At 39.4% G+C, this 57671-nt stretch carries 65 protein-coding genes and 1 pseudogene (1 of these 66 running past the window's edge); 7 read left to right on the top strand and 59 right to left on the bottom strand.

The features are described 5' to 3' along the window. The 21 genes from PQ578_RS14750 to aroC all read right to left on the bottom strand — a co-directional run. Nucleotides 1–726, bottom strand: the 5' portion of a protein-coding gene (locus PQ578_RS14750) for a sporulation protein YpjB (protein WP_273835071.1). Its footprint begins 36 nt before the window's first position; only the first 726 of its 762 coding nucleotides appear in the window; its start codon is at nt 724–726; its stop codon lies beyond the left edge, outside the window. Between the two features lie 62 nt (nt 727–788). Beyond that, nucleotides 789–1385, bottom strand: a complete 597-nt coding sequence (gene lhaT / locus PQ578_RS14745) for a lipoprotein heptaprenylglyceryl N-acetyltransferase LhaT (RefSeq protein WP_273835070.1) — start codon at nt 1383–1385, stop codon at nt 789–791. Nucleotides 1386–1472: 87 nt separating this feature from the next. Next, a complete protein-coding gene (locus tag PQ578_RS14740) occupies nt 1473–2240 on the bottom strand; it encodes a menaquinol-cytochrome c reductase cytochrome b/c subunit (RefSeq protein ID WP_098443955.1) in 768 nt (255 codons plus the stop codon). Between the two features lie 64 nt (nt 2241–2304). Then, nucleotides 2305–2976 (bottom strand): menaquinol-cytochrome c reductase cytochrome b subunit, encoded by a 672-nt coding sequence (gene qcrB / locus PQ578_RS14735; RefSeq protein WP_098443956.1) that lies wholly within the window; start codon nt 2974–2976, stop codon nt 2305–2307. Nucleotides 2977–2988: 12 nt separating this feature from the next. After that, nucleotides 2989–3486: a ubiquinol-cytochrome c reductase iron-sulfur subunit gene (locus tag PQ578_RS14730; protein ID WP_159782831.1), complete on the bottom strand. Its 498-nt coding sequence runs from the start codon at nt 3484–3486 to the stop codon at nt 2989–2991. A gap of 132 nt (nt 3487–3618) precedes the next feature. Further along, on the bottom strand, nt 3619–4089 hold the full coding sequence (locus PQ578_RS14725; protein WP_273835069.1) for a YpiF family protein: 471 nt from the start codon (nt 4087–4089) through the stop codon (nt 3619–3621). Next, complete coding sequence (locus PQ578_RS14720; RefSeq protein WP_273835068.1) at nt 4076–4951, bottom strand: GNAT family N-acetyltransferase; 876 nt, start codon at nt 4949–4951, stop codon at nt 4076–4078. The genes PQ578_RS14725 and PQ578_RS14720 overlap by 14 nt, the downstream gene beginning before the upstream one ends. Before the next feature lie 124 nt (nt 4952–5075). Continuing rightward, nucleotides 5076–5612 carry a ReoY family proteolytic degradation factor gene (locus PQ578_RS14715; protein WP_098443960.1) on the bottom strand — a complete coding sequence of 179 codons (537 nt, stop codon included), beginning with the start codon at nt 5610–5612 and terminating at the stop codon, nt 5076–5078. Nucleotides 5613–5680: 68 nt separating this feature from the next. Next, a complete protein-coding gene (locus PQ578_RS14710; RefSeq protein ID WP_273835067.1) occupies nt 5681–6955 on the bottom strand; it encodes a tetratricopeptide repeat protein in 1275 nt (424 codons plus the stop codon). Nucleotides 6956–7400: 445 nt separating this feature from the next. Then, nucleotides 7401–8687: a 3-phosphoshikimate 1-carboxyvinyltransferase gene (gene aroA, locus PQ578_RS14705; protein ID WP_273835066.1), complete on the bottom strand. Its 1287-nt coding sequence runs from the start codon at nt 8685–8687 to the stop codon at nt 7401–7403. Between the two features lie 13 nt (nt 8688–8700). Continuing rightward, nucleotides 8701–9807 carry a prephenate dehydrogenase gene (locus PQ578_RS14700; protein WP_273835065.1) on the bottom strand — a complete coding sequence of 369 codons (1107 nt, stop codon included), beginning with the start codon at nt 9805–9807 and terminating at the stop codon, nt 8701–8703. Then, nucleotides 9804–10907: a histidinol-phosphate transaminase gene (gene hisC / locus PQ578_RS14695; RefSeq protein WP_273835064.1), complete on the bottom strand. Its 1104-nt coding sequence runs from the start codon at nt 10905–10907 to the stop codon at nt 9804–9806. The genes PQ578_RS14700 and hisC overlap by 4 nt, the downstream gene beginning before the upstream one ends. 9 nt (nt 10908–10916) lie before the next feature. Next, nucleotides 10917–11744 carry a tryptophan synthase subunit alpha gene (gene trpA / locus PQ578_RS14690; protein ID WP_273835063.1) on the bottom strand — a complete coding sequence of 276 codons (828 nt, stop codon included), beginning with the start codon at nt 11742–11744 and terminating at the stop codon, nt 10917–10919. After that, the gene (trpB, locus tag PQ578_RS14685; RefSeq protein WP_160918988.1) at nt 11737–12924 is read right to left on the bottom strand and encodes a tryptophan synthase subunit beta; all 1188 of its coding nucleotides are present in this window, start codon (nt 12922–12924) and stop codon (nt 11737–11739) included. The genes trpA and trpB overlap by 8 nt, the downstream gene beginning before the upstream one ends. A 2-nt stretch (nt 12925–12926) precedes the next feature. Beyond that, on the bottom strand, nt 12927–13565 hold the full coding sequence (locus PQ578_RS14680) for a phosphoribosylanthranilate isomerase (protein ID WP_273835062.1): 639 nt from the start codon (nt 13563–13565) through the stop codon (nt 12927–12929). Next, nucleotides 13552–14322 (bottom strand): indole-3-glycerol phosphate synthase TrpC, encoded by a 771-nt coding sequence (gene trpC, locus PQ578_RS14675; protein ID WP_273835061.1) that lies wholly within the window; start codon nt 14320–14322, stop codon nt 13552–13554. The genes PQ578_RS14680 and trpC overlap by 14 nt, the downstream gene beginning before the upstream one ends. Continuing rightward, entirely contained in the window at nt 14315–15340 is a 1026-nt protein-coding gene (trpD, locus tag PQ578_RS14670) for an anthranilate phosphoribosyltransferase (RefSeq protein WP_273835060.1), read from the bottom strand. Before trpD ends, trpC begins: the two co-directional genes overlap by 8 nt. Beyond that, nucleotides 15333–16844, bottom strand: a complete 1512-nt coding sequence (trpE, locus tag PQ578_RS14665; RefSeq protein ID WP_273835059.1) for an anthranilate synthase component I — start codon at nt 16842–16844, stop codon at nt 15333–15335. Before trpE ends, trpD begins: the two co-directional genes overlap by 8 nt. Nucleotides 16845–17126: 282 nt before the next feature. Beyond that, nucleotides 17127–17489 (bottom strand): chorismate mutase, encoded by a 363-nt coding sequence (gene aroH / locus PQ578_RS14660; RefSeq protein WP_273835058.1) that lies wholly within the window; start codon nt 17487–17489, stop codon nt 17127–17129. Next, nucleotides 17486–18559, bottom strand: coding sequence for a 3-dehydroquinate synthase (gene aroB / locus PQ578_RS14655; protein WP_273835057.1), 1074 nt, complete (start codon nt 18557–18559; stop codon nt 17486–17488). Before aroB ends, aroH begins: the two co-directional genes overlap by 4 nt. Nucleotides 18560–18561: 2 nt before the next feature. Then, nucleotides 18562–19734, bottom strand: a complete 1173-nt coding sequence (aroC, locus tag PQ578_RS14650; RefSeq protein ID WP_273835056.1) for a chorismate synthase — start codon at nt 19732–19734, stop codon at nt 18562–18564. 221 nt (nt 19735–19955) lie between these two features. Here aroC and PQ578_RS14645 point away from each other — a divergent pair, with 221 nt between their 5' ends. Next, complete coding sequence (locus tag PQ578_RS14645) at nt 19956–21374, top strand: amidase (RefSeq protein ID WP_273835054.1); 1419 nt, start codon at nt 19956–19958, stop codon at nt 21372–21374. Nucleotides 21375–21467: 93 nt separating this feature from the next. On the opposite strand, the gene ndk is transcribed toward PQ578_RS14645, so the two are convergent. The 17 genes from ndk to PQ578_RS14560 all read right to left on the bottom strand — a co-directional run bounded on the left by ndk (nt 21468) and on the right by PQ578_RS14560 (nt 34541). Further along, nucleotides 21468–21911 (bottom strand): nucleoside-diphosphate kinase, encoded by a 444-nt coding sequence (gene ndk, locus PQ578_RS14640; RefSeq protein WP_098443975.1) that lies wholly within the window; start codon nt 21909–21911, stop codon nt 21468–21470. A 102-nt stretch (nt 21912–22013) separates the two neighbouring features. Next, nucleotides 22014–22985, bottom strand: coding sequence for a heptaprenyl diphosphate synthase component II (gene hepT, locus PQ578_RS14635; protein WP_273835053.1), 972 nt, complete (start codon nt 22983–22985; stop codon nt 22014–22016). A 20-nt stretch (nt 22986–23005) separates the two neighbouring features. Then, a complete protein-coding gene (locus PQ578_RS14630; protein WP_273835052.1) occupies nt 23006–23734 on the bottom strand; it encodes a demethylmenaquinone methyltransferase in 729 nt (242 codons plus the stop codon). 3 nt (nt 23735–23737) lie between these two features. Beyond that, the gene (locus PQ578_RS14625; RefSeq protein ID WP_273835050.1) at nt 23738–24565 is read right to left on the bottom strand and encodes a heptaprenyl diphosphate synthase component 1; all 828 of its coding nucleotides are present in this window, start codon (nt 24563–24565) and stop codon (nt 23738–23740) included. 206 nt (nt 24566–24771) lie between these two features. Next, on the bottom strand, nt 24772–24993 hold the full coding sequence (gene mtrB, locus PQ578_RS14620; protein WP_098443979.1) for a trp RNA-binding attenuation protein MtrB: 222 nt from the start codon (nt 24991–24993) through the stop codon (nt 24772–24774). 22 nt (nt 24994–25015) lie between these two features. After that, nucleotides 25016–25582, bottom strand: a complete 567-nt coding sequence (gene folE / locus PQ578_RS14615) for a GTP cyclohydrolase I FolE (RefSeq protein WP_160918976.1) — start codon at nt 25580–25582, stop codon at nt 25016–25018. 119 nt (nt 25583–25701) lie between these two features. Next, nucleotides 25702–25974, bottom strand: coding sequence for an HU family DNA-binding protein (locus PQ578_RS14610; RefSeq protein WP_048309232.1), 273 nt, complete (start codon nt 25972–25974; stop codon nt 25702–25704). A gap of 368 nt (nt 25975–26342) precedes the next feature. Then, nucleotides 26343–27821, bottom strand: coding sequence for a stage IV sporulation protein A (gene spoIVA, locus PQ578_RS14605; RefSeq protein WP_160918975.1), 1479 nt, complete (start codon nt 27819–27821; stop codon nt 26343–26345). Between the two features lie 220 nt (nt 27822–28041). After that, nucleotides 28042–28761: a YphF family lipoprotein gene (locus PQ578_RS14600; RefSeq protein WP_273835045.1), complete on the bottom strand. Its 720-nt coding sequence runs from the start codon at nt 28759–28761 to the stop codon at nt 28042–28044. Between the two features lie 31 nt (nt 28762–28792). Next, on the bottom strand, nt 28793–28990 hold the full coding sequence (locus PQ578_RS14595) for a DUF2768 domain-containing protein (protein ID WP_098443983.1): 198 nt from the start codon (nt 28988–28990) through the stop codon (nt 28793–28795). Nucleotides 28991–29323: 333 nt separating this feature from the next. Beyond that, nucleotides 29324–29575 (bottom strand): stage VI sporulation protein F, encoded by a 252-nt coding sequence (locus tag PQ578_RS14590; RefSeq protein WP_098443984.1) that lies wholly within the window; start codon nt 29573–29575, stop codon nt 29324–29326. Between the two features lie 69 nt (nt 29576–29644). Then, nucleotides 29645–30700, bottom strand: coding sequence for an NAD(P)H-dependent glycerol-3-phosphate dehydrogenase (locus PQ578_RS14585; protein ID WP_273835044.1), 1056 nt, complete (start codon nt 30698–30700; stop codon nt 29645–29647). Between the two features lie 12 nt (nt 30701–30712). Further along, on the bottom strand, nt 30713–31312 hold the full coding sequence (gene plsY / locus PQ578_RS14580) for a glycerol-3-phosphate 1-O-acyltransferase PlsY (RefSeq protein WP_098443986.1): 600 nt from the start codon (nt 31310–31312) through the stop codon (nt 30713–30715). Between the two features lie 50 nt (nt 31313–31362). Beyond that, on the bottom strand, nt 31363–32676 hold the full coding sequence (der, locus tag PQ578_RS14575; protein WP_098443987.1) for a ribosome biogenesis GTPase Der: 1314 nt from the start codon (nt 32674–32676) through the stop codon (nt 31363–31365). Between the two features lie 196 nt (nt 32677–32872). Beyond that, complete coding sequence (locus tag PQ578_RS14570; protein ID WP_098443988.1) at nt 32873–33058, bottom strand: capping complex subunit for YIEGIA; 186 nt, start codon at nt 33056–33058, stop codon at nt 32873–32875. Continuing rightward, entirely contained in the window at nt 33055–33945 is an 891-nt protein-coding gene (locus PQ578_RS14565; protein WP_165996335.1) for a YIEGIA family protein, read from the bottom strand. The genes PQ578_RS14570 and PQ578_RS14565 overlap by 4 nt, the downstream gene beginning before the upstream one ends. Beyond that, complete coding sequence (locus PQ578_RS14560; RefSeq protein WP_273835043.1) at nt 33942–34541, bottom strand: YphA family membrane protein; 600 nt, start codon at nt 34539–34541, stop codon at nt 33942–33944. The genes PQ578_RS14565 and PQ578_RS14560 overlap by 4 nt, the downstream gene beginning before the upstream one ends. A gap of 123 nt (nt 34542–34664) precedes the next feature. Here PQ578_RS14560 and PQ578_RS14555 point away from each other — a divergent pair, with 123 nt between their 5' ends. Further along, nucleotides 34665–34805, top strand: coding sequence for a YpzI family protein (locus PQ578_RS14555; RefSeq protein ID WP_098443991.1), 141 nt, complete (start codon nt 34665–34667; stop codon nt 34803–34805). A 63-nt stretch (nt 34806–34868) separates the two neighbouring features. On the opposite strand, the gene rpsA is transcribed toward PQ578_RS14555, so the two are convergent. From rpsA to prsW, 7 genes and pseudogenes are all read right to left on the bottom strand, one after another. Beyond that, nucleotides 34869–36014, bottom strand: coding sequence for a 30S ribosomal protein S1 (gene rpsA, locus PQ578_RS14550; RefSeq protein WP_098443992.1), 1146 nt, complete (start codon nt 36012–36014; stop codon nt 34869–34871). A gap of 182 nt (nt 36015–36196) precedes the next feature. Further along, nucleotides 36197–36781, bottom strand: a complete 585-nt coding sequence (locus PQ578_RS14545) for a lysophospholipid acyltransferase family protein (protein ID WP_273835042.1) — start codon at nt 36779–36781, stop codon at nt 36197–36199. A 4-nt stretch (nt 36782–36785) separates the two neighbouring features. Beyond that, a complete protein-coding gene (gene cmk, locus PQ578_RS14540) occupies nt 36786–37457 on the bottom strand; it encodes a (d)CMP kinase (protein ID WP_273835041.1) in 672 nt (223 codons plus the stop codon). Nucleotides 37458–37603: 146 nt separating this feature from the next. Further along, nucleotides 37604–37771 (bottom strand): DUF5359 family protein, encoded by a 168-nt coding sequence (locus tag PQ578_RS14535; protein WP_098443995.1) that lies wholly within the window; start codon nt 37769–37771, stop codon nt 37604–37606. 13 nt (nt 37772–37784) lie between these two features. Next, the gene (gene ypeB, locus PQ578_RS14530; protein WP_273835039.1) at nt 37785–39134 is read right to left on the bottom strand and encodes a germination protein YpeB; all 1350 of its coding nucleotides are present in this window, start codon (nt 39132–39134) and stop codon (nt 37785–37787) included. Nucleotides 39135–39148: 14 nt separating this feature from the next. After that, nucleotides 39149–39826, bottom strand: a pseudogene (gene sleB, locus PQ578_RS14525) (spore cortex-lytic enzyme); the annotation flags it as partial. Between the two features lie 246 nt (nt 39827–40072). Continuing rightward, the gene (gene prsW, locus PQ578_RS14520) at nt 40073–40759 is read right to left on the bottom strand and encodes a glutamic-type intramembrane protease PrsW (protein WP_273835034.1); all 687 of its coding nucleotides are present in this window, start codon (nt 40757–40759) and stop codon (nt 40073–40075) included. 125 nt (nt 40760–40884) lie between these two features. Here prsW and PQ578_RS14515 point away from each other — a divergent pair, with 125 nt between their 5' ends. Further along, nucleotides 40885–41856: an asparaginase gene (locus tag PQ578_RS14515; RefSeq protein WP_098443999.1), complete on the top strand. Its 972-nt coding sequence runs from the start codon at nt 40885–40887 to the stop codon at nt 41854–41856. Between the two features lie 35 nt (nt 41857–41891). On the opposite strand, the gene PQ578_RS14510 is transcribed toward PQ578_RS14515, so the two are convergent. From PQ578_RS14510 to PQ578_RS14500, 3 genes are all read right to left on the bottom strand, one after another. Beyond that, nucleotides 41892–42887: a YpdA family putative bacillithiol disulfide reductase gene (locus PQ578_RS14510; protein WP_273835031.1), complete on the bottom strand. Its 996-nt coding sequence runs from the start codon at nt 42885–42887 to the stop codon at nt 41892–41894. A gap of 120 nt (nt 42888–43007) precedes the next feature. After that, the gene (locus PQ578_RS14505) at nt 43008–44288 is read right to left on the bottom strand and encodes a Glu/Leu/Phe/Val family dehydrogenase (RefSeq protein ID WP_273835030.1); all 1281 of its coding nucleotides are present in this window, start codon (nt 44286–44288) and stop codon (nt 43008–43010) included. A gap of 275 nt (nt 44289–44563) precedes the next feature. Further along, nucleotides 44564–45478 carry a D-alanine--D-alanine ligase family protein gene (locus tag PQ578_RS14500; protein WP_273835028.1) on the bottom strand — a complete coding sequence of 305 codons (915 nt, stop codon included), beginning with the start codon at nt 45476–45478 and terminating at the stop codon, nt 44564–44566. 206 nt (nt 45479–45684) lie between these two features. Here PQ578_RS14500 and PQ578_RS14495 point away from each other — a divergent pair, with 206 nt between their 5' ends. Next, nucleotides 45685–46398 carry a PIG-L deacetylase family protein gene (locus PQ578_RS14495; RefSeq protein WP_273835025.1) on the top strand — a complete coding sequence of 238 codons (714 nt, stop codon included), beginning with the start codon at nt 45685–45687 and terminating at the stop codon, nt 46396–46398. A 30-nt stretch (nt 46399–46428) separates the two neighbouring features. On the opposite strand, the gene PQ578_RS14490 is transcribed toward PQ578_RS14495, so the two are convergent. The 5 genes from PQ578_RS14490 to PQ578_RS14470 all read right to left on the bottom strand — a co-directional run bounded on the left by PQ578_RS14490 (nt 46429) and on the right by PQ578_RS14470 (nt 50025). Then, complete coding sequence (locus PQ578_RS14490; RefSeq protein ID WP_098444004.1) at nt 46429–47019, bottom strand: genetic competence negative regulator; 591 nt, start codon at nt 47017–47019, stop codon at nt 46429–46431. 140 nt (nt 47020–47159) lie between these two features. Continuing rightward, the gene (locus PQ578_RS14485; protein ID WP_273835021.1) at nt 47160–48083 is read right to left on the bottom strand and encodes a MerR family transcriptional regulator; all 924 of its coding nucleotides are present in this window, start codon (nt 48081–48083) and stop codon (nt 47160–47162) included. Nucleotides 48084–48177: 94 nt separating this feature from the next. Further along, nucleotides 48178–48936: a metallophosphoesterase gene (locus PQ578_RS14480; protein WP_273835020.1), complete on the bottom strand. Its 759-nt coding sequence runs from the start codon at nt 48934–48936 to the stop codon at nt 48178–48180. Beyond that, entirely contained in the window at nt 48933–49331 is a 399-nt protein-coding gene (locus PQ578_RS14475) for a hypothetical protein (protein WP_098444007.1), read from the bottom strand. The genes PQ578_RS14480 and PQ578_RS14475 overlap by 4 nt, the downstream gene beginning before the upstream one ends. Before the next feature lie 58 nt (nt 49332–49389). Next, the gene (locus tag PQ578_RS14470) at nt 49390–50025 is read right to left on the bottom strand and encodes a CBS domain-containing protein (RefSeq protein ID WP_273835018.1); all 636 of its coding nucleotides are present in this window, start codon (nt 50023–50025) and stop codon (nt 49390–49392) included. A gap of 211 nt (nt 50026–50236) precedes the next feature. Between PQ578_RS14470 and PQ578_RS14465 the strand changes: the two genes are divergently transcribed. Next, a complete protein-coding gene (locus tag PQ578_RS14465) occupies nt 50237–50452 on the top strand; it encodes a hypothetical protein (RefSeq protein ID WP_273835015.1) in 216 nt (71 codons plus the stop codon). A 4-nt stretch (nt 50453–50456) separates the two neighbouring features. Here PQ578_RS14465 and PQ578_RS14460 read toward each other — a convergent pair whose 3' ends face one another. The 4 genes from PQ578_RS14460 to PQ578_RS14445 form a co-directional block, all read right to left on the bottom strand. Further along, nucleotides 50457–50906 carry a DUF2663 family protein gene (locus PQ578_RS14460; RefSeq protein ID WP_273835012.1) on the bottom strand — a complete coding sequence of 150 codons (450 nt, stop codon included), beginning with the start codon at nt 50904–50906 and terminating at the stop codon, nt 50457–50459. A gap of 296 nt (nt 50907–51202) precedes the next feature. Further along, nucleotides 51203–51781, bottom strand: a complete 579-nt coding sequence (locus tag PQ578_RS14455; RefSeq protein WP_273835008.1) for a CPBP family intramembrane glutamic endopeptidase — start codon at nt 51779–51781, stop codon at nt 51203–51205. Further along, nucleotides 51762–53300, bottom strand: coding sequence for a RecQ family ATP-dependent DNA helicase (locus PQ578_RS14450; protein ID WP_273835007.1), 1539 nt, complete (start codon nt 53298–53300; stop codon nt 51762–51764). The genes PQ578_RS14455 and PQ578_RS14450 overlap by 20 nt, the downstream gene beginning before the upstream one ends. Next, entirely contained in the window at nt 53300–54349 is a 1050-nt protein-coding gene (locus tag PQ578_RS14445) for a YpbB family protein (RefSeq protein ID WP_273835004.1), read from the bottom strand. The genes PQ578_RS14450 and PQ578_RS14445 overlap by 1 nt, the downstream gene beginning before the upstream one ends. Before the next feature lie 215 nt (nt 54350–54564). Between PQ578_RS14445 and PQ578_RS14440 the strand changes: the two genes are divergently transcribed. Both PQ578_RS14440 and serA read left to right on the top strand, forming a co-directional pair. Further along, a complete protein-coding gene (locus PQ578_RS14440; protein WP_098444014.1) occupies nt 54565–54813 on the top strand; it encodes a ferredoxin in 249 nt (82 codons plus the stop codon). 161 nt (nt 54814–54974) lie between these two features. Further along, nucleotides 54975–56555, top strand: a complete 1581-nt coding sequence (gene serA, locus PQ578_RS14435; RefSeq protein ID WP_273835002.1) for a phosphoglycerate dehydrogenase — start codon at nt 54975–54977, stop codon at nt 56553–56555. 43 nt (nt 56556–56598) lie between these two features. Here the strand turns inward: serA and PQ578_RS14430 are convergent, their stop codons facing one another. After that, on the bottom strand, nt 56599–57408 hold the full coding sequence (locus PQ578_RS14430; RefSeq protein ID WP_273835000.1) for a histidinol-phosphatase: 810 nt from the start codon (nt 57406–57408) through the stop codon (nt 56599–56601). A 178-nt stretch (nt 57409–57586) separates the two neighbouring features. After that, nucleotides 57587–57667, bottom strand: coding sequence for an IS3 family transposase (locus tag PQ578_RS22510; RefSeq protein WP_371018277.1), 81 nt, complete (start codon nt 57665–57667; stop codon nt 57587–57589). Nucleotides 57668–57671 lie beyond the last annotated feature (4 nt).

The raw sequence follows: 57671 nt of genomic DNA, 5'->3' as shown, positions 1-57671 counted from the left end.
TCCTTTATACTTTCGATAAATAACATAAACCAATGTGAAAATAATGATCCCGCCAATTGAGACGATTAACCACATGAGAGAAGATTCTTCAGAATAAGATGGATCATAGGCGTTTTTAAAATCATCATACATCGTTTCAAGCTGACCAGATAATTCTGTATTTCGTTCTGACGCGTACTTTTCGATAAAAGCGATATGAGAATCAAGACGCTGCTGAGTTTCAGGAGGTAGATCAATTGCCATCGCAGGTCGAATAGTGCTGTAACTACCTAAAAAACGATCTTTACTTGCTTTATAGACATCTACATCTCCGTGTTCAATAGCAGTGGACATCTCATGAATTAGTGGTAAAATCTGATCATCCGTTTGATGCCAAATCGGCTGTTCTTCCGTAACTAGAGCATCTACCGCCAATCGAAATTCTGTTAATGCCTGGATTCGCTGATCATTTGCTTTTTTCATAGATGTTACAGCTTTAAGTGCACGATCATGCGTATTTAGTATCACCCTAAGTTCAGTATTCGAAAGTTCACTTGACTGTTCACCGGGAAAAACGGTTGAAAATTCCTCTAACATCATTTTTGATCGATCAAACTTCTCTTGCTTTCCAAATTCCAGGACATTTGCGGCTATGTCATTCCAGACTTGTTTCGAATCGGCCTGTGAAGCGTGTACATTTACCGGGAGCGTGAAAAGCAACACTAATAGGAGCCATCGTCTACCCATTCCTGTCCCTCCTTCTTCCTACTTCAATGTATGAAGAAATGGACAAGAGTAGACCACCGACCTTACTGGATCGAGAGCTTAAACCGTTCTTTTCGAACGGCTAAGAAATACACAATCGTAAGTGAAACTACCGATAGCCAGAATGTAAAATATCCGATTAGTGATGTGTATTCGCTTAAGATCGAATATCGCGGCATTTGACCAAACACATAATCAATCACATCATTATGTAATGTCCAAATGGCTACAGCCACTAAATGCCACCGTTTTATTTTATAAAATGGGGTAAAGAGCAATCCTTCAATTGCCATACCTAAGTGCGAAAGAATTAGCATGATTGCAATTGGAGATAGTTGACCAGTTTCGATCATCACAAGAGCATTCATCACAACCGCCCAGATTCCATACTTAAATAGCGTAACGGCTGCTAGTCCTTCCATGAGCGGCCAGTTTTTCTTAAAAAGGAATGCTAATAAAACGAAACAAAAGAAAAGACTAGCGGTTGGACTATCCGGCACAAACAATAAAAAAATCGGGTCTGTATCAGCTAGTTGCCAGCCATACCAATAATAACCGTATATTGTTCCAGGTATATTAATAAGAAGCAACAATATGAGAAAAGGTTTTGACTTAAGTAAATAAAAAAATTGAGAAACCATCCTGATCTCCTTTACTAGAAGTTTAAGTTGTATCTTCAAGCTAAATCAGAAAAAAAAGCTGACTGCAACAGTCAGCTTTTTTTCATTTTATTGATTTGCCTCAGACGTTTCAACAATAAAGTCAGCTAACTTTTCAAGTTCTTCGTCAGAACCTTTAAAGGCGTTCGCTGGCATTCCGCCGATTCCGTTCACAGCAATATCCATAATAGATTCTTTTGTTTGCTTTGTTTCAAGAAGTGATGGACCGGATCCACCTTGAAGACTATCTCCGTGACAACCAATACAAGATTGTCCTGAATAAATAGCATATCCTTCAGCTTCTTTGTCTACTTCAGCTTCAACAATTTCCCCTTGCTTAGCTGCTTTCTCCCAGTCATGTGTAACAACCGATTCCCATGTTAGGTAAACCGTTGAAATAAGACCAAGAAGCATTAACGCTGTTGCTACAGGTCGCTTAGCAGGTCTTCTTTCAGGACCTGGATCAAGCCATGGAGCAAGAAGAAGTGCGCCAAATGCAAGACCTGGCATAATTACTGTACCTACAAGTGTATAGTCACCAGCCGCAAATTTGTACTTCAAGAGCTGGTATAGAAAGAGAAAGTACCAGTCAGGAAGCGGCGTATACGTGGCATCAGTAGGGTCCGCTACGCGCTCAAGCGGAGATGGATGGGCAATTGTAAGAGCAAGATACCCAATTAGGAATACCGCACCTACCATCCACTCTTTTAACAAGAAGTTCGGCCAAAACGCTTCTGTTTTGCCGGGGTACTCTGAATAATCTTTTGGAATGTTAGGCTTTCTCTGCGCAGGGATACGCGAGTCGCCAACAAACTTCATTCCTTTTCCGCGATGCATCTGTCCCCCTCCTTCGTATAAAAAATTGTGTCGTCAATTAAATATAAGTTCTTTAAAATACGTCTTATAGAGGGCCAGAAATACCCTGCTTACGAATCATGATAAAGTGAGCAGCAAGCAATCCTAGGAGTGCAGCTGGTAAGAAGAATACGTGAATCGCAAAGAATCGTGCGAGAGTTTGCGCTCCGATAATTTCTCCACCTGCAAGAAGGGTCTTTGCCCATTCACCTACAACAGGAATTGTTACCGCAATTTCAAGACCAACTTTTGTCGCAAATAGCGCTTTCATATCCCATGGTAAGAGATATCCCGTAAATCCTAAGCCAAGCATAACGAAGAAAATCAATACACCAACTACCCAGTTCAATTCACGGGGTTTTTTGTAAGAGCCGGTAAAGAATACGCGAAGGGTATGTAGAAACATCATAACGATAACGAGACTGGCTCCCCAATGGTGCATTCCTCTTACAATTTGTCCGAATGCTACTTCATTCTGAAGGTAGTATACAGACTCCCAGGCGTTAACAATGTCTGGTACATAATACATTGTTAAGAACATCCCGGACAAAATTTGGATCACAGTAATAAAAAACGTTAAACCGCCAAAACAATAAACAAACGCTGAAAAGTGGTGAGCCGGGTTAACGTGCTCAGGCACTTCGTGATCTGCAATATCGCGCCACATCGGCGTAATATCTAAGCGTTCATCTACCCAATCATAGATTTTATTTAACATAGATTACGCCCCCTAACGTGGTTCAGGTTTTCCGAGGTAAAGTTTTCCATCTTCAACTTTCTTGTTGTAAACATCAAGCGGCGCTAATGGTGGTGTACCCGGAACGTTCACACCATCTTTCGTATAACGCCCCGCGTGACATGGGCAGAAAAACTGATCAGGATATGCAGGATTTGAAGACCAGTCAACTGTACATCCGAGGTGTTTACAAACAGGTGAAAGTGCGACAATTTCGTCTTTTTCATCTTTGTAAACCCAGGCGGATTGCGTTACTTCAGATTCATACCAACCATCTACCTGGTCAATTTTGAATTCTTTACGAACTGGTTTGTTCGTAATCTCGCTAGTGTCCATAACAGGTACAAAATCCTGCTTGGCTCCTTCTTTTAACAATGGATCAATTGCAAAACGAACCATCGGCATTAGCATCCCTGCTGCCATAAAACCGCCGACACCAGTCAGGCTGTAGTTTAGAAATTGGCGTCTTGTTACTTCCTTCTTCTTCGCCATTGGTTTCCCCCCTATCCTATGAAGTCAGTCCAGCCGGACATAATAGTACACACATATAACTAGGACATTCCTATGATAGCGTAGTCAGTCTTGCTCTGTCAATATTCGGATTGGTCTTTAGCATGCCACAAATCAACTATTTATATTACTTTGCCACGTATTTGTTACAAATTGTAAAACCTGCTTTACCTGAGCTGAGACCGTTTCCATTTTGTATTGTTCATCCATATGTTCAAGTGGAATTGCCGGCATCCATAATAAAGCACTCGAGATTTGATCCTCCACCTGTTTCCATTCTACATCGGCAGTTAAGGTGATAATATGTTTAATACCTCCTTTATGCAATTCTTGCTCTATCTTTTTCAAGCGGTCCGTCTTAAAAGCTTGTTCCTCTGAAATTAAATAGGTATAGGCAGGTAGCAAAAGAAGACGACCTTTTAATTGTCTTTCTAGTTCATTTGATATGATTGAGATATACTCTCCCATTGATACGATCGTTTTCATACTGTTCGTCATTGATATTGGAACGAGTGGAAGAACGACTGTATCCACATATTCTTTTTCTTTTTCAAATAATGCAATATCTGCTTCAGTCCATTTCATTGTATAAACTCCTTTTTTGTCCATATAAACACCAAGTTGTTTGGTGAGAATAAGGTTCTAGCCACTTAGCCTGCTGTATTGGCAAGTCGATCCATATGGTTCTTGCTTCTTCTATCGCATAAGTGTTAACCATTTTCCACATCTCCCTGCTATAAAGCGTTGTTTCATTTAAGACCTTAACATGTAAATATGAAGCACCTTTCTCTTCTTTCATCAGCAAAAATCCCCCCGTATCGTTAGCAAATAGCTCTACTTGCTCAAGATAAGTGGAAGAAAGAGGAGGTAGGTATGGAAGTGGATAATATATCGAGTAAGGAAAAAATGATTGACCACTCTCTTTCCAGTACTTTTCGATCGTAGCCTTCTTATTCTCTTCTGTCACTCTATTAAACGACCTTGTAACGGTTTGTCCGATAATTGTATGTGGACTTATACGAGAAGACACAATTTGCGATTCAAGTTGCATCTGCAAATGAGGCGCTATACCGTTACCTCCCTTGTTATAGTCTTCTGTTGCATAGCCAACCCAGGTAATAGCTGGGTTGGCAAATGCCTCAATTTGCAACGTATTCATTAATTCTGAAGCGATTCCTTTTTTCCGAAAATCACTATGTGTCCGTAATCGACCTAAGACAGCAGTTTCACCTTCAAATATCGTTAGGCCAGCAATACCAACAAGCATTTCCTTCTTGAAATATCCTACCATCTTCTCTTCTTGCATTAGTTTATGTATGATACGAATAACGTAATCATCTTCCATCCCCGTAGGCATCTCTTTAACGAGAGGAATATCCTCGTATTCTAGGGTTCGAATCAACTCTTTCTCTCCTTTCATTAAGCCGATCTGTTCAATGTCATTCATTCGCTGTCCCTAGGTCTTGCATTTCTTTCTAGTATATCATTTGTTTATAAAGTGTTGAAGATTTTCCTAGAACGCACGTTCCAAAATACTTAAGGCAAACAAAAAACCCCTGATTAATCAGGGGTTATAAATGACTCAATTGCTTACTTAAGTGGAGAAACGCTATTTCATCGTTTCGATCCAGTGCCTCATCAATTTGTTTCAAAATGGATTCTTTTTTGAAACGTGTGAATGACTCGTCGAGAACCATTTCAGCCATAAACGAATATTTTTTATCAGCTGCCATATTCTCCGGTAAAAATGGATTTTCTTCTAAAACAGCTACGTAGTGAGGAGAAACATTTTTACTTTTGAAGTTTAGCTGAATATAAATAGGCTCGTCCTGATTCAGGCGAATGTCATGAAAAGACTTTTCAGGGTCTGTCGTAATGATGTTATGTTTGTAAAAACGAAAAGGCGCATTTTCTACACAGTGCGTGGAAATCACAAGCGCTTTTGGACAAAATTCAGCGTTCTCAACGAAATGAACATTCCCCATCAACACTTCATCACTTATTAAATAATTCAAAAGCCAGACACATTCACGTTTCTTCACCTGATACTTCTTTAGAAACCATTTCAGAAAGTCTTTTTTTTCAACGACAGAAACGGAGCTGCTCATAGCGATTCCTCCCTGAGATTTTCCTAATTTAACAATTCGTCATTGAAGATACATTTCCTTCTTCACCTTTAATCCTCTTTGAAAGTTTCCTCATCAAACCTCAAAATTTCTTCTTCAAGATGGACGAGCGATGGGTCTAGCTCTAGAGCAAGCTTGAAGGCTTTCACTGCTTCTTCTCTTCTACCTTCTTCAATTAAAAAGGCGCCATATTCCTCTAGAAAAATTGGATCCTGTCTGAAATAAGTATATGCATTTTCATAGCGTTTTATGGCATCTTTATACTCTTCAACCTGTGCATATGCTGTTGCCGCTGACCAATCAAGATATGGATCACTTTGCTCTCCCTCTTCAATGTTTCGCAAGAGATCCAAAATATCTTCATACCGTTCCTCTGTCTTCAAATAGGCGGCTAGCGTTTTCGCAGCTTCTATATGCGCTGGATTAATGGCTAGTAATTCACGTAAATACTGTTCTCCGCTTGCATTATCGTGTGTTTTAAAGGTTAACCTACTAGCTTGTATATATAGCTCCTCATTAAATTCATCAAATTTAATTCCTTGAGCTAGCACCTCAATTGCTTCATCTATCGCACCTTCTTCTTCATAAGCTTTGGCAAGATAAGGATAAAGTGTACTATACTGCGGATCTAGCTCTTTTAGCTCATTAAACGCATTAATGGCTTTTCGGTATTCATTGATTTGAAGTGCCGTAAAACCATAACCAAACAGTGCATTAATTTCACGCGCGTTCTCTAGTCCCTTCTCATAGTAAGTAAGCGCATCTTCAAATTGTCCACTTCCGCTCAATGCTTCAGCCAATCGAAGTTCAATATTTTCATTGGCAAGCTCTCCTTTGGTTCCAAGAACTGCTTCATAGTAAGGAACTGCCTTTAAATGATGACCTTGTGTTAAATAAAATTCACCAAGTCCAAAATCGATGATCGGTTCATCAGGAGAAAGTCGCTTTGCTTCCAGCAGTTTTTGCTCTGCAACTTCTTCCAACCCTTCCGTTTGATAAAGATCCGCCAATAAGAGAAGGGCAGGTGGATACGCAGCATCGTTTTCATCAATTTTATTTAAAGCAGCAATGGCATCCTGCTCTTGTTCAAGATCAACATAGCATTCCGCTGCCTGTACAAGTAATTCACCTTCATTTGGGTAATGAATAAGTAGCTCTTCTACGACGTCTCTGGAATCTTCAATAAGTCCAAGACTGTAGTAAATGTTGGAGAGATCATATAAGCTTTCATGATCAGCTTCTTTTCGTACTTCTTTTAGTTCTGTTAAACCTTTTTCAAAATTTCCCGACTCAATTAATGAGACAGCCTGTTTAAGACGATCCACGTTCCAAAACTCCTTCTAACACTACTTATTTTATTTCGATGACTCCAAGCAAAAACTCTTTTTATTTGCGCCACCCTTCATTTTAGCTGTAAAGGATGATTCTCTTTCTGTTATTTACGACAAAGCTCTGAAATGAATGGGTCTCCTCCATCATAATCAAGAATTTCGTCATCTTCAACTTCATTGCCTAAATTCCTGAAATAAGTAAGTCTAGAAGTGAGGAAATCTATTAATCAAGACCAATGAAAAAAATTCCCTGTGCAGAAAGCGTTTGTTAGCGCTTTCAAAACACAGGGACAAAATAAATATGGATAGGAGTGGAGAGAAACCATTACTACGTTTAGTATAACAGGAAAACATATAAAATCAACTGATTTTTTAGAAAATTTTGCGTATTTTTTAAAAAATTCAGCAGTTCCAGTTACAAAAACCAAACAGCAGGTTCCTAGGAACCTGCTTTTAGCTTCTTCAAATGGTCAAAGAAATCAGGATATGACACTTTGATAGCATCAGGTAATGCGAGCTCGACAGCACCTTCAGTTATACATCCAGCGACAGCTAGCATCATACCGATCCGATGATCACCTAAACTTGAAACTTCCCCACCATGAAGTGGCGTAGGTCCTTCTATCACCATGCCGTCTGGTGTACCAGTAATCGATGCCCCTAAAGTTTGCAAAGCTTCCACCACCGCATCTATGCGGTTCGTTTCTTTTACTTTTAATTCTTCAGCATTGCGAATAATTGTTTTTCCATTCGCCTGGGTTGCAAGAAGCGCAATAATCGGCAACTCATCAATTAAGCGTGGAATGATATCCCCTTCAATGACTGCTTCACGAAGATCGCTCGTACAAATCGTAAGATCTGCTACTTCTTCTTGATTGACTACTCGTCTATTTTTAATCGATAATGCTGCCCCCATTTGTTCAAGAACATCTAATATGCCGGACCTTGTTTCGTTAATGCCCACATTTAATAAGGTTATTGTGCTGTTTGGAACGATTGCCCCCGCTACGAGGAAAAAGGCAGCTGAAGAAATATCTCCAGGTACTTCAACATTCGTAGCAGTTAGTTGTTGACCACCTTCTACACTAACTGAAAGTCCATCTCTTTTAACCCTTACGCCGAAACTTTCCAGCATATTTTCAGTGTGATTTCTGGAGCGGTGTGTTTCAGAAACAGTCGTAACTCCTTCAGCTTGTAAACCAGCAAGAAGAATGCCTGATTTAACCTGAGCACTTGCGACAGGCGACTGATATGTAATGCCTTTCAAATTGCCACCTCGGATTGAGATTGGTGCAAATGTGCCCTGCTCTCTTCCATCAATGACAGCACCCATCTGTGATAATGGAACCGTTACACGATTCATCGGTCGTTTAGCAATTGACTCGTCTCCCGCTAAAACCGAGTGAAAAGGACGACCCGCAAGTAATCCCATCATTAAGCGAAATGTAGTACCCGAATTTCCTACATCGAGAAGCTGAGAAGGTTCCTTAAGACCTTCAATTCCTTGCCCTTCTACAACAACAGATGCGCCATCTTGTTCAATACGAACCCCCATCTGTTTAAAACAGGAAATGGTACTTAAACAATCTGCTCCAGGAAGGAAGTTCGTAATCCGCGTTGTGCCATTAGCAATTGAACCAAACATGATCGCACGGTGGGATATTGATTTATCTCCAGGTATCACGACTGTTCCTTTAAGACTGTGCGCTTTCGTTATTGTTTCCATAGTTACGTTCTCCTTATTTATCATCTACATATGTTTCAAAATCACGATCCAGGATTACTTTCGCATTATCACGGTCAGTTTCTGAGCGAAAGCTTACTCGAAGCACACCCATAATATCTTCTCGGGTTTCAATGATTCGAATGTTTGTAATTGAAATTTCTTCCTTTGCGAGTTTTTGCGTAACAGCAGCGATTACACCGGGTTGATCCTGTACATCAAGGAACAAATCATAAAAGGCCGGTATCGCTCCTCTTGAGCGAACAGGTAATCCATCACGAAAGTCTTTCGCGCCCGAAAAATAATTAAAAATACCGTCCTCATTTTCTTCTTTAATATAGCCCTGAATTCTATCTAATTCTAACTTCATGTCTTCTGTCATCTGAAGTAAAACATCTTTGTTCCTCAACAGAATGTCACGCCACATCACAGGACTAGCTGATGCGATACGCGTAATGTCTCGAAACCCTCCAGCTGCAAACCTTGCGACGTTAAAGCGCTGACTATCATTTCGATCACTAACAAAATTCACAAGACTTGCAGCTAAAATATGCGGGAAATGACTAATTAATCCGACTAAATAATCATGTTCCTTAGCTTCAAGCTCAACAAAAGTAGCATTGGTAGAACTTAAAAGGTCCATTAAGTCGTGTAGTTTCGATCGATCGACAGCATCGTCTGGCGTTAAAATATAAAAAGCATTCTCAAACAGGTGGGATTTTGCTGCTGTCACGCCCGTTTTGTGGGAGCCGGCCATCGGATGCCCACCAATAAATGTAATAGAAGGATTAAGAATTTTCTTCGCATGACTTACGATCGAAAGTTTAGTACTCCCCACATCCGATATGATGACGCCATCCTTTAATTTTATTGAGGAAAGTTGTTCTAGGATTTGCTCTGTTTGAACGACAGGAGCTGCGATCATGATATAGTCTGCTTTTTGCACCGCTTCTTCAAGAGAAGAAGCGGTGTCATCTACAACACGAAGAGCTTTTGCAAGATCAAGCTGGTTTTGATTCACATCGAACCCTGTAATCATGGCGTTCTGATGCCCTGCTTTAATTGCCAGAGCAATCGATCCTCCGATTAGTCCAAGACCGATGATTGCTACATTTTTACTCATGACTTTCGCATTCTCTTGTCATTAAGAAATTGAGATAGACAGCCAATGATTTCCTTGTTTTGCTCTTCTGATCCGACGGTTATTCGCGCTGAAGTTGGAAAGCCGAGAGCTGAACCAGAGCGGACAATGTACCCATGCTTCATGAGATAGTCAAATACTTCATCTGCTGGAATACCAAAATCGATAAGAACAAAATTCCCTTGAGAAGGATACACAGATAATTCATATTGCTCACAAAAAGCATAGTAAAGAGCGCGACCCTTCTCATTTTCTTCTCGACACATCTCTATAAATTGCTGGTCTCTTAGGGCAGCAATTGCAGCAGCTTGTGCGACGCGGGAAGTATTAAACGGTTCTCTGGAAGGTTCAATTGATGCGATCACTTCCGGGTTAGCTACACCATACCCAACGCGCAACGCAGCGATGCCGTAAGCTTTAGAAAACGTACGTAAAACGACCAAATTTTTATATCTTGAAAGGGTTGCAAGCGTGTCAGGAAAATCAGTAGCGGTCACATATTCTTTGTATGCTTCATCCATTACCACAAGCACGTGCTCTGGCACCTTATTCAAAAACGCAAATAGCTCATCCTCCGGAATGTGTTCTCCAGTCGGATTATTAGGTGAACAAACCCAAATGATTCGCGTATTCTCATCAATAGCTTGTAACATCTCATTTAATTGATGCTTTCCATCGATTAACGGAACTTCACGAACCTCAGCATCTTCAATGACCGCGTTATGACGGTATTGCGGAAAAGTTGGTGTAGCCATCACCGTGTTAGTTCCTTTTTCAAGATATGTTCTGCAAAGAATTTGAACGACTTCATCTGATCCATTACCAAAAACGAGCTGATCTTCATTTACGTTAAGATGATTTGCTACCTCAGTCCGGAGAGAAGCTGCATAACCATCTGGATAAATGTGTAATTGCGACAATTCTTTTTCAATCGCATCTTTCACACTTTGAGAAGAACCAAATGGATTTTCATTTGAAGCAAGCTTAATTACTTGTTTGAGACCAAGTTCTTTCTTTACTTCTTCAATCGGTTTACCTGGCTTGTAAGGGGTTAACCCTTTCATTTGTCTTTTTGGAATCATGCCTGCACCTCACGAATGGATTTTCGCTTTCCCATATGGAGAAATCAAATTTCGTACATATGACCGAATTTGATCAACCCCTTCTTTATGGGATGCTTCGTTCTTCAACACTTCCACTTGTTCCTCAACTTGACGAATAATGGCACTGCCAACAATAACGCCATCGCAGTGATCTTTTAACTTCTCAACTTGTTCAGGAGCTGATACTCCAAAACCAACTGCAACTGGAATCATACTATGCTCTTTCACCCGATCGAGAAAAGTAAATACAGAGGAATGAAAATCAGTTCTTGTACCCGTGACACCGAGTGATGAGACGCAATAAAGAAATCCAGTAGCTTCTTTCGATATCGCTTCGAGTCTTTTATCTGAAGTTGTTGGCGCAACAAGAGAAATCAGCGCAGTCTCATTAGCATTGCAGCTTTCCCTCCACTCTTCACTTTCTTCAAAAGGAAGATCTGGAACCAAAAGTCCGTCAATATCATTTTCTCGCACTAAAGCGAAGAAGCGTTCTTCTCCTAATTGTAACAAAAGATTGTAATAAGTAAATATCACAACTGGAATTTCAAGACCTTTTTCTCGCATTTGCTTCACGAGACCCATCGCCTTTTCAAGGCTCATACCATGTTCAAGCGCACGTAATGATGCGCGCTGAATGACTGGACCATCTGCCAATGGATCAGAATACGGGATGCCGAGTTCTATGGCATTTGCTCCTTCTTCCTGCAACATTAGTGCTAAATCGATGGTTGTTTCTTCTGTTGGATCGCCAGCTACAATAAATGGAATAAAAAGATCCGTCCGACCGTTCACGTATTGTTCAAATCGCTTATTCATCTCCGTCACCTCCAAGATGCTCCATTATCGTATGCACATCTTTATCGCCTCTTCCAGAAAGACATACAAGAATACGTTCTTCTTGATTCATGTTTTGTGCTTGTTTAATGGCTTCTGAGAGTGCATGAGCACTTTCAATCGCCGGAATGATGCCTTCTTCTTCAGAAAGAACTTTTAAAGCATCAAGCGCCTCTGCATCTGTGATGCCCACATACGTTACGCGACCCGTCTCATTTAAATAGGCATGCTCCGGTCCAATTCCAGGGTAATCAAGACCAGCAGAAATGGAGTGAGGCTCCTGAATTTGACCTGTTTCATTTTGTAAAAGATAAGTAATTGAACCATGAATGACTCCAAGGCGTCCTTCAGACAGCGTTGCAGCGTGTTCCCCTGTATGAATCCCTTTACCTGCAGCTTCCACACCTATTAAATCAACGTCATCTTTAAGAAATGGGTAGAACATTCCCATTGCATTACTCCCACCACCAACACAAGCAATCACTTTATCAGGTAATCCTTCCATTTGTTCTCGCGATTCATCACCAATCACGCGTTGGAAGTCTCTTACCATTTTAGGATAAGGATGAGGCCCTACAACAGATCCAATTAAATAAAACGTATCCTCAACGTTGGCAACCCAGTAACGAATCGCTTCATTTGTAGCGTCTTTTAATGTGCGACTGCCTGAAGACACTGGTACAACTTCCGCCCCTAGAAGCTTCATTCTAAAAACATTCAATTCCTGCCTTCTAATATCCTCTTCTCCCATAAACACTTTACACTCTAAACCGAAACGCGCTGCCACGGTTGCTGCTGCCACACCATGCTGTCCTGCACCAGTCTCGGCTACAATTTTTTCTTTCCCCATTCGAACAGCTAAAAGTGCCTGGCCGATCGCATTGTTTAATTTATGTGCACCCGTATGATTCAAATCTTCACGCTTCAAGTAAATTTGTGCACCACCAAGTCTTTTGGATAAATTCTCCGCATGAGTAATCGGTGTAGGTCGCCCTGAGTACTTCTTTAATTCATCATGGTAGTTTTTCATAAACTCTTGATCTGCCATTGCTTCGTTTAGCGACTGTTCTAATTCTTCTAGCGCATACATAGCTGTTTCAGGAACATACTTTCCACCGTATCTACCATATCTTCCGCGTTGATCAGGTACACTTGTTGACATTGTTATCCCAGCCTTTCGATTAAATCGTTCATTTTCGCCTTATCTTTTCTATCATTCGTTTCAATTCCACTTGATACATCAATACCATCTAGTTGATAGCTTAATAGTTCTTGCACATTATCTACTTTTACGCCGCCTGCAATAAATAGAGGTGCATTTTGGCTTACAGCTTCCGCTTGATAAGATGGAATCGAATCCCAATCAAATCGTTTGCCTGTCCCACCCCATTGTCCAGGTAATTTCGTGTCTACGACATATCCATCAGCTACACCATCAAACCGCTTCATTTCATCTAGAGCGTATTTACCGTGGTGGATTACTTTCCAAACCGTTTTACCTGTCATTTGTTTTATCTTCGCAACAAATGCCGGCGTTTCACTACCGTGAAGTTGAAGGACATCAAGCGGAACTTCACTTACCGTTTGTGCTAACTCTTCTAATTCCGGGTTTACAAACACTCCTACAATTTTCATATCATTTAACGGTGGATACTCGTTTAACCAGACTTTCACTTGTTCATCTGTAACGCGCCGAACGCTATTGGCAAAAACAAACCCTGCATATGGGACACCGCTCACTCTAACGCTCTCCCAATCCTCTAATGAACGATTACCACACAACTTAAGATCAGGCTTCGTCATGAACTTTTTCACCGAACAAACGCTTAATTCCTTTTTCATAAGTTCCATCTCTCATAAGTGCCTCCCCAACTAATACGGCTTTCGCACCGGCACTTTTCACTTCTTTAATATCCTCATAGGTAGATATTCCACTTTCGCTAATCATTAACGTAGATGAAGGAATGAACTGACTGAGTGAACGTGTTTGTTTAGTCGACGTCTCAAATGTAGCAAGATTTCGATTGTTCACTCCAATAATAGCTGGAGTGAAGTGCGACGTAAGCGCTTCAAGCTCTTCTTTCGAATGTACCTCAACTAAACATTCTAATCCTAAATTTACAGCATAATCATAAAATTCCTTTGTTTTCTCTGCTCCAAGCGCCGTTACAATCAATAAAATCGCATCTGCGCCAATTCGTCTACTCTCATCGATTTGCCGTGGATCAATGATAAAATCTTTTCGCAAAATCGGTACAGACACGTGCTTTTTTACTTCCGTTAGAAATGCGTTCGCCCCCATAAAGAACGACTCATCAGTTAAAACAGAAATCGCATCTGCACCCGCTTTTTCATAAGCTTTTGCTACTTCTACAGGATCAAAGTTCGCATTGATGATCCCTTTAGAAGGTGATGCCTTTTTCACTTCTGCAATTAAGCCTACCTCGTGCGTTGGCTTACGCAGGCTTTCAAGAAGAGAAACGTTTGCTAATTTTTCATCTTCGGGCATACTAAATCGTTCCATCTCTTCGTGCTTTACTTTAATAATTTGCTCAAGCATGAACATTCAGCTCCTTGTTTGCGCTTAATGTCTTTAGTTGATCTCGACCTGTCCCATTCAAAATAGCTTCTTTTGCCATTTGAACACCATCCTTAATGGTTTCACAAGCTCCTGCTAGATAAAGAGCTGCTCCAGCGTTGTAAAGAACTATTCCTTTACTAGCTTCGTTTCCTTGATTGTTAAAAATCCCCTCTATCAAATCTGCACTTTCTTTTGAATTGTTTACTACCAAATCCCCTGGGTTACCTGTAACAAGTCCAACTTCCTCTGGAGTGCGGCGATACGTACTAATTTCTCCATTCCTCAATTCAACGAAATCAGTATAAGTGGATATAGAACACTCATCGATTCCTTCTCCACCAGTGACGAGTAGTGCACGCTCTGTACCGAGACGCTTTAATGCTTCTGCCATTTTCAGCGCCTTTTCATGACTATAAACACCAATTAACTGAGACTGACTACCAGCTGGGTTTGCTAGAGGACCGAGGCTATTAAAGACCGTTCTAAAACCAATTGCCCTCCGCGCATTTACAGCGTGTTTCATCGCAACATGATAGTTTGGTGCAAATAGAAAACACATGTTTTTTTCTTTAAGGGTTGCAACTGCTTCGTTCCGGCTTGACTGAGTCGGGATGCCAAGCTGGTCCAATACATCTGCACTTCCACTTTTGGAAGATACTGCTTTGTTACCATGTTTCGCAACTTTCACCCCAAGACTCGACACGAGAATGGCAGAAGCTGTAGATATGTTAAAGGTAGAGTGTCCGTCTCCTCCTGTTCCACAAGTATCGATAAGCGGAAGGCCACCATGATCTAACTGAACAACATGATTTCGGAGCGAGCGAACAAACCCTGTCAGTTCTTCAATCGACTCACCTCTCATGTGAAGAATCGTTAAAAAGCTCGCGATTTGTGCATCGTTTGCTCTTCCTTCCATAATGATATCCATCACTTGTTCCGCTTCAGATTCTGTCAGAGTATGACCTTCAATCATTCTACTTAATTGTTCTTTAAACATTAAGCTGCTCCTCCTTTTTATCGAAAATCGCTTCAGCCACTTGTATTGCTTTAATCAAAGCGCTCGCTTTATTTCGCGTCTCTTCCCATTCATTTTCTGGTATTGAATCAGCTACAATTCCTGCTCCAGCCTGTACGTATGCTGTTCCATCCTTAATAACCATCGTTCGAATCGCTATACATGAGTCAATGTTTCCATCGAAACCAATATAACCGATCGCGCCTGAGTAAATCGATCGTGCAGTTGGCTCCAGCTCATTTAAAATTTGCATCGCCCGTACTTTCGGAGCACCAGACACAGTTCCTGCAGGGAAGGAGGCTACAACAGCATCTAAACTAGTGAATTGAGGTGCTAAAACTCCTGTTACTTTTGATATAATGTGCATCACATGAGAAAAGCGTCCAATGTCCATCAGCTGAGGTACAGAAACACTGCCGTATTCCGCTACTCGACCAACATCATTTCTCGCCAGATCAACGAGCATGTAATGTTCCGCCCGCTCTTTCTCGTCTTGAAGTAATTCTACTGCAAGTTCATTATCTTCTTGGTCAGTTCTCCCGCGTTTTCTCGTACCAGCTATTGGATCAATCTCAATTTCACCATCCCGAACCTGAACTAATTTTTCAGGCGAGCTCCCAATAATTTCAAAATCATTCATCTTTAAATAAAACATATAGGGCGATGGATTAATGACGCGAAGGACCCGATAAAGATCCAATCCTCCAATCGTGACATCTTTTTCAAATCGCTGAGATAATACAGCTTGAAAGACATCACCCTCTTCAATGTAGGATTTTATTTTATTTACATCGTTTAAAAATTGTTGTTTTTCATAATTCGATTTTATTTGTGAGAAATCCACTTCGTGAGAAGTATCTTCGGGCAGTACCATCACTTCCGATTGGTTTGACTTTGAAGAAAGAGTGACGAGCTCTTCCATCACCGAGAAAGCATTGTTGTAAATCTCTTCAACATCCGCTCCTTCTTTTAATCTTGCATGATGACAAACCGTCAACCGCTTTAAATGATGATCAAAAATTAGTAAATTCTCACAAACAATGAAATGAAAAAGCGGCATATCCTCATCCCGATCTGGATGAAGTGGAACTTTATCAAATTGGCTAACAGCGTCATAGCCGATATAGCCAACAGCACCACCATAAAAAGGAAAATCATGTTCTGGAAGTTTCGGGTTTAAATAGTTAAATAAGGCTTTTACACCAGATTGAAAATCATTTCGTTGTAGAATATCTGAACCATTGGCATCAATAACAGTAAAAGTTCCTTTTTGTTCAATTAGCGAATAAATTGGATCCACTCCAATAAAGGAGTAGCGTGACCATTTCGATTCCTGATCACTACTCTCTAATAGAAAACTCGCTCGTTTACCAATGTTTTGAAAAATTTGAATGGGTGTCGCCGTATCTAGAAAATACGACTTCATGATCGGGATCATGCCGAACTGTGTGGCATCCCTTTGAAAAGAAGAATAATCTGTAGTCAACTTTCTCACCTCTCCATGTTTTGTTATGGAGAATGGAAACCTGAGTATTCCGAGGATATTAATATAGTGGTATAACAAATAGCAGACTTAAATCGCCTGAATGTTCGCAATACCTAAAAAGGGTATATAAAAACCCCCTGAATAACCTCAGGGGGTGTATAGACGTGTCCCTCTAAGCTCTCCTCAACTCAACTATCCTATTCTCAGCTCTCTCAACTCATAAAACCTACTATTGCCTCTGCTCTAAACTTATTTCTATCCTAGTATGATGCACTCGATTTGTCAACTCGCAAGGTCGGGACGAAGCGATATAGCTTTCTCCAGGTAAACATGCTTGATTTGTTGCTGATTGATTGATGTATTCACCGTCATTAATAATCGAATGCACAAAGGTAACGCACCTTGAACTGGGATTTCAGATGAGCATAGCAAAGGAACATTTGACCATCCTTTAAATTCGCGGACTGCTTCAGCTGGAAATACCGCATCTAGGTCTCTTGTCATCGTAAATTGAATGGATGCCACCTGATTCGGTTCAACGTCATTTTGCTCGATTAATTGTTCAAGTAACGAAGTCGTTGCACGAATAATTTCTTCCTTGTCATTAAGACTAACCGTTGTTGCTCCTCGAATCCCTCGAATCAATGAGCTCCACTCCCTTCTATACTAGCTCGAAGTAATTTAAGAGCGATATCATCGTTTACCTTCACCTTAATTGGTTTACCAATTCTCTTTAATAGAACAAGCTGCAACGTTTTGTTTTCTGCTTTTTTGTCTTTCTTCATTCTCTCAATTAATTGATTCGTATTAAGCTCTTTTGGAACTGTTGTAGGAAGGCCAATTTCTTGAAACCATTTCTTTATGTCATCCATACGAAGAGTTGTTTGAAAATATTCCTCGCTCAACCGAAGGGCATAAATCATACCAATAGCCACTGCTTCTCCATGAGTCATTTTGCCATATCCTAGCTCTGCTTCAATGGCGTGACCAAGGGTATGACCAAAGTTTAGGTAAGCACGAATTCCTTTTTCACGCTCATCTTCTTTTACGATAGCACCTTTCACAGCAATACCCTTTTTAATAATAAATTGTAGCTCTTCATCGCTATACCCCTGCACGGGCTTTCCGCTTTCCATTAACCAATTTAAAAACGCTTCATCATGAATAAGCGCATGCTTAATCACTTCACTAAACCCTGAGCGCCATTCCCGATCTGGTAGGGTTCGCAGGCACTCTGTATCATATATAACGGCTGCCGGTTGATGAAACGCACCGATTAAGTTTTTCCCTAGTTCATGATTAATCCCAGTCTTCCCACCAACGCTTGAATCATGAGCAAGTAGCGTTGTAGGAATCTGAACAAAATCAATGCCTCGCATAAATGTAGCGGCAGCAAAACCTGCAAGATCTCCTACAACTCCACCTCCAAGAGCAATGATGCATGCTTGCCGATCTAAATCAGCTTTAAGCAGCGCAGTCATCACTTCATGATAACGGGAAAATGATTTGGATTCCTCTCCTGATGGAACGACAAACGTTTGTATCTCTTTATCCTGCTGAATCGATGATAAATATCTTCCTTCTACTTCTTCGTCCGTAATGATGAAGAAACTTGAGTAAGGGCCTTTGACCAGCTCTTGCCATTTGAAGCGTATCCCAGTTCCGATATAAACGGGATAGCTTCCACCATTTGTATCAATCGATAGTGAATCCATCATTAAAACTCCCGGCTATATGTCCTGTAGCGATCTAGCGCTTCCGCAATTTCTTCCATTCGATCATGACCAAATTTATCAAGAATCGAACAAGCGACTTCCCATGCAACAACATTTTCAGCCACAACGCTAGCTGCTGGTACTGCACAGCTGTCCGATCGTTCAATACTTGCCTGGAAGGGCTCCTTTGAATCGATATCTACACTTTGCAGCGGTTTGTATAGTGTTGGGATAGGTTTCATAACCCCTTTAACAACTATTGGCATTCCTGTTGTCATGCCACCCTCAAAACCTCCAAGTCGATTGGTCTTTCGTGTGTATCCTTCTGACTCAGACCATTGAATTTCATCGTGAACTTCACTGCCTGGCTTTCTAGCCGCTTCAAAGCCTATTCCAAACTCAACACCTTTAAATGCATTAATACTCATTACAGCTCCAGCAATTTTTGCATCAAGCTTACGATCATAGTGAACATGACTACCAAGTCCAACAGGTAAACCTTCTACAATCACTTCTACAACTCCACCGATTGAATCACCATTTTTCTTTGCATCATCAATCGCTTGCATCATCTTATTACCTGCTTCTTCATCAAGACTTCGGACAGGAGATTCTTCAGAAACGCGCTTGATTTCTTCTAAAGACATACCGCCTTCATATTGACTCTCAATGCCGCCAATCATACGCACATGTCCCGCAACCTGAATACCAAGTGTGTTAAGAAGTTTTTTTGCTACAGCGCCAGCGGCAACTCTTACCGTTGTCTCTCTAGCGGATGACCGCTCTAAAACATTTCGCATATCACGATGATTGTATTTAATAGCGCCATTTAAATCTGCATGTCCAGGACGTGGACGTGAGATTTGACGCTTCATGTTTTCTTCTTGTTCTTTCGTTAATGGCTCTGCACCCATATAATTTTTCCAGTGCGTCCAGTCTTTATTTTCTACAACCAGCGCAATGGGAGCACCCGTCGATTTCGCATGTCGAACTCCGCTTAATATTTGGACTTGATCCTTCTCAATTTGCATACGTCGACCACGCCCATATCCAAGCTGGCGCCTCGCAAGTTCAGTGTTAATATCTTCTGTCAATAGCTCAAGACCAGAAGGAAGTCCTTCAAGTATTGTTGTTAGCTGCGGTCCGTGTGATTCTCCTGCTGTTAAGTATCTCATCTCAATCTCCTCCATTATCCTTTGGCGCTTTTACGTACTACTATATCACACCATATAAAATTCGTGTAAGTATTTTTAACTTTTTCAATGATGGTTGGGCATATCCTAACACAATTTAACTAAAAAAACACAAAATTTTTATTCTTTTCTCTAGCAGAATTGCTTCATCCGTTTTCTTTCGTTAATGTTGAAGATATAACCTACAGCAAGGAAGTGTCTAGATGGAAATCACAAACCTTACAGCTCAATCCATGGCAAAAAAAATACAAGCAAAAGAGATTTCTCCTGTGGAAGTTGTGCAAAGTCATCTCAATCGAATAAAACGTTTGAATCCTAAATTGAATTTATTTATCACTGTATTTGAAGAACAAGCGATAGAAGAAGCTAAAGCAGCTGAAAAAGAACTGATGAATATAGGTACAAGAGGACCTTTGCACGGTGTACCAATCGCATTAAAAGACCTTACATCAGTGGCCGGCCGGCGTACCACGTTTGGTTCTCCACTTTTTAAGGACCACATCCCACAATCAGAGCCGACAATTGTAAAAAGGATTCGAAACGCAGGTGCTATTATTATCGGAAAAACAAATACACCAGAATTCGGGCATAAAGGGACAACAGACAATCTCTTAGTGGGTCCGACAAAGAATCCATGGGACCCTTCTAGAACTGCTGGAGGATCAAGTGGCGGTTCTGCTGCTGCAGTAGCAAGCAAATGCGTGCCACTAGCAGAAGGTAGCGATGGAGGCGGTTCGATTCGTATTCCTTCAAGTTTAAATGGCATTATTGGTCACAAACCAACGTTTGGTCGCGTACCGTTTGACAGCTCACCTTTCAATCGCTTTGGAACGACTCAGCCTTTTGTTCATTATGGTCCAATGGCAAGATCAACCGGTGACGCAGCTCTCCTCCTCTCTGTGATGGAAGGCTACCAGCCAACGGATCCGTATTCGGTTCCAGTCCCAGAAGAAAATTTACTTGAGGAAATGAAATTAGGTGTTAAAGGTAAAAGGTTCGCCTTTACGGAAAACTTTGGATTGTATCCCTTTGAGCAAGAAATTTTAGGTCCGCTAGAAGAAGCGATCAGTCTTTTACGTGATCACGGGGCAATCGTAGAAAATATCCCATTTCAACTTGGTATGAAACTTGAAGAATTAATTTCATTCTTCAACAAGATGTGGTATGCGGGATTGGCAACAGCTTACGGGTCGCTTTATGATCGCTTCCCTTCACAATTTAGTCTCTCTGTTTCTCGCATGATTGAATCCGGTAGACAGCTTAGCGCAATAGAATTAAGAGAAACCGAAATGAAGCGTACGATTATTTGGAACACACTTCAACAAGAATTAGATCGGTATGACGCTATTCTCTCTCCAGTTGTTGGAGTAACTGCTTTTTCACATCAGATTGAAGGTCCTGATACGATAAACGGAAAAGCTGCCGCCCCAATCTCTGATTGGATGATGACCCAGTTATATAACTGTACTGGGCATCCAGCGATATCGATCCCAGTCGGAAAAGCGCGATCTGGCTTACCCGTAGGTCTACAGGCTGCGACCGGCAAATTCAACGATACTTTATTATTTAGGATTGCCTATACACTTGAACAGGAAAAAGGTTTTGAATCCCCAATGATCTAACCACCTATTCATCGTTTTAACTAAAAAAAGAACCAGACAGAAATCTGTCTGGTTCTTTTTTATATAAGCGCTTTCATTTTTCTTTCAAAAAAATTAAACCCACTTCGAAACCGTTTTTGTATATTCATTTAATTCATTTTCATTAAAAAACAATGCAATTTCACGCTCTGCACTTTCAGGTGAATCTGAGCCGTGGATCACATTCATACTTACTTGAACACCGTAGTCACCGCGAATGGTTCCTGGATTAGCATCTTTAGGATTCGTTGCCCCCATCATCGTACGAGCAGTAGAAATAACATTTTCACCTTCCCAAACCATTGCGAAGACAGGTCCTGATGTAATAAAGTCAACTAGTTCCCCGAAGAATGGACGCTCTTTATGTTCACCATAATGAGTTTCTGCAAGGTCTTTTGAAACCGTCATCAATTTTGCCCCTACTAAATTAAATCCTTTATTCTCAAAGCGTGATACAATTCCACCAATCAAATTACGTTGAACACCGTCAGGCTTTACCATTAGAAAAGTTTTCTCCACAAAAATCTCCTCACTTTCAACACTTTGTATGTATAGGGCAGAAATATTTATCTGCCCTTCAAAATTCTATCAAATATTCGCAAAAATAACAACATTTCCTTTTTAATGTTTTCTCTTGCCGATATATTCTGCGATTTGTTTAAGTGACGTTCTTGCTGAAGAAGCGGGTAGCTGTTCTAGTTCATAGAAAGCTTTTTGAAGGTAGCGATCACTAATCTGTCGAGAATGTTCAATACCACCTGACAATTTTACAATAGACAGAACTTGATCCACTTGCTCTTGAGAAGCATGAAGCTCTTCTGAAAAAACATCCATGATTTTCTTCTTTTCGTTTTTTTGATTCATCGCATAAAGGACAGGTAACGTAATGTTACCCTGTAGTAGGTCTCCACCTGCTGGTTTCCCAAGCTGTTTAACAGTTCCTGTATAATCTAATATATCATCCGTTATTTGGTAAGACATACCAACGTAATAACCGAATTGCTTTAAGTGAAGCTGCTCTTGTTTAGATGCTCCCGCTGCGACTGCCCCTAGCTCACATGAAGTTGAGATTAGAAGGGCTGTTTTACGTTTAATTCTGCGAAAATAATCCCGTACATTTTGATCCCAATTAAATTGATCACGAATCTGTTCAATTTCACCAACGCTCATCTCTAGAATGGCATGGGACAAAATTCGATTTGCAGTCGGGTCATTTAATTCGGTTACTAGTTCAATGGCTCGGGCAAAAATATAATCTCCAGTATACATAGCTACACGGTTATCCCATTTTGCTTTTATTGTTTTAGCGCCCCGTCTCATTTCAGCATCATCAATAACATCGTCATGTACGAGAGAAGCCATATGAATAAGTTCGAGCGCTACCGCCACATTTTTCATGAGTGGTAAATTGTAATCCCCGAACTTACCTGAAAGCAGAACGAAAACAGGACGGATTCGTTTCCCTCCAGCTTTTAATAGGTGGTTTGATGCATCTCGAAGAACAGGATGATGAGCATCTACCGTTTGCTCCAATTCAGTTTCAATAAATGACAAGTCTTTTTTTAAAGAAGCGTATATCGTTTTTAATTTCATGAGATCCACCTAACTGATTTTCACAAAATATCTGTTCTCTTATTCACTGGTTTAAAACCTCTGTGCATCGCTGCAACACCGCCAGAGTATGGCTTTATATCAACGCGGCTAAATCCATTTTTAAAGAAAAGTTGTTTTAACTCTTCTCTTCCGGGAAACGTGCTAGCTGATTCCTGAAGCCAAGAATACTCGTCATAACTTTTTGCAAATACTTTACCAAGAACTGGCATTACGTGTTTAAAATACCCGTAATAAACTTGTTTAAAGACTGGGATGGTGGGCTGGCTCGTTTCGAGGCAGACAACTTGTCCACCCGGCTTAACCACGCGATACATTTCTTTAATAACCTGGTTATAATCAGGGACATTCCTTAGTCCAAAACCAATCGTAACGTAATCAAATGAATTGTCTTCAAAAGGTAGATTCATTGCATTTCCATGAATGAGGGTAACGTTTTCTTTCCTTTTCTCATTCACTTTGACATGACCAACTTCAAGCATGTTTTCACTAAAATCAAGTCCAATGGCCGATCCACTTTCTCCAACAGCATCAGCCATTGCAATTGTCCAGTCAGCTGTGCCACAGCAAACATCAAGTGCTGATGATCCTTTTTGAACATCCATTAATCTCATTGTATCTTTTCGCCATGCTTTGTGACGCTGAAAGCTAATGACTGAATTCATTACATCATAACGTTTTGAAATCGTTTGAAATACATCGTGAACGCGTTCTTCTTTTGATGAAGCCATGCTTTATCCCTCTTCCGCCATTTTCTTTTCCTGGATACCCTTGATTCCCCAGTTGTATTCGAAACGCTCCTGAAATAGCTGGTGGAGTTCTGAATGCTGTTGGAGAAGTTGGTCCATTTCTTTTTTTGCATATGCTATATAAGAATCGAGGACGATTTTTGCTTTTGATGCCTGATTTGTTGATAACTTCGCACCTTTTACCGAAAGGAGCGTAGAAGCAATTTTTTGTAACATAAATGTACCTGATTGAATGATTCCCTGCTTTCTTTCAGTTAAAAGACGATTCATGTAGAAATAGTGTGAACCGAAGCTTTTCCAATTCGTAAGACCATAATGTTCAGCAACTTTGCGTACTAAAATGGATTCAATCTCTTTCAAATTGTCAAACACGGGTTCAATCGTACTATACTCTGTTTGGTAGAAGGACATCTTTGCTTCATTAATCTCCTGAATGGCTTCAGAAAGTGTCCGAATCAACTCATTATCTTCCCATTTAGAAAGAAGGTGATAATACATGCTACTAAAATAATCACCTGCAAGTACTGTCAACTGGCGATTTTTTCGATCACCCTCGTTATCGATCTCCTCAAGTGAAATAAGATCATGCGTATCAAGAGCAATTTGCACAAGCATGATGGAAAGAAGTGTATCCTGTTTCCTTTTATGTTCGAGCTTCGCTTGTTCTAGCATGCCATAAAAAACATATAACTTCTCTTCATCAATCACTGGAAAGTCGATAAATCGAAGTAAATATGAATGGGATAGGCGAGACTGCAGCATGTCCCGAACTCCTGCTATTTTTTTATGTGTGGTTTCCTTCGGATTTGTCATATCCCATACCCCTAACATGTCTTCCATTTAGAAAAGTGGGCTAGCCGCTTTATAGCGGTGAAAGCTTATTTTCATTTCTTCTTTAAATACCCTTATTCGGAATGGTTCAATTATGTATTCAATTCTAGTATAGCACAATAACCTTTGACCTAAAACGAGCGGCTCTTGTTTTAAAATGAAAGAAAAGCAGGTTTCGGTTTCCTGCTTTACTCTTCTGTACTTATTTCACCGTGTTCTGTTTGAATAACGGCTTTCCCTCTTACCTTAACGGCAGAAGTATGTTCAGTGAATTGGGCAATCATCACTTCTCCCTTATCAAGTTTCTCTGAATGATGAAATCTTGTATCAGACCCTCGTGTTAACCCAATTACGTTCACGCCATTTTCTAAGGCTTTAATAACAAAAAAATCATTGCTATCGCTTTTCATATCAATCACTCCGTTTAAAGGTTTAGCCTTTAATCAACCCAAGCACTTCAGCTCGTGCAGCTGTGTCATTCTCAAACACACCTCTAACTGCTGACGTTACGGTTGATGATCCAGGCTTTTTAACGCCTCTCATCGTCATACACATATGCTCAGCTTCTACGACAACCATCACTCCGTGAGGTTCAAGTGTATCCACCATTGAATTTGCTATTGTCGATGTAATTCGCTCTTGAAGTTGAGGGCGCTTTGTAACAGACTCGACAGCTCTTGCAAGTTTACTAAGTCCTGTTACTTTACCGCCTTTCGGTATGTATGCCACATGCGCCTTTCCAAAGAAAGGAACCAGATGATGCTCACAAGTTGAATAAAACGGGATATCTTTCACTAAGACAAGCTCTTCGTGATCTTCCCCAAAAATGGTTTGAAAATGCTCTTTTGGATCTTGATGTAGCCCCTGAAAGATTTCTTCGTACATTCTTGCGACACGTTTCGGAGTATCTAACAATCCTTCGCGTTTTGGATCTTCCCCAATTGCTTCAAGGATCATTGTCACTGCTTCTTGTATTTTTTCATGATTAACTTCGTACATAGTTCTTACTCCTCCATTCAGGGCCTATATTACCTATGAAGATTCTAGCACATGGAGAAAAAGTTAGCAAAAAAGAAGAGCCGCATAATGTGCGACTCTTCTTTTGCCCTATGTATTTCTTACTTAACTGCATCCTTAAGGGCTTTACCAGGTTTAAATGCAGGAACCTTACTTGCAGCGATTTCGATTTCTTCGCCAGTTTGAGGATTACGCCCTTTACGAGCAGAACGCTCACGGACTTCAAAGTTACCAAAACCAATTAGTTGAACTTTGTCACCCTCTTGCAAGGATTGCATAATGTTATCAAAAACTGAGTCAACAGCTTTTGTCGCTTCTTTTTTAGAAAGCTCTGCAGATTCTGCAACAGCATTGATTAGATCTGTCTTGTTCATTCTGTTCACCTCCTCTCAAGAGAGATGGATAAATACATTCATTCACTTAATGACCAATATTTATACGTTGCAATGCACGTTTAGTACGTTTGCAAGCCCTATATTATACGAAGATGCGAAAGAATTCAATACGTTTGTGTCGATTTCAACGATTTTTCAGTGTTTTTTTACCTATTATCTGCTATATTCACTATTTGTAAACGCTCTAACGATCACTTTCCTCATTATCGATTAATTCAATCAATTCCGTTAATGCTTTACTGTACTCTGTTCTTATACACCGCTCGTAGAAACTATATTACCCCTTATACAAGTATGGTTAAACCTACAAAGCGAAAAATCGACTCCATAAATTGGAGTCGATTTTGTTATAGTATAATCGCAATTAAACCGCCTGATCCTTCGTTAATAATGCGCTCTAACGTCTCTTTTAATTTATAACGAGCATTCTCAGGCATTAAACCAAGTTTTGCCTGAATCCCTTCTCTTACTATTGAATTTAGTGAACGACCGAATATATCAGAGTTCCAGATCGAAAGTGGATCTTCTTCAAAATCTTGCATTAAATAGCGTACAAGCTCTTCGCTTTGCTTTTCTGTTCCGATGATTGGGGCAAATTCGGATTCTACATCTACTTTTATCATATGGATTGAAGGCGCAACTGCTTTTAACCTTACGCCAAACCTCGACCCTTGGCGAATAATTTCTGGCTCATCAAGACTCATATCTTCAATAGCCGGGGCTGCAATACCATATCCCGTCTGTTTTACCATACGAAGAGCGTCAGAGACGTGGTCATACTCTGCTTTAGCAAACGCAAACTCCTGCATAAGTTGAAGAAGGTGATCTTTGCCTCGAATTTCCACACCAACCACTTCTTTAAGAATTTGATCATAAAGATCTTCCGGTGCATACAGATCAATTTCTGCTATTCCTTGCCCCATCTCAATTCCAGCAAGGCGAGCATCTTGTATAAATTCAAACTCTTCAAATTGCCCAACAACACGATCAACATCCCGAAGTCGCTTAATATCTTTAACTGTTTCTCTTACAGATTCTTCATAATTTTGCCTTAACCAGTGATCCTGGTGGAGAACCATTACCCAACTAGGCAAGTTCACATTGACTTCTAATACTGGAAATTCATAAAGCACTTCTCTCATCACATTGTTAATATCATGCTCTGTCATACTCTCTACACTTAGTGAGATGACTGGTATATCATACTTATTCGAAAGATCTCCACGTAACGCTTCTGTTTGAGGATGGTGAGGATGAGCAGAATTGACAATCATAATAAATGGTTTGCCTACTTCTTTTAATTCTTCAACGACTCTTTCTTCTGATTCGAGATAGTCATGTCTTGGAATCTCTCCAATAGAACCATCTGTTGTAATCACTACTCCAAGAGTTGAATGCTCCTGAATGACTTTTCTTGTACCAATTTCAGCTGCTTCCTGAAACGGAATAGGCTCCTCATACCAGGGTGTATTGATCATACGAGGTCCATCCTCATCTTCATACCCCTTTGCTCCAGGTACCGCATACCCAACGCAGTCAACAAGTCTAACATTCACGTCTAGGCCATCTTCTACATGAATTTGAACAGCATGATTCGGGACGAATTTAGGTTCTGTCGTCATGATCGTCCGGCCTGCAGAACTTTGTGGTAGCTCATCTTGTGCCCTTGCTCGATCTGAATCGCTTTCCATATTGGGCAAGACGATAAGTTCCATGAACTTCTTAATAAACGTTGATTTCCCTGTTCGAACAGAACCTACGACTCCAAGGTATATATCTCCCCCTGTACGCTCTGCGATATCTTTGAAGATATCTACTCTCTCCACGTGATCGCCTCCTGAATTCCGCCTCATTGGACGAAATGATTCACTCCAGACCGCAGACATTCTTGAACACTACCATTCTATGATGTTGTCCAATAAATATGACACCTTAAAGCAAAAGGATTTGATGTAACAAGTATACTTTGGCTACCTTACTGTTTAAATTCATAAAAAAATCCCTCCTCTTTTTAATAGTTGTATTGCTAAAGAGAAGGGAAAATACCTATTTCACTAAAAAAACAGTTTTATCATTTTCAAGCGTATACGGAACAGATGCAACTGGTACATAGAACGAATTGTTCGCTAACAAATCACGGATATCATCACCGTTTTGATAGTTATGGTCGGGATTACTTTCAATCGCTTTTGTAAGATCGCTTGAGTAGTCAATATGTACATTACCATTCTGATCAAGGAAAAACGGCAGTTGATCGTTTGTAAACGGGCTCTTTACCGTTATCTCTTCCTCGATACCCATTGCGTCGTAATCGATTGAATAACGATCTTTCGCAAGTACTTCCTTAAAAGGAGGATAGTCTTTTTTTCTTCGATAATCATTTATACGGAGCTGCAGATCTTTTACTTTTTCAATCATTAGTAAATCAATTAACCTTACTGTAGGGTTTTCTTCCACGTTGATTAGAACATATTGAAATACCCCTCCATTTTCAAAGGAATTCCCAGGTGCTTGCTGTAAAAAAGCGGGTACTAATTTCTTGAAATCAATTGGGTACTTTTGATAGATTGGCGTTTCCTGATCTCTCGTTTTGATTGGAAGAACTGACTTGTTATCCTGATATTGTTCAACGGCTGTTTGAACAGATTGTATTTGATCTGTATATGGAATCTGATTCTCGTTCTTCTGGCTTTCCGGATACAAACAACCTGAAAGCATAGTCACAAGACTCGTCCATAATACAAGCTTTGTAGCTAATCGTTTCATTTCACTCATTCCTTAATCAGAGTTTACTTGCTTAGTTTGTAGGGCCAGTGACCACGACTAGAAGCATCAGGACACCTGCAACGAACATACACATATAGGCAAAAGTCGATACAAGTATTCGAAAAAAACCTTTCAGCTTCGAGCGACTTAGCATAATGGCCATAACAGCAATAAACATTAAGCCAAGTGCAGAAAGCGCTACCCACATTTTAATTAACGCTGGTGACATTATTTATCCCCCTAGTATGACAAAATCTAACTTACACTGCCAATCATTATATCAAATCTTATCCCTTTTTACCTATAGTCGTTTTAACATTTTAAAAGGAGCTTTTTTAAATACGTCCGTCAGTTCTTTTTTGAGAAATATCACGTTTAATTGTCAACAGATTCGATAACGCTTCCAAACCACAAATAAAAAGCTGAAGAAAGGGGCTTTTCTTCAGCTTTGACTATATGGATTTCTTATAGAAGTATGCTTTTGCACATTGATGGTTCCTTATTAGTATATGGTCTTTAATCGAAGGCGGTATCGTTGATTAGCCTAAGTTTCATCATTTTTTTATTTTTGACTAAAAAGTTTGGCAATTGCAGACAAATCGAACGGCATATTCTTGTTGACGATCGCTTTTACGATTCGATCTTCTTTTTCTTTTGAGACAGGTACATTCGCAACGCGTGCAACATTCGCTATTAATCTACGCACTGTTTTCTCATCAGTAAAATCTGCGCCCTGAACGGAATTTGCTAACTTAAAGATGTCTTCTTTTTTGACATTCGTTTTCTTTTCTATGTTATCGAACAGATCGCTCACGCTGTTTCCTCCTTACCATTAAGGTTCAACATAGTGTATGCAAGGAGGAATACTTCGTGCTTCGCCTACTTATAGTTCTTTAGGATTTAATTCAAAACGATCAGCAAGTAGTGAAGTAAGATCTTCTGTTTCATGGGTTCGAAGTCGTCCCATTAATTGATCTACGCCATCTTTGGGATCTTTGTTATTGAATAGTACCTCAAATAAAACGGATGTAATTGGCATTTCCACGTTCTGTTTTTGTGCAAGGTAATATGCCGCTTTCGTCGTCCGGACACCTTCTACGACCATACCCATATTTTCGAGAACTTCATCAAGGTTATTCCCTTTACCTAACAGATTACCAGCTCGCCAGTTACGGCTATGTACGCTTGTACACGTTACAACAAGGTCTCCTATACCTGTTAAACCCATAAAAGTAAGCGGGTTTGCCCCCATCGCTGCGCCAAGGCGCGCAATTTCAGCTAAGCCTCTTGTAATCAGGGCAGCTTTTGCATTGTCGCCATATCCAAGTCCATCAGACAAACCAGCACCAAGCGCAATAATATTTTTTAAAGCTCCTCCAAGTTCAACGCCAATTATGTCATGATTCGTATAAACTCGAAAATTCGAATTAATAAAAAGATCCTGGACATATTCAGCTTGAGGCATGGATTTAGAAGAAGATGTAACAGTTGTTGGGTGACGAAGGCTTACTTCTTCCGCATGACTAGGTCCTGATAAAACAACAACTGATTTTCTTAGATTTTCCGGAATCTCCTCTTCAATCACTTCAGAAATTCGCTTGGACGTCTCAGGTTCAATTCCTTTACTTGCGTGAATGAACGTTACGGGTGTTGATAAGTATGTCTTAATTTCAGGAAGAACTTCTCGAAGCGCTTTCGTTGGTGTAACAAGCAAGATGGCTTCGGCATCTTTTACACTTTCTTCAAGTGAACTAGTCGCTTTAATCCCTTCAGGTAGACTAATGCCAGGAAGATATTTATTATTTGTATGCTTCTCATTTACTTCCTCTGCAAGGTCAGTTCTTCTTGCCCATAATGATACATCATGTTGGTTATCTGCTAGTACAATTGCAAGAGCTGTTCCCCAGCTTCCTGCACCTACCACTGAAATTTTTGCCATTGAACTTCCTCCTTACTGCTCGACCTTTTGCCCGAGCTTGCTTTCAGTACCAGTGAACAACCGTTTCACATTTGTACGATGTCGCCAAACTGAAAGAATCGCCAGAATCGTCCCTAACAAAATATAAGATGCTGGGTTTCCTCCAAGCAAGAATATAAATGCAGGCGTTAGCACAACAAAAATCAGGGAACCAAGTGAAACAAATCGCGTAATCACAATCGCAAAGATAGCAATAATCCCAGCATAAAGTGCTGGTAAGAACGCAATTGTAGCAAATACTCCAATCGTTGTTGCCACACCTTTTCCGCCTCGAAACCCAAAAAATATCGGCCAGTTATGACCTAAAATCGCACATATTCCTGCAAGGAAAGGAACGATTGGTTCACTAGAGAACCAATACCCCAACCATACAGCAAGTATGCCTTTAATCACATCAAGAGCCAGGACAGTAATAGCAGGACCTGTCCCGAGTACTCGAAGTGTATTTGTCGCTCCTGCATTGCCGCTCCCGTGATCTCTTATATCGATCTTCTTCACGAATTTTGCAATCAAATAACTGAAACTAATTGAACCCAGCAAGTACGCAGCAATGCAAATCAGGATCGCGATCATCTCATTTCCCCCTTTTAGTTAGCAAGGTCCCCCGAACGAAACAAGGTTAATTATTCGCTTTTTCTTCGAGCAAGAATACGTAATGGCGTTCCCTTAAAGCCAAACGTCTCACGTATACGGTTCTCTAAGAAGCGTTTGTAAGAGAAGTGAAGCAATTCTGGGTCATTAACAAATAAAACGATAGTAGGCGGCTTTACAGCCACTTGCGTCGCATAGTTAATTTTCAGTCGTTTCCCATTATCTGTCGGTGTTGGGTTCATCGCAACTGAATCCATAATTAATTCATTCAATACATTTGTTTTCACACGTAATGCATGGTTCTCAGCTACTGTGTTCACAACAGGTAGTAGCGTGTGAAGACGCTGTTTCGTTTTCGCAGATAAGAACACAATCGGTGCATAGCTAAGGAACAAGAAATGATCGCGAATTTTTTGCTCGAATTCACGCATTGTCTTATCATCTTTTTCAACAGCATCCCATTTGTTTACAACGATCACTACGGCTTTACCAGCTTCATGAGCATAACCCGCTACTTTCTTATCCTGCTCGATGATCCCTTCTTCTCCATCAATAACGACTAAAACAACGTCTGAACGTTCAATCCCACGCATGGCTCGAAGAACGCTGTACTTCTCAGTCGTCTCATAAATCTTTCCTCGTTTTCTCATTCCTGCCGTATCAATAATGACATAATCTTGACCATCGCGAGTAAACATCGAATCAATGGCGTCACGCGTCGTTCCAGCTATATCACTTACTATCACACGTTCTTCCCCAAGGATTGTATTAACAAGCGATGATTTCCCTACGTTTGGACGGCCGATTAATGAGAACTTAATCGTTCCTTCATCATATTCTTCCTCATGTTCTTCAGGGAAAGACTTAAACACTTCATCTAGAAGATCACCTAGTCCCAGACCATGAGAACCTGAAATACCGAATGGAGTACCAAATCCTAGAGCATAGAAATCATAAATAAGCGTTTGCTGTTCCGGGTTATCTACTTTATTTACAGCTAATACAACTGGTTTATTGGAACGATAAAGAATTTTTGCAACTTCTTCATCGGCATTTGAGATCCCATCTCGTCCATTTACCATAAATATAATAACGTCAGCTTCGTCAATGGCTATTTCTGCCTGGTAACGAATTTGCGAAAGAAACGGCTCGTCACCGATCTCAATACCACCTGTATCGATAATATTAAATTCACGATTTAACCATTCTCCTGTACTATAAATACGATCTCTTGTTACTCCTGGAGTATCTTCTACAATCGATACTCTTTCTCCTACTATACGATTAAAAATGGTCGATTTTCCAACATTTGGTCGACCCACTATTGCGACAACTGGTTTTGTCATTTTATGCACGCCCTTTCTAAAAGACTATCTAAGCTTGAAACCAGAAAGTCGTGGACAAACTTTCCAGGAGTTCATGATAAAAACCCTCCTCTATAAGAAGGGCGTAGTCTTCGATAGCTTTTATATCTTATCAAAAAAGCAACCATTGAACAACAGACGATCAAATGAATCTTCTTTCAATCCCTCCTAAACTTTGCTAATGCTTTACAATTATATACACGCCATTACTTAACTTGTGCGCAATCCCATCTAGGATGGCTTCAAGATCAGCTGCTACTCCGTCCATTTCTTCTTCCGAGTCACAAACAAAAATATTAGCTCCAACAGGGGCTTTTGCTACTGATCGCGTAACAGTTGCCAGTATTGCTTTTTCTATTTTCAAGACTCGTCACTCCCCTTTTCCTTCGTTTCCGTTGGCATACGTATGGCGTTTTCGAGCGTCGGGACTTGTGAAATGACTTTCATAGCAAGATCAACATTTTTATTTTGAGGTAAAATAAAAACTCCGATACGTCCATCATCAAGATCGCGTTTAATTAATGGCACAAGGGCTGGAGTACCAGAATCACGATAGACACCGAGTGAAATGGCAAGGTCATGTAGAATCGCTTGTCTTTGACCAAGATTACCAATTGTCATACGCGCATCAAAATTTTTCGGTGAAATAGTAAAACCAATTCCATGTTGTAAAATCTCTTGCTGCCTTGCTGGAATCCCAATATTCATAATATAAATGTTATCAACATAAAGGCCAGCCCCATCAAATGTCACTTCTTTTTGTTCAATGTTCGCAATCTTTCCTAACTTACTTCCAGTCATGTACTTTCTCGCTACTAAAAACGCAAGAAATGCTGCGACTAATCCTGCCCATAAGTTTATAGCTAAATAGGCAAATGATGTGACAAATGAAATAAAGATAACTAAGTAATTTCTACCTTCAAACGTAACGGCTATTCCCTCAATGTACGAAGCCCCTCTTGGAACGAGTTCCAGCGAATCCATTTCAGTTAGGGTTTTTCTTTCCATATTGCGCACTTCTCTAAATTGTGAAGCTGCAAGCGTTAAAAAAGTAACGGCCGTAAATTCTTGTTCCATAATGGAAGGAACGACGAGTGAGCCAAGTGATGCAGCAATAAATCCAAGGGCAAGGTGGATGATCATCCCATGTGGGTATGTAGGGTATTGGCGGTAATCAGTCCTGAACATATAAATTCTCGCAAGTGTACCTGCGATCACCCCAAACAAAATTGAAATTGTGTACTCATTCATGAATATCCCCGTCTTTCTTGATGTTTTTTCAAGAGTTTTTCAAGATGAAGTGTTATTTTTACAAACCCTGACCATGCAGCCGTGCTCATTACTGAAATAGCCAGTATGTCCAGCGAAGCTAACTCTCCAATAACTCGTTCAAACCCCATCCCATTAAATATCATTCCTAAAATCATTTCACCGTGGACGATACTGAGAATTAGAAAAGAGCTGCGTTCGAACGTACCGTTAATCGTTAAATGAATGATGACAAGAAGAATTGCTGAGATCGACCATCTTGTATACAAAAAAGTAAATACCGGATCATAAATTGCAAACAGCTGAATTGATGTAAATGCTGCTGTTAACATGATCAAAATAATTATTGCGTAAACCGTGTTAACACGATATTTCATTAAAAGAAAATACCCAATCCCCAGTAAAAGCAGCCATAAAGCTGATACCGTAACATTGAAAGTTTCTACCGTTGTATGAATTAAGCATATCGCTAGCAAAAAAATAAATGCTAACAGCGTGCGATTGAAGGAAGCTTTTTGAAAAAAAAGGGCAATAACCAGTCCCATCCACGCGAACCAAACGAATATAATCCCATCCACCATTTCTCCTCCTCTCAGTATGATCAGTATGGGATGTTTTCATAATAGATAGACTTAAAAATGCATAACTTCTAAACCTTTTTTTCATTATAAGAAGAGGTTCGTTTGAAAGGAGGGTGAAAAATGGGGAAAGATCGGCAGGAAAAAAAGTTAAAAAACTCAAAACGAGTTGAGTCAGACCGTGATCAATCTCTTGAACATCAAGGAGCAGCTATGTTAGAAGGAGCTTCTGATGCTAGAAAGCGAAATGGCCAGAAGGGATAAAGCTTCACATTTTGCACACAAAAAGCTCTCTGCATCTTGATGCAGAGAGCTTTTTAAATTTCATTATTTGTATTTCTTTAGCTGATCACCGATCATATCTCCAAGAGAAAATGGAGCGTTTCCATCACTCTCTTTTTGATATTCTTCAACTTCGCTTGATACTTGTTCTGTCTCTAGAACTTTTATACTTAGTGAAATTCGCTTTTCATCGAGATTGACATCGAGCACTTTCACTCGTACTGTTTCTCCCTCCGAAAGGACTTCCTGAGGCGTACCAATATGTTTGTTCGAGATTTCTGAAATGTGCACAAGTCCTTCAACGCCAGGAGCTACTTCAACAAATGCGCCAAAGCTAACTAAACGTTTTACAGTACCTTCAATTTCATCTCCAGTACTAAGCTTGCCCTTCACTTCTTCCCACGGTCCTGGGAGTGTTTCTTTTATGGATAGTGAAATTCTTTCGTTGTCACGATCAACAGAGAGAATTTTAACATTCACTTGCTGACCTTCTGTTACAACTTCAGACGGTGTTTCCACACGATGATGAGCCATCTGAGAAATGTGAACGAGTCCATCAACTCCACCGATATCGACAAATGCGCCAAAATCAGTTAATCGTTGAACAGTTCCCTCGACAACTTGTCCTGCTTGAAGAGATGCAAGCGTTTCTTGTTTTTTATGATCCGCTTCTTGTTCAAGAACAGCGCGATGTGATAGAATCACCTTCGCTTTCTCTGGATCAAACTCAACAATTTTCACACTCAGGCTTTTACCTTTGTAGTCTGAGAAATCTTCAACGTAGTGTCTTTCTACAAGGGAAGCTGGAATAAATCCGCGAACACCGAGATCAACTACAAGACCACCCTTAACCACGTCCGCAATTTCAACATCGAATGCCACAGAATTTTCATACTTGTCTTGCAGGGCATCCCATGCTTGATCAGCTTCGACTGCTTTCTTAGAAAGCACTAGTTCATCTTCAGAAACTTTGATTACTTTAACTTCTATTTCATCACCTTCTGAGAGCACGTCGCTAACCTTTTCGACGTGAAGGCTTGACAGTTCGCTGATTGGCAGCACTCCATCAACTTTAAAACCAACATCAACTGATGCGTGTTTTTCTTCGACTTTGGAGATTTTCCCAGTCACCACATCTCCAATTTCGAATGATTTGAACTCAGTCATTTCCTGATTCATCTCTTCACCCATTGACAAACTCCTCCTTCAATCCAAAAGAAATAAAACTTTTCGATATGATTTATAAAAGTCTTCCACTGATAGCGAAAGAAATTTATTGAAAAGTTAAGCACCCTTTCCTCTAACTTTCACTAAAAATGACGGATTTGTCAAGTATCCTGACACATTTATTTAAATTTTTTAACAATATTGAATTATTTATGATGAATTTCGATCAAATCTTGGATTTCTTTCATTATTGCCTGCGTCGCTTTTTTTGCTGCACCCTGTTCTTCACGTAACGAAGAAAGGTCGACAGGTTTTCCATATACGATTTTCAAGCGACCAAATGGTTTATAAGAGCCTTGAATCGCGCAAGGGACAACTCTTACCTCAGGACGAAGTGCAAAAAAACCTGCTCCAGATAGACCCTCGCCTAGCTTTCCATCTTTGCTTCTTGTTCCTTCAGGAAATAAACCAACAACGCCGCCATCTTTTAGAAACTTCATTCCGCTTCTAAGGGCTTGTTTATCACTCATGCCTCTTTTTACTGGAAAAGCGCCAACCTTTTCAATCAACTTCCCAAGAATCGGAATAGAAAACAATTCTGATTTGGCCATGAAATGCACATCTCTTGGGAACATCGCACCTACTAATGGTGGATCAAGGTTGTTAATATGATTTGAACAAAGGAGAATTCCCTTATCTTTCGGAACGTTTTCTCTTCCTACAACTGTAACTCGATTGAACAGCTTAAAATAAACGTGAAATAAGCCCTTCCCGACACTGTATAAACTCACGTCATCATGCCCTTTCTTTCGCTAATTGTAAAATATGATCCACAACATCTGAGATCGACATGGTGGTCGTATCAATTTCAATCGCATCGCTTGCTTTAACGAGAGGGGCTACTTCTCGCTCAGTATCACGCTTATCTCTTAATGCAATTTCATCTTTTATCTGATCATAATCTGCTTCGATACCATTTTCAATTAACTCTTTGTAGCGACGTGAAGCTCTTTCTTCTACTGAAGCAATTAAGAATACTTTAAGTTCAGACTTCGGAAGAACGTGTGTACCGATATCACGACCATCCATCACAACGCCACCTCTGTCTGCGAGTAATTTTTGTCGCTTCACCATTTCTTCTCGTACTTCACTTTGTCTTGCAACGAATGAAACATTGTTGGTGACGTGTGAAGATCGAATATCCGTTGTAACATCAGTATGGTCAACCAATACAAGCTGCTCACTTTCGCCAACTTGAAGATCAATGACCGTAGTATCTAATAAATCTTTAAGCGCAGGGCCGTCTTCTAAATCAACTTCATTTTCAATAGCTTTAAAGGTTAAAGCACGGTACATTGCACCTGTATCAATATAAAGAAATGTTAAATGATCGGCTACTTTTCTTGCTACAGTACTTTTACCAGCTCCAGCAGGTCCATCAATTGCTATATTTATTCGTTTGTTCATATTCTTCTTGCCTCCAAATTCCGTTCAATCCTATTAAATCATCTAATCGACAACTTAACGTACAAAAAAAGCAGGGTATCCTGCTTTCTTTGTACGACCAAAATGTCATATTTATCATAACATAAGACATTTTATCGGTCTATTCACTATTGACGCTTGATCAGAGGAGGCAAATCCTTCAATACACCTTCATAATAAATGGCTTTGCTAAGATAAATTCGAAAGTCCTCCTGAGTCAGTAACAACTGAGAGGCCATAAGAAAAATAAATTGAATGACGATTAGTTTTATTAACATTTGTTCAAGTTTCGCCATTCTTTCACCTCATTTATGCCGTTTCGTAATTCATCTCAGTACCGTCCATTTTTTCAACTCTTTCTTCTCGTCCATTATCAACATTAATAAAGATTCGATACGTTTCATTTTCAATCGTACCCATAAATTCATAACATAATACTTCTTCTCCAAGGTCATTTTGTATGACGCCCAACCCTTCGTCCATCACTTGGACATTGGGGTTCACTTGTTCTAATGCTTCGTTTCTTGATAATGTTGGCGTCTCGAGTTGTCTTTCATGATGATTCGTTAAATACTCTAGTGACTCGTATCCAGTAATATCACCATTGTCTAACGCAACCTTAATATGAACCGCATCAGGGTAAATCGCAACATCATCTTGTTGGTACACGAATGTAAAGACACCCATCCGATCATACTGACTACTTTCAGAAATGGTCATATTTGTGATGTCATGTTCTTTTAAGAAAGCCTTCGCTTGTTCTGCGGCTTCATTCAAGCTAAGCTTTTGTTCACCGATTTCCCTATCCATTAGGATCCAGATCGGCTTTGCGCCCTTTTGAGTAACATCAAGATTCGTTGATGATTTTTTGTCTTCGTTCTCAATTGAAAGACTATAGGCTTGATACTTTGATTCATCCCCCGTTCTGGTTATGTCTATTTTGGCTTTTGAATCAAGATCTAGAAAATCAATCACTTGTTGTTTGGCTTCTTCTTCACTAAGTTTCTTCCCTTTGATATTTTTATCTAGATTCTCTTTCTTGGTGTTAAGCTGTGTCACTTCAGGTCCCCAGTTCACTTCACTATACCCTTCCACTTGCTTATCCACTGTCTTAAAGCCATCTATGATTGTATTGTCTTGAGGCTGAGATTCGGAAGCTAGAGCGAGCTCTACGTCCATCCAGCGAAGATTATGATCGATTACCATCGCTTGAACTTTTCTTAATTCATTTTTGATATCCGTGGAATGGCTGTGCAAATTCTTCAGCGTCTCATATTCTTCATCTGATAATGGGTTTTCATCCAGATCTCGAACAGCTACTCGGTAACTAAATGAGCCGATATTCGTTAAAAACTCCTCTGTCTTGTTAAAAGGCATAAGAGTTAAAGGAAGCTGTCCCACGTCATTTTGAGCTTCTGAAGTTAAGCGCCACACTTCAGCTAACGCAGGCGAAAGACTACCACGAGAGTTCATTGCTAGTGTAGATCCAATCTTCTCTTCTAGTGCATCCATGTGAAAATTCAAATCATGAAAGGCTCGTTGGTACGTATTTTCAGCATTAATAAGTACGGCATTTTTCTCTTGGTGTTCTTTGTATCCCCAATAACTTGTTCCGGCAACACCAACTGCAAGTACACCAATCAATATTGAGCGAATCAATTAAACCACCTCCATTATTCACAGAATATATGTTTCCCAATTTGTTTGATTTGCGGTCTTGTCCATATCCATCCAGACGTAGCTGTATTTGGATTAAAATAATAAAGCGCTTCTCCCGTTGGATCCCAGCCGTTTATCGCATCGATAACAGCTTCTTTTGCCTTTTCATTCGGCGTTAACCAAATTTGTCCATCTGAAACTGCTGTAAAAGCACGCGGTTCAAAAATAACGCCCGATACAGTGTTTGGAAATGATGCGCTTTGGACACGGTTTAAGATGACTGCAGCAACCGCAACTTGGCCTTCATACGGCTCTCCACGTGCTTCTCCATAAACTGCATTTGCAAGAAGCTTAATATCATTCTGGGAATATCCTGAAGGCACATTCTTCGCCTGTACATTCGAGTCTTTTGGCTTACTTTGGTTCGCTTCTGATGCTTCAGGACTTTTGCCCCCCTGTCCAGGGTCATATTTTGTGGTTTTATTTAACTTGGCCTTCATCTCTGGTCCAACAAGCCCATCAACATCCATTCCAAATTCGTATTGATAGTTTCTAACTGCCCAATACGTTCCCCAACCAAAAACCCCATCAACTTTACCTGTATAAAAGCCAATATGCTTCAAACGTGCTTGAAGTTCAATAACGTCTGTTCCTGTCGCGCCCTTTTGAATAATTTGGTTTGAAAATGCACCTGCTTCATTGTTATCATCTAAAACCATGATAAGCGGTGCACAAATTAATCCGATTACCAAAGGGATTTTCAGAAAATTAAATGCCCTTCTCATGCTGTGAACCTCCCTGATCATTCTGATTTCACACGTGTAGTTTTTGTAACGATAGGTATTTTATACAAATGAAACGAATGGCTAAGGATTTTTGTCAGTTGCCTTTCTCTTTTTAAATTTGCTACAAAAAAAGATGCCCAGTGGGCACCTTCGTTAAATTGGCATATTTTCTTTCGTTTGCATTAATTCTGCCTGATTGAGATCTGCGGCTTTTATTTTTCTTAATCCAATAAACCACAGGATCAGCATAAAGGGGATCATTAAATAGATCGTATTACTGTTTACCTGAAGAACCAAAAAATTATACGTACCATGAAAGATAAACGGTATGAATAAAGAAAGGGCAATCCATTTTCCAATCTTATTCTGCAACGAAAATTTCCCTCTACCTAAATAAGAACCCATCATTAAGCCAAATAAGGCGTGACTTGATACTGGCAAAAGCGCCCGCCACCATGCTTCCTGAATGCCATAGGCAAAAAGATAAAATACATTCTCAACGGAGGCAAATCCAAGTGAAATTGCAACGCCGTAGACAATCCCATCATAAAAATCACTAAATTCTATATGGATATAAACGGTAAAATAAAATATAAACCACTTTAAAAATTCTTCCAACAACCCCGACATTATAAATGACTGACTGAATGGTGACTGTAAAAAATTCTCCACTTCAAATCCGTGCTGGATCACCATAACTGGAAACACAAGCATGGCCCCAAATACAAAACTTCTAACCACTGGGCCAATTGGCTCAGATTCATACTGATGCTGTTTAAGATAAAAAAAACAAAGAAGCGCAATGCCTGGTGCTATTCCAGCAGTTATGGCTGCTAACATAGGCTTTCCCCATTTCTACCCCATACCTCTTTTAAAAGAAGATTCACTCTTACCTATACTTTTATAATCGTATCATGTTACTTTATTTAAGGAAACATTAATTAGGAAAATAATGAGGTGACGCTATGAGTAAATTATTGATTATCCATACCGGAGGAACCATTGCAATGGAGGAAAATAAGGATTCTGGTGCTGTTAATCCTGGGAAAGAAAATCCGTTAAACGCAACGCTTAACCAATTGTTAACAGGAGATGATGTTTTAATTGATGATTACATCAACATCCCCTCACCTCACATGACGCCAGAAACTATGTTTGCTATTGCAGAGAGAATTGAAACAAGAATAAAGGAAGAGCCTATTCGAGGCGTGGTCATTACCCATGGCACCGATACACTGGAAGAAACAGCTTATCTGTTAGATCTCGTGCTTCAGACAGATCTTCCTGTCGTTGTAACAGGCGCAATGCGATCAAGTAACGAGCTTGGCTCTGATGGACCTTATAACTTACTTTCTTCAATAAAAGTAGCATCCTGTCACGAAGCGAAGGGGAAAGGCGTTTTAGTTGTCTTAAACGATGAAATACATACTGCAAAAAACGTAACAAAAACCCACACCAGCAATGTATCTACTTTCCAAAGCCCTCAGTATGGACCAATTGGAATCGTAACGAAGCAAAGAGTGTTCTTTCACCACACGTTAACGATGAGGGACCGTTACCACATATCCGGATTAACAAAAAAAGTTATGCTTTTAAAGGCTTATGCCGGAATGGATTCGAAATTACTAATTGCTGCTGCTGAACTTGGCATTGACGGTATTGTGATAGAGGCTCTCGGACAGGGCAATCTACCTCCTGAGATGATGGATGGGATTAATCATCTAAGAGCAAAAGGAATCGCAATTGTGATGGTTTCTCGCTGTTTTAACGGCATCGTTCAAGATGTATATGGATATACAGGTGGCGGGAAGCATTTGAAGGAACAAGGCGTCATCTTCTCAAACGGCTTGAATGGACAAAAAGCACGCTTAAAATTGCTAGTTACACTTGAAGCAACTGGGGATCCAAAGGAACTGCATAGCTTCTTCTTAAGATAAACTCGCCCTAACGTTTCATATACAAAAAACCTACCTTAATTGGTAGGTTTTTTTGCTTTCTTAATTACTGAATTTGCAATCATCGCACCGTGTAACCTTCCGTTTTCAATGAAAATTTCATTTGCATTGTTCCCAGCTGCAATTACACCTGCAATATAGCAATTTTCTACATTTGTCTCCATCGTTTCCTTATTAAAGGTAGGACGACCACTTTGTTGATCAATCTGGATCCCGATCTTGGTAAGGAATGAATGATCAGGATGATAGCCTGTCATAGCAAACACAAAATCATTTGGTATAGTTTTGTATTCTCCCAACACATCATATACAATTTCTTTTTCTCTTACTTCAACTAAAGAGGCATTAAACTCCATTGACACTTTATTGTTTCTAACGAGAGCTTCAAATTCAGGCAAAATCCAAGGTTTAACACTTTTAGAGTATTCTGCGCCTCTATAAAGAATCGTTACTCGCGCTCCCGCTTTTTCAAGTTCTAATGCTGCATCTACTGCAGAGTTCTTCCCACCGATGACCGCAACGTCCTGATCAAAATAGGGGTGTGGCTCTTTAAAATAATGCAGTACTTTATCAAGATTTTCCCCTTTGATGTCCATATAATTTGGACTATCATAATAACCAGTAGCGATTATTAAATGCTCAGCGCGATAGGTGATTTTTTTAGATTCATGTACTTTTTCAGTTTCGATGATAAAGGCGTCATTCTCCTTTGTAATAACGTTTGCTTTTTCGAAGGAATGAATTCTTAACTCTTTTCGCTTAGCCACGTCTCGATAATAAGCCAAAGCCTGGTTTCGCTTCGGTTTACGTTCTTCAATAATAAAAGGTACTTCTCCTATTTCAAGTTTCTCACTTGAACTAAAAAAAGTTTGGTGCGTGGGATAATGATAAATGGCGTTAACGATATTTCCTTTTTCAATAATTAAAGGGTCATATCCTTTATTCATTAATTCTATAGCTGCAGACATGCCACAAGGTCCTGCACCAATAATGACGATCTGTTCTTCTCTCATTTCTCTCACTCCCGAACCACTCCATAAGAATTAGACCATTTCTTTATTATTATTCTACTCAGTACAATAAAAAAATTCCCTACCTGAATGATAGGGAATTTTATTCGGAAAGGCAACTATTTATATCCATCCTCTAAAACGAGAAGCTTCAGCCATTTTCCGCACGCCAACCATATAAGCGGAAAGCCTCATATCAACTCGGCGTGTTTCTGCCGTTCGATAGATCGTATTAAATGCGTTAACCATTACTTTTTCAAGCTTTGCTTCCACTTCTTCTTCTGTCCAATAATAACCTTGATTGTTTTGAACCCATTCGAAATAAGAAACGGTTACGCCGCCTGAACTTGCCAACACGTCTGGAACTAGTAGAATGCCTCTATCAGTTAAAATTTTTGTTGCCTCAATTGTAGTTGGTCCATTTGCGGCTTCAACTACAATGCTCGCTTTAATTTGGTGAGCATTGTCTTCAGTAATCTGATTTTCAATTGCTGCCGGAACAAGAATATCACAATCAAGTTCAAGTAGTTCTTGGTTACTGATTGTCTCTTTAAAAAGCTTAGTTACTGTACCAAAGCTATCACGACGGTCGAGTAAGTAGTCGATATCCAGGCCTTCAGGATCATGTAAGGCACCATACGCATCTGATATACCAACAATTTTCGCTCCAGCATCGTGCATAAACTTCGCAAGAAAGCTACCTGCATTTCCAAATCCCTGAATCACTACTCGTGCACCTTCTATTTTGATGTCTTTTTTCTTAGCAGCTTCACGAATACAAATTGTAACACCTTTTGCAGTTGCAGATTCACGACCGTGAGATCCGCCTAGTACTAATGGCTTACCAGTAATAAATCCAGGTGAATCAAATTCTCTTATGCGACTATACTCATCCATCATCCATGCCATAATTTGAGAATTTGTAAAAACATCTGGGGCAGGGATATCTTTTGTTGGTCCAACTATTTGACTAATCGCCCTTACATAACCACGGCTCAAACGCTCTAATTCTCTGAAAGACATTTCTCTCGGATCACAAATAATGCCCCCCTTACCGCCACCATATGGAAGATCCACAATTCCTGCTTTTAAACTCATCCAGACTGAAAGTGCCTTTACTTCAGTTTCAGTCACATCTGGATGGAAACGAACGCCACCTTTAGTAGGTCCAACAGAATCATTGTGCTGAGCACGATACCCGGTAAATATTTTAATAGAGCCATCATCCATCCGAATTGGAATCCGAACCGTCATTAATCTCATTGGTTCTTTTAATAATTCATACACTTCACTCGGATAGCCTAGTTTGTCCAGCGCTTCGTGAATGACCGATTGCGTCGACTCTAATACGTTCCGTTTCTTATTGTTTCCTTGTCCGTTGTCTGTTTCGTTTTTGTCGACCATTGCTATACCTCCCATTACTGTGCACTTACTCTGCTGTTTTCATTTAGCTTAGAAATCTAACCTATTCCAATTTAATTTTAAAACGTCTTATGTTGTTTATAGAATGTTCTATTGCTCTGCTTTCAAAACATAGTATACACGTTTAAGTAAGCTATGAGAAGGCATTCATGCCACATTTATGCAAATTGTTCCACACTGTTGAAAACGCTTACGGTAAAGGTTGGCAGTCTTAAGCAGTTAAAAGTAAGACCCCACTTGTGTGAGGTCTCGCATAGCTATTTCTTTAAGCCTAACTGAATTAAGTTCTCAATCATTTGCTCGTAAGAGTAACCAATTTCTTTCGCTGCATCTGGGAATAAACTAGTTGGAGTCATTCCGGGTAGCGTGTTTACTTCAAGAAACACTGGTTCAGACCCATCTTTAGGTACGATATAATCCACACGTGAGTACGTATCGCATCCAAGTAATTCGTGTGCAACAACAGATTGTTTTTGTATTAGTTCTGTATAGGATTCAGAAATACGAGCTGGAACGATGTGTTCACTCCCACCTTCTGCGTATTTCGATTCATAGTCGTAGTAAGCGTTCTTTGGAACAATTTCCACAACGGGAAGTGGTTTTACTTCTCCCTTTGATCCCATCACAGCAACTGTTACTTCAGTCCCAGAAATAAACTCTTCTAGAATGACCGTATCATCAAATCGAAACGCTTCTTCAATCCCTTTTTGAAGCTCCTCTTCCGATTTAGCAATAGTTAATCCAATCGTCGATCCCTCGCTGTTTGGCTTTACCACAACTGGATAACCAAATGGTAAATCGAGTGGATGATGATCGTCCGACTTATGGAGAACAAGATCCTGTGCTAAGCGTATCCCAGAATCTTTTAATACTTTTTTGCTTTTAGCCTTATCCATTGCAACTGCTGATCCTAGAACTCCTGATCCCACATATGGGATTTGCAGCATATCAAGGAGTCCTTGAATCCTTCCATCTTCTCCATACTTACCGTGAAGGCCGATAAAAATAATATCAACCTCAAGTTCCATCACTTCTGATAATCGTTCTGGATGAAAGTCTATACCGATTACTTCATGACCGTTTTCTTTTAAAGCTTTCATGATCCCTTTACCGCTAGATAGCGAAACTTCTCTTTCAGCAGAAGTTCCTCCATAAAGTACTCCAATTTTCATAAGCTATACCTCCTGGGCTACATTTATGTATGTCATTATATTCGATTGTAAATCGAGTGGAACTTAACAAAACTTCTCTCATCATACCATGTTTTTCGACAGCTATGTTATCCTCAGTGACCATCATTAAGTATTATTATTGGAAAAAGGATGATGATCTTTTGTATACTTGCCATAACCTTATATATATGAAAGGAAATGTCCTTATGTCTCGTACATTTATGTTTATATTTGCTCACCCTGACGATGAAAGCTTTACTTGTGGGGGGACGCTAACCGAATTAGCTAAAGCAAAAGATACAAAAACCATTTTATACAGTGCCACACCTGGTGATGCAGGTAAATGTGGAGAACCACCTCTATGTCAAGTAGATGAGCTGGCTGAAGTTCGAAAAAAAGAACTAGAAGAAGCTTCTAAGCTACTTGGGATTGATGAACTCCATATTGGTGATTATCAAGACGGGAAATTAAACAAGCTTCCAGATGATGAGCTGAAGAATGATGTGTTAAAACGAATTGAAGCGGTTCAACCTGATGTCGTCATTACATTCCCCCCACATGGTTTATCAGGTCACCCAGACCATAAAGCGATTCAGCTCGCAACGCTTCAAGCAGTAAAAGAAACAGACGTCGTAAAAGAGCTGTATTACGCTACTTTCCCTCAATCATTAGCTGATGAAACAGGAAATCCAGCTTATGCAGATCCAGATGACTCAATCACTTTGATCAAATCCTTCTCAAACGAGGATTTAGATCCAGTTAGAAAAGCACTATTAGCTCATCGTACACAGCATTTGTCCGTTGAACGAGTTTTTCCGACAATTTATAATGAAAATGGATTTATGAAATTTAACAATAAAGAATATTTCATTAAAGCATGGAATAACCCAAACTACACGTGCGGTTCTATCCTTGCTTAACTAACAAAACCTCCCAAATGGGAGGTTTTGTTAGTTAAAATAATGATTTAGCTGTTCAATCGCTGTTGATTGCATAATTTGCTTCCCATATTCCATTACCCGATAGCTTGTAATCGTTGAAGGATTTCCGAATTCAGCAAGCAACGCAACTAAAGAATCTAATTCATACTCAGCAAATTCCTCTTCATCAAATTTAAGATAAAATTGAGACTGGAAGGAATAAAGAGTACCACCTAAAATTCCAACGTTGATTAATCTTTTAGAAAGACCAATCACGTCCTCAAAAGATCGAAATTCATAAAATACTTCATCGCTTTCATCAAGCGTAACTTGCATTTCAATGTATTCGTCATTATAGTCATCTTCAAAATCACTTTCTGCCGAACCCTTCGTAACGATAACAACCATTCCTTGAGCAGGAAGTGAGAACACTTCTACAGCAATTGGCCCATCGACTTTAAAGCCAAGTTCATCGTCAGCTTCCATTATCATCTCACGAAATAGCCTGTGAACTTTCGGTACGTCCTGCCATAGCTCTTCTTTCGTAATTCCACGTTCATTTAAATCATCATAAGTTAGAAAAATCTTTATTTTATCGTACGCTAAACGTTCAAGACGCATCTATTTCCCCCCTACCGTCTGTCACCCGCAAATCCTTTATTCATACTATATGTGATAATACAAAGATGGTTCTTGGTTGACGATATTCTTCTAGTTTACACTGTAAAAGGAAGCTTAGACAAGTCATGTCAACTATCCATTTAAGTAGTCAGCTTTTGAATTTTATCTTTGATCCAAACATCCCACTCATCTTTGCTATTACCAACGAAAAAGGAGTCATAGGCCTGTCTCTTTTCACCACGTAAATGCCCTATTGCAGCGCCACCAATACCGATCGTTAGATCAGAGAAGCGCTGATCAAGGCGATCTACGAGGTCAAGGCATCTTGGTAAGTTTGCCATTAACGTACATGATAAAAATAATATTTTCGGATCTGTATCTTCCACAACCGTCTCAATATCATCCTCAGGAATGCTTGCTCCTAGATAAATGACTTCAAAACCTTTTCTTCTTAAATAAAGAGTGAAAATCAACAAACCAAGTTCATGGTATTCTCCTGACGAGCAAACCGCCATCACTTTCGGAAGATAACCATCAACAGGAAGAGTGTGGAATATCATCCCAATTCTTGAGCGTAGAAAAGCACTTGTAAAATGTTCATGTGCTATCGTTATTTTTTCATTTTCCCAAAGATCTCCTACCCTAACTAATAACTGGGCAAGGATGTCATGTACTACCTTATCAATACTAAACACTGAAAACGCCTGATTCAACAAATCCTGAGCTTTATTCTCGTCGAAAGCAAGTAGCGCTTCTAATATTTCATCAGCAAGTATATGAGCTCGATCTCTTTCCATATCAATTCCCATACTATCTGTATCTGTTGAATCATTTCCATTTTCAAGCAATTCTACAGCTTGACTAATTGTAAAACCTTGCTCTGTTTTTTGGACAAGCCATTTTAAGATAGACATATGTTCTTCCGAATAAAGACGATGACCTGCCTCATTTCTTATCGGAGAAATAATATTATAACGCCTTTCCCATGCCCTTAAGGTCCCAGGTTGTATTCCTAATTTCTTCGAGACCGCTTTTATATTATACTTACCTGCAGACATCGTCATCTTCCCCTCTAGTACAGCCCTTATCACACCTAGTATAAGGGGTGAATGATGTTTGTGTAAACTTTGTATAAGCAAATCGCTACTTTTTTTGTATTTATTTCCTTTTTAATATAAAAATATGTGATTCTGCAGGGGCCATCAGCCTTAAAGGTAACGTTGTCGTACCATACCCATTACTAATGACGACCGTCGTTCCTTTAACTTTTTTAATGCCCCCTTTTTCTCGAATTCCCCACCCAAATAAACGTATTTGTCCTCCGTGAGTGTGACCAGAAAGAATAAGTTGTATTCCACTATTGTCAGGCCAGTTCCGCTTAATATCAGGGTTATGGCTGATCAGTATTTTTGTTTTTTCGGTGGCTTCTTTAACTGCATCCTCTAGTGAGTTATTTTCTGTTGAAAGATCGTCAATACCCATTAAACTTATTCCCTGGCCACTATTTTTAAGGTTTACTGCTCGATTCTTAAGAATGATAATATCTTCATCTATTAATAGTTTTTCAAGTTTGACGGGGTCTTCTTCGTAATCATTATTCCCCCATACAAAGTAACAAGGTGCTATAGCACGTAGAGATTTTAAATTATAGCGAACTTTCTCAAAAGAGACCCCTTTTTCCATAACATCTCCACCAATAACGATAATGTCAACTTGATTTCTTACTTTTTCTAACACTTTGTTTGATATATATCGATTATGAGTATCCGAAATAAAAAAGATTCGATATGAATCGAAACTTTCTGGTAGATTTTCGACATCAATCTCTTTTCTAATGACTCTGTTAAGATGTGCTTCAATCCACATGTAGATTAGTAGCACTATTCCAATTAAAACAAGGCCAACAAAATAAATCATGCATCATTACTCCTCTGAAAGCGTTTCAATTCTCTTGCCGCTCTTATATTAGCAGTTAAAACACCGTAACTAAATGCCATCACAAGTGAAGCAAGTGACAACCATTTATTCGTTTCAAATAATACCCAATATACAACAACTAATAAACTTCCTTCTATCAACAACGTAATGAGGTGAGCTTTATTATTGATCCCTAATGCAAGAAACCCCTCCACATGCTCTCTAATCACGCGAGCTACGAAAAGAAAACCAAACAAAAAACAAAGCGCTCCAAACCCATAACGTCCGCTGTTTAACATGAGGTCTGTAAATGTCATGCTTTTAAAATTCAAATTACTTTCAGCTATAAACAACAAACCAAAAATCGCTACAATTCTTATCAATAGAAGCGGCATAGTAAAACCCCCCACTCTAACGTATGTAAGAGTAGGAGGCTTTATGGGTATTATTCACTCATACTTCTTTTATATCAAGAACTTTAAATCCATTCTGTTCAAGTTTTGCAATGAACTGATCAATATTTTCCTTTTTTTCAATCTTCATTACAATTCTCCTTACATTCTGGTTAGATTCATCGAATGTGGATAACGAGATAATATTTTCATGAAAACTTTTTGCGATTTTAGCAAGCCTTGCAATTCTTCCTTCTGTCTCTGAAGATGCAAATGCGATTCTTATGCCCGGTTTGCGCATGCCAAACGCACTCTGAAATTGATCCAGTATATCAGATCGCGTAATGATGCCAATAAAATGCTCATTTTGATCGACGACTGCTACGAGAGGAGCATTCTTTGCTAAAAGAAGGGTATTCTCAAAAACTTCTTCTTGATCCACAGTTACATCTTTTTGGTAGGCAATTTCACCTGCAGTAGTTTCCGACAAAAATCTTTCTTTATCAGTCATGTCACTTTTAAAAAATGCTTTATAAATACGATTAAACGTTACAATTCCAGCGTATTTTGTTCCATTAACAACCGGTACACCATCGATTTCTCGTTCCTTTAATAATCTGAGTGTTTCATCCAACTTTGTGTCATCATTCACATAAACAGTTTCTCGAATTGGTTTCATTGCACTTCGTACGTACATGGCTATCACCTCTTTGTAAGATCACTACTCTTAATTAATACCACATTTCTGAGATAATATCCTTCTAAAATAAAAATTAATGGTGAAATGAATCGTTTTCTTCCGTAAATTGGGCTTTTTAATTTCTTGAAGATTCAGTCTTTTTGAGGTAAGATTATATCATAACAAGATCACATAAGAACGTACACAACAAAACGGAGATGATGGCTCAATGATTAATAAACTTAAAACCAAATCACTGTTAGGGAATGACGACTTGGATTTTAACCGTCGTTTGGGTATGCCCGTCGAAGTTTTCTGCCCAAAATTAAAAGATACTGTCGCCTTCGGAAAGATTGAAATGTTCGGTGAAGATGAACTTTCCATAAACGGAAATAACTTCCAAATTGAACAGTACCTATTCTTTGGATGTCCTGAGCAAAGGTAACAGTTTATTTATAATAAAGATTAATGTCGTATTCTTCTTTTAAATATTTAAAAACAACATGACGACTTTCCCATTGTTTTTGACCTTCAAATAGTTCATCACTTCGATCTAATATCTCCAGTCTTAAGGACTCATATTCATCCTCAGCCTTCTTGTTTTTTTTTGAAAACTTCCTTAATTGAAAGTAAGTAACAATACTACTAATAACCAATATTAGCAGCATAGGAATCGAATTAAAAGTAAGGTCATTCACAAAAAAAGATGTGCTGTTTTCTAGCTCATACCAAAAACCCCCCCCCATGCTAACTAATAAAAACGCAAGAATATATCCGTAAGACTGTGATTTTGCTTTATACTGCTTTTCAACATTCTTTCGTTCCACTAATTCTTGCAACAGAACGATGGTAACTTTCGACTGTGGTTGTGGAAGGTTCCACTCCTTTAATGTGTCCACTTTATCCCCCCTTTTGTTGAATCTAGTTTATGCAGGAGCTTGGTTTGTTACGACAGGGGGAATAAATCAATTTAAACTATAGCGATTTTACAGAAAATATGAATACAACAGGAATAAAGAAACCATCCCAATAAACAGTAGTGCGAGTACTCGAATTAATGTGAAAGAAGGCATTTCTTTTTCTTCATTTCTCTTTCGACTCGACTGCTTTTTTTTTGTACTTTTATTTCGATGGTATTCCTTCCTAGAAGGCAGTGGACTTTCGCTTTTCATTAAACTCACCTTTCATGATATGATCACATTCGTGCTTTCTGCTTTATGAGACAAGCCATAACAAAATCGATTAAAAAATGAGCTATGATTGTTGTCATTAAGTTATCAGTCACTTCATACAAAACACCGATTAAGAAACTAATCACAACGACGGAACTAAATAAGACAGGTTTAGAAAGATATCGAACATGTATGATCGCAAATAACAAACTTGAAAGGACTAATCCGAAACTTGTTTGGATAACACCTCTAAACAACAGCTCTTCACTAAATGAAATGATAGCACACAAAAAGAAAATATGAGAAATTGAAAGACGGGAAAAAATCCGCTCATTAATTCCTCCATCATCCAACATCTCTTCAGGTAGTGTTTTCATAAGAATGAGGTCAATACCAATCACAAGGAATGCTGTGCCCCCACCTAAAACGATTATCTCCGTCCAAGTAAAATGGATTAGATCTGCGAAAAACCCAAAATCTTGAAACAAAAATAAACTCATTATACTTGCTAGAAGAACCAATATAACCTGAGTTAAATAAACATTTAATAACAGTTCTCGATCTGTTAATTGTTCTACTGCTTCAGCCTGTCGATTTCTCACCGTGGTCCTCCTTGCTTACGGTAAGCATCCGCTTCAATTCAGTTTCCCAATCAAATGCATGCTGGTCGGAAACGTTGATTTGATCACTACTACCTTTATATTCTTGAAGGTTGAGCCCACAATAATCACAGCAAGGTTCAACGATATGATTAGGCTCTCCAAACCTTTCTAATAAACCTTTTCTTCTACACTGTTTTTCTTCTAGCCAGTTTTTAAATCGAAACCATTTTACAAGCTTTGCTTTTCTGTGTCGTTCTATTGCAGTTAGAATTCTTGCTAAATTAATATCGACATCAAAAGATTGGATCACTCTTTCTTTGATTACTCCTAAACCTTCTAACTGATGAAGCAAATAGCGCCATGCTGTCTCAGTGTAGCCAAATCGATCTCCTTCACGCTCAAGCTGATGATTAGAGTAGGCTGATCCTTTTCTCCCAAAAAAGTCGAGTAAGACTTCTTTCACTTCATGTTCTTTTGGAAGCTCCGAATCAATAAAGGAAAGTGGTAAGAACTCATCTTCTTCTGTGTGTAAGTGAATCGCAATGGATGGTAATTGATCTCTTCCTGCTCTCCCTATTTCTTGCAAATAGCTTTCAATTGTAGATGGTGGGTGAAAATGAATCACAAATCGAATATTACTTTTGTTAATCCCCATCCCAAAAGCATTCGTTGAACATATAATCGATAGCTCATCATTTAGAAACTGTTGTTGAATTAAGAGACGGTCCTCCTGTTCCATTCCCGCATGATATGACGCACAATTTCTACCTTCACGACTCAATGCTTTCGCTAGTTTATCTGCCCAACTTCGACTTGAGAAATAAATTATACCTGGTCCTTTCAGTTCAAGGGCGTATTCCTTAACTGCCTCGATCTTGGTTTCAAGAGAGGGAAATTTATCTAGCTTAATCGCTATATTAGGTCGATCCACGCTATGTACATGGATGGCGGGGTCGCTCATATTTAATTGGAGAAGAATATCACGACGAACATCTTCCGTAGCTGTTGCGGTAAGAGCAAGGAGTGGTGGACGACCAAACGCTTCACGAATAGCTCCGAGCTTCAGATAGTCCGTTCTAAAATCATGGCCCCATTGAGAAATGCAGTGAGCTTCATCTATAACCATTAATCCAACATCTAATTTTTTTAAGGCTTGATAAACATATTTATTTTGTAGAATTTCTGGGGAGACATAAATAAAGGAAAAAGTTGATAAATCCTTTAAAATACCTTTTCGCTTTTCAAAATCCAGAAATCCGTTTAACGCAATGACTCTTTTTTCACCTTGCGCTTTTAATTGCTGGACTTGATCCTCCATTAACGAAACTAATGGCGATACGATAAGAATTGGAGAAACCCCCGCATATAATGGGAGTTGATAGCATAGTGATTTTCCAGCTCCAGTAGGGAGCATGGCGAAAACGTCTTTATTATTGAGTACATCCGTAATAATTTCTTCCTGGCCATAGCGAAATTCGCGGTAGCCAAAGTGCTGATATAATAATTCTGATAACGACATTAAATCCCTTCTTTGCAAAGAGTTAATCGAATTTCAAAATAGGAATATTGATCGTTCATATAGTCCTTAATTAATTTTAATCGCTGACTGTTGATTTCCTTACTAGCTAACTTGATTTCTAATTGTGCCTTTGGATCTACAAATGGACTTATTGAAAATTCCGGAACATTTATTGCAATCTCGACTAAATGATCCTCAATTGTACTTCGCTTGAGCCTTCGAGTATGGGCAATTTCTTCAATCGTCATTCCGTCTTCAAGAAGTTTATAAGTTTGCTTTGTAGATAAAGTTAGTGGCAACTGTCCGCTTGCTCCGTCTATCATTGAAGCAAGAATCGGGTATTGCGCTGCATTATGCTGAACCTGGAAGAGTAAACCATGAATGACACCTTGAAAACAGATCATTGCTTCTTCATAACTTATCTTATGCACATCCGCTAGTTGATGAACGGTCAACCCCGTTCTCCCTTCGCCACTTAGCCTCATAATAAAAAAAGAAGGATGGGGATCTGGTAGTTTTTGAAGATGCGATCGAATTTCCTGAAATAGTCCTTCTGCAATAAGTACTCTCTTTTCTTTCTTGACTGGAAAATGCTTTTTCACCCAATTTTGTATTGCTTCATCTTTACTAATTGGGTAAAAATTCATGTTGCCATGAATTGAATAAGAAAGGCTTTGCATGAATAAACTAAGCCGCTGCCAAAATAGTTCACTTACTTGATGGTACTGCCAACCTGCTAAATAATCCGGTATCGGTTTTGTGACTAAAAAGGCACTTAAAGCCTCTTTTCCGCCTGAAGTGATTTGAAATCCTTCGTGTTGATTCGGTTGAATCAACTGCTTCTCAAGTAATGCGAAAACGTGCTGTTCAAGTTTTGACCGTTTTAACTTCTTTAAAATCCCAAAGAAACTCCCTACTTTAAAAAGCTTCCCATCTTGTATCGTTTGAGAAGATTTCTTTCCAGTTAGAAGATGGTATACAGCAGATAGTGAACGTTCTCCCTTAAACCGGTCAAAAATATATAATAGCACACCGTCGAAATATTCCATAAATCCACCACCTATTTCCTTCTCCATTATTGTATCAAATTTTTTCATCTGTTTACTTATTTTAAAACCGGGTAACATTCATTTAGATGCTAATAAAAGGATTAAACTATTGAAAAGTCAAGGCATCACCTTTACAATAAGATTATTAAAAACTTTCATTTACGAATAAAAGGACGATGAAAGGCATATAGAAGTATTGAATAGGAGGTTAAATCATGGCTAAGTATACTATTGTAGATAAAGACACATGTATTGCCTGCGGAGCTTGTGGCGCAGCCGCACCCGATATTTATGATTATGACGATGAAGGTATCGCTTTTGTAACACTTGATGACAACGAAGGTATCGTTGAGATCCCAGAAGTGCTTCATGAAGATATGATGGATGCGTTTGAGGGTTGTCCTACTGATTCAATCAAAATTGCTGATGAGTCATTTGATGGCGACGCAACAAAATTTGAATAGTTCCCATTAGTAATCCCTGATTTTTTAAATCAGGGATTTTTTTATTATTTTTTAAAAAGAAATATTATTGTTCAAATTGACACTTTAGTGCTTTCATGGTAAAAAGTAAGGTATTGAGTTTTCTAAAAAATGAGAAGAGATAGACAAAAGGAGTGGAGAAGTTGGCTTACGTTCTAGTAACTGATGGTATTAAGGAAGATGGTTTACAGCCGCTGTTAAATGAAAGCACGCTCACATGTGACATTGGATCTTTAAATGATTTCAGTGATCGTCTCAATCAGTATGAAGCTTTGCTTGTAAGAAGCGCTACAAAAGTAACTGCAGAAGTGCTTGATCAAATGCCTGCATTACGTATTGTTGCAAGAGCCGGTGTTGGAGTAGATAACATTGATATTGATGCTGCCACAAAGCGAGGCGTTATTGTCGTCAACGCTCCAGATGGCAATACGATTTCCACGACAGAACATACTTTTGCAATGATGGCTTCTCTAGCCCGAAACATTCCTCAGGGAACATCCTCCTTAAAAAGTGGCAAATGGATGAGAAAACAATATGTCGGAACTGAACTTAATGGAAAAACACTAGGGATTGTTGGTATGGGACGTATTGGTACTGAACTTTCCAGAAGAGCTAGAGCCTTTGGGATGGATGTGGTCGTTTTCGATCCTTTCTTAACGAACGATCGTGCTGAAAAATTAGATGTTCAGTCTGTTGAATTTAATCACTTGCTAGCAACTGCAGATATTATTACCGTTCACACACCGCTAACTGAAAAAACACGCGGTCTTTTAAACGAAGAAACGCTCGCGAAAACAAAAAAAGGCGTTTTCTTAATAAACTGTGCTCGTGGTGGCATTATTGATGAGGAGGCACTTATCCCATACCTTGATTCAGGACATATTGGCGGCGTAGCACTTGACGTTTTTGTATCAGAACCTCCAGAGGAGGATCATCCCCTCCTTCGTTATGATCAAGTAATTGCCACTCCACACCTTGGAGCGTCTACGAAAGAAGCGCAGCTTAACGTCGCTGCTCAAGTAGCAGAAGAAGTCCTTCATTTTCTAAAAGAAAAACCAATTCGAAATGCAATCAACTTACCTGGTTTTTCAAAGGAAGAATATGAAAAGATTAAACCTTATTATGAACTTACACGTAAAATGGGTAGCATTCTTTCCCAATGTATGAAATCAGCTGCAAATTTAGTTGACGTAACGTATGCAGGCAAGTTGACTGAATTGGACACCGCTATCTTAACAAGAAACTTGATGGCCTCTTTCCTAAAATCAAGACTAGATACCACTGTAAATGAAGTAAATGCACCTTCGATTGCAAGAGAAAGAGGCATTACTTATGGGGAAAAGCATAGTTCTGAAACACATGGATATTCCAATCTTATTTCAGTTTCGGTCCAAGGAGACAAAGAAGCCTTCTCCCTTCAAGGTACTTACATTAAAGAGTATGGTGATCGTATTACACAATTAAACGGGTTCGATATCGATTTCCACCCTCAGGGCCATCTTCTCTATATACAACATAACGATCGTCCAGGCGTTATTGGTAATGTAGGAAAAGTACTTGGTGAACACCGCATTAACATTGCCACGATGCAAGTTGGTAGAAAAACGGCTGGGGGCGAAGCAATTATGATGTTATCATTTGATGCGCCATTGCCTAAAAATATAGAAGAAACACTTGAAGATGTTCAGGATATCGTGAAAGTTGAGCAAATTGGTGGTGTTTAAACATCAAAAAAGGAACAAGAGCATTTTGCTCTCGTTCCTTTTTTTATAAGTTAATTGGTTTACGCTCTCCCTTTTCAAATGTCATCAGTTTTGAATAACCGACGGATTTGGCAAGAGCTACGGCTTGATCATAATCTGCACCTACGTCTGTAGGTATGTGGGCATCAGAAGAAAGAACGATTGGGATATCCTTTTCATAGCACATTTTTAGAAGCTCTGGATCAGGATAGAGCTCACCTACCGGCTTTCTTAAACCTGCTGTACTTATTTCAACACATGTTTTTGATTGAGATAAAGCGTTCGTGGCCCGATCATATTGTTCAAGTAGAAAGTCACGACTTTCAGGTTTATATTTAAAGATTTTTACTAGATCGAGATGGCCGACAATATCAAATAAATTGGATTCAGCTAACGTAACGACTTGATCAAAGTATTTACGATAGACGGTGTTAATATCTCTTTCGTCCCAGAGATGTCGATATTCCGCTAAATCAATTCCAAAGTCCTCTACCCAATGAATCGATCCGATCACGTAATCAAACTGATAACCAGAAATAAATTCTTTCATCTCTTGATGTTTTCCAGGGGTGTAGTCCATCTCAATTGACATCTTAACGTCCATCCCCCTCTCTTCTGCTTGTTGGAAGAGATGAACATAATCCTCCATGTTATACCACCTGCGTTCATTGACCCATGGATTACTTAATATGTTCTGCGTTTCATAAAAATGATAAGCATGCTCAGAGATACCAAAATGACTCACATTTTTTCGCTTTGCTTCTTCAACGAATTGAGATAAATAATCAAGAGTTAACGTTCCTTTTTCAAGGTGATTGTGATAATCCGTGTACACAGCTACAGCTCCTTTTATCGAACTAGTTTGACACTTCCCATCATTATTGTAACGTATTAACGAGACGAAAGGATACCTCTATCGCTTTCTTTTCTATCCATCATTCTTTCCTTCACCTAAAGAAGCCTCCGAAAAATGAAGTGACCCCCGTCAAGTAGACGGAAATTAAAAAGCATTCTTATGCAGCCTGAGCTCTATATTTATAGGGGCTCAGGTTGTTTAGTTTCTTTTGAAATCTCTGGTGATTGTAAAATCGTATGTAT

The sequence above is a fragment of the Guptibacillus sedimenti genome (genome assembly GCF_028610665.1).
GTDB classification, from domain to species: Bacteria; Bacillota; Bacilli; order Bacillales; family Guptibacillaceae; genus Guptibacillus; species Guptibacillus sedimenti.
Note: the sequence above shows the minus strand (reverse complement) of the source record. Positions and strands in the feature narration are given on the sequence as shown.

Coding starts and splice junctions, on each gene's coding strand:
- lhaT (WP_273835070.1), bottom strand. CDS start 1,385: ATGGTTTCTCAATTTTTTTATTTACTTAAGTCAAAACCTTTTCTCATA.
- PQ578_RS14740 (WP_098443955.1), bottom strand. CDS start 2,240: ATGCATCGCGGAAAAGGAATGAAGTTTGTTGGCGACTCGCGTATCCCT.
- qcrB (WP_098443956.1), bottom strand. CDS start 2,976: ATGTTAAATAAAATCTATGATTGGGTAGATGAACGCTTAGATATTACG.
- PQ578_RS14730 (WP_159782831.1), bottom strand. CDS start 3,486: ATGGCGAAGAAGAAGGAAGTAACAAGACGCCAATTTCTAAACTACAGC.
- PQ578_RS14725 (WP_273835069.1), bottom strand. CDS start 4,089: ATGAAATGGACTGAAGCAGATATTGCATTATTTGAAAAAGAAAAAGAA.
- PQ578_RS14720 (WP_273835068.1), bottom strand. CDS start 4,951: ATGAATGACATTGAACAGATCGGCTTAATGAAAGGAGAGAAAGAGTTG.
- PQ578_RS14715 (WP_098443960.1), bottom strand. CDS start 5,612: ATGAGCAGCTCCGTTTCTGTCGTTGAAAAAAAAGACTTTCTGAAATGG.
- aroA (WP_273835066.1), bottom strand. CDS start 8,687: ATGGAAACAATAACGAAAGCGCACAGTCTTAAAGGAACAGTCGTGATA.
- PQ578_RS14700 (WP_273835065.1), bottom strand. CDS start 9,807: ATGAGTAAAAATGTAGCAATCATCGGTCTTGGACTAATCGGAGGATCG.
- hisC (WP_273835064.1), bottom strand. CDS start 10,907: ATGATTCCAAAAAGACAAATGAAAGGGTTAACCCCTTACAAGCCAGGT.
- trpA (WP_273835063.1), bottom strand. CDS start 11,744: ATGAATAAGCGATTTGAACAATACGTGAACGGTCGGACGGATCTTTTT.
- trpB (WP_160918988.1), bottom strand. CDS start 12,924: ATGTCAACAAGTGTACCTGATCAACGCGGAAGATATGGTAGATACGGT.
- PQ578_RS14680 (WP_273835062.1), bottom strand. CDS start 13,565: ATGACGAAGCCTGATCTTAAGTTGTGTGGTAATCGTTCATTAGAGGAT.
- trpC (WP_273835061.1), bottom strand. CDS start 14,322: ATGCTTGAGCAAATTATTAAAGTAAAGCACGAAGAGATGGAACGATTT.
- trpD (WP_273835060.1), bottom strand. CDS start 15,340: ATGTTTAAAGAACAATTAAGTAGAATGATTGAAGGTCATACTCTGACA.
- aroB (WP_273835057.1), bottom strand. CDS start 18,559: ATGGATTCACTATCGATTGATACAAATGGTGGAAGCTATCCCGTTTAT.
- aroC (WP_273835056.1), bottom strand. CDS start 19,734: ATGAGATACTTAACAGCAGGAGAATCACACGGACCGCAGCTAACAACA.
- PQ578_RS14645 (WP_273835054.1), top strand. CDS start 19,956: ATGGAAATCACAAACCTTACAGCTCAATCCATGGCAAAAAAAATACAA.
- hepT (WP_273835053.1), bottom strand. CDS start 22,985: ATGAAATTAAAAACGATATACGCTTCTTTAAAAAAAGACTTGTCATTT.
- PQ578_RS14630 (WP_273835052.1), bottom strand. CDS start 23,734: ATGGCTTCATCAAAAGAAGAACGCGTTCACGATGTATTTCAAACGATT.
- PQ578_RS14625 (WP_273835050.1), bottom strand. CDS start 24,565: ATGACAAATCCGAAGGAAACCACACATAAAAAAATAGCAGGAGTTCGG.
- mtrB (WP_098443979.1), bottom strand. CDS start 24,993: ATGAAAAGCGATAGCAATGATTTTTTTGTTATTAAAGCCTTAGAAAAT.
- folE (WP_160918976.1), bottom strand. CDS start 25,582: ATGTACGAAGTTAATCATGAAAAAATACAAGAAGCAGTGACAATGATC.
- PQ578_RS14610 (WP_048309232.1), bottom strand. CDS start 25,974: ATGAACAAGACAGATCTAATCAATGCTGTTGCAGAATCTGCAGAGCTT.
- PQ578_RS14600 (WP_273835045.1), bottom strand. CDS start 28,761: ATGAAACGATTAGCTACAAAGCTTGTATTATGGACGAGTCTTGTGACT.
- PQ578_RS14595 (WP_098443983.1), bottom strand. CDS start 28,990: ATGTCACCAGCGTTAATTAAAATGTGGGTAGCGCTTTCTGCACTTGGC.
- PQ578_RS14585 (WP_273835044.1), bottom strand. CDS start 30,700: ATGGCAAAAATTTCAGTGGTAGGTGCAGGAAGCTGGGGAACAGCTCTT.
- plsY (WP_098443986.1), bottom strand. CDS start 31,312: ATGATCGCGATCCTGATTTGCATTGCTGCGTACTTGCTGGGTTCAATT.
- der (WP_098443987.1), bottom strand. CDS start 32,676: ATGACAAAACCAGTTGTCGCAATAGTGGGTCGACCAAATGTTGGAAAA.
- PQ578_RS14565 (WP_165996335.1), bottom strand. CDS start 33,945: ATGAATGAGTACACAATTTCAATTTTGTTTGGGGTGATCGCAGGTACA.
- PQ578_RS14555 (WP_098443991.1), top strand. CDS start 34,665: ATGGGGAAAGATCGGCAGGAAAAAAAGTTAAAAAACTCAAAACGAGTT.
- rpsA (WP_098443992.1), bottom strand. CDS start 36,014: ATGGGTGAAGAGATGAATCAGGAAATGACTGAGTTCAAATCATTCGAA.
- cmk (WP_273835041.1), bottom strand. CDS start 37,457: ATGAACAAACGAATAAATATAGCAATTGATGGACCTGCTGGAGCTGGT.
- PQ578_RS14535 (WP_098443995.1), bottom strand. CDS start 37,771: ATGGCGAAACTTGAACAAATGTTAATAAAACTAATCGTCATTCAATTT.
- prsW (WP_273835034.1), bottom strand. CDS start 40,759: ATGTTAGCAGCCATAACTGCTGGAATAGCACCAGGCATTGCGCTTCTT.
- PQ578_RS14515 (WP_098443999.1), top strand. CDS start 40,885: ATGAGTAAATTATTGATTATCCATACCGGAGGAACCATTGCAATGGAG.
- PQ578_RS14510 (WP_273835031.1), bottom strand. CDS start 42,887: ATGAGAGAAGAACAGATCGTCATTATTGGTGCAGGACCTTGTGGCATG.
- PQ578_RS14505 (WP_273835030.1), bottom strand. CDS start 44,288: ATGGTCGACAAAAACGAAACAGACAACGGACAAGGAAACAATAAGAAA.
- PQ578_RS14500 (WP_273835028.1), bottom strand. CDS start 45,478: ATGAAAATTGGAGTACTTTATGGAGGAACTTCTGCTGAAAGAGAAGTT.
- PQ578_RS14495 (WP_273835025.1), top strand. CDS start 45,685: ATGTCTCGTACATTTATGTTTATATTTGCTCACCCTGACGATGAAAGC.
- PQ578_RS14490 (WP_098444004.1), bottom strand. CDS start 47,019: ATGCGTCTTGAACGTTTAGCGTACGATAAAATAAAGATTTTTCTAACT.
- PQ578_RS14485 (WP_273835021.1), bottom strand. CDS start 48,083: ATGACGATGTCTGCAGGTAAGTATAATATAAAAGCGGTCTCGAAGAAA.
- PQ578_RS14480 (WP_273835020.1), bottom strand. CDS start 48,936: ATGATTTATTTTGTTGGCCTTGTTTTAATTGGAATAGTGCTACTAATC.
- PQ578_RS14475 (WP_098444007.1), bottom strand. CDS start 49,331: ATGCCGCTTCTATTGATAAGAATTGTAGCGATTTTTGGTTTGTTGTTT.
- PQ578_RS14470 (WP_273835018.1), bottom strand. CDS start 50,025: ATGTACGTACGAAGTGCAATGAAACCAATTCGAGAAACTGTTTATGTG.
- PQ578_RS14465 (WP_273835015.1), top strand. CDS start 50,237: ATGATTAATAAACTTAAAACCAAATCACTGTTAGGGAATGACGACTTG.
- PQ578_RS14450 (WP_273835007.1), bottom strand. CDS start 53,300: ATGTCGTTATCAGAATTATTATATCAGCACTTTGGCTACCGCGAATTT.
- PQ578_RS14445 (WP_273835004.1), bottom strand. CDS start 54,349: ATGGAATATTTCGACGGTGTGCTATTATATATTTTTGACCGGTTTAAG.
- PQ578_RS14440 (WP_098444014.1), top strand. CDS start 54,565: ATGGCTAAGTATACTATTGTAGATAAAGACACATGTATTGCCTGCGGA.